Origin of the sequence: Brevibacterium sp. HMSC07C04 (genome assembly GCF_001815905.1) — a bacterium.
Taxonomy (GTDB): domain Bacteria; phylum Actinomycetota; class Actinomycetes; order Actinomycetales; family Brevibacteriaceae; genus Brevibacterium.
This window is the reverse complement of the sequence record NZ_KV823274.1, coordinates 1-44,118: the sequence shown is the minus strand read 5'-3', so window position 1 is coordinate 44,118 and position 44,118 is coordinate 1. Positions and strand designations below refer to the sequence as shown.

General features: G+C 63.0%; 38 protein-coding genes and 2 tRNA genes. 31 read left to right on the top strand and 9 right to left on the bottom strand.

The annotated features are described in order from the left end of the window. Positions 1 to 84 precede the first annotated feature (84 nt). Positions 85 to 4,794, bottom strand: coding sequence for a G5 domain-containing protein (locus HMPREF3162_RS08600; protein WP_070777608.1), 4,710 nt, complete (start codon positions 4,792 to 4,794; stop codon positions 85 to 87). Between the two features lie 269 nt (positions 4,795 to 5,063). Between HMPREF3162_RS08600 and HMPREF3162_RS08595 the strand changes: the two genes are divergently transcribed. The 9 genes from HMPREF3162_RS08595 (at position 5,064) to HMPREF3162_RS11805 (ending at position 14,181) form a co-directional block, all read left to right on the top strand. Next, complete coding sequence (locus tag HMPREF3162_RS08595) at positions 5,064 to 6,161, top strand: branched-chain amino acid aminotransferase (protein WP_070777607.1); 1,098 nt, start codon at positions 5,064 to 5,066, stop codon at positions 6,159 to 6,161. A 79-nt stretch (positions 6,162 to 6,240) separates the two neighbouring features. Further along, entirely contained in the window at positions 6,241 to 7,629 is a 1,389-nt protein-coding gene (locus HMPREF3162_RS08590; RefSeq protein WP_141759572.1) for an MFS transporter, read from the top strand. Between the two features lie 56 nt (positions 7,630 to 7,685). Further along, positions 7,686 to 9,833: a prolyl oligopeptidase family serine peptidase gene (locus HMPREF3162_RS08585; RefSeq protein WP_070777605.1), complete on the top strand. Its 2,148-nt coding sequence runs from the start codon at positions 7,686 to 7,688 to the stop codon at positions 9,831 to 9,833. Further along, positions 9,826 to 10,956, top strand: a complete 1,131-nt coding sequence (locus HMPREF3162_RS08580; protein ID WP_070777604.1) for a lipoate--protein ligase family protein — start codon at positions 9,826 to 9,828, stop codon at positions 10,954 to 10,956. The genes HMPREF3162_RS08585 and HMPREF3162_RS08580 overlap by 8 nt, the downstream gene beginning before the upstream one ends. Before the next feature lie 56 nt (positions 10,957 to 11,012). Beyond that, complete coding sequence (locus tag HMPREF3162_RS08575) at positions 11,013 to 11,492, top strand: hypothetical protein (RefSeq protein WP_070777603.1); 480 nt, start codon at positions 11,013 to 11,015, stop codon at positions 11,490 to 11,492. A 124-nt stretch (positions 11,493 to 11,616) separates the two neighbouring features. Then, positions 11,617 to 12,402 (top strand): FAD-dependent thymidylate synthase, encoded by a 786-nt coding sequence (gene thyX, locus HMPREF3162_RS08570; RefSeq protein WP_070777602.1) that lies wholly within the window; start codon positions 11,617 to 11,619, stop codon positions 12,400 to 12,402. Between the two features lie 14 nt (positions 12,403 to 12,416). Next, complete coding sequence (locus HMPREF3162_RS08565) at positions 12,417 to 13,076, top strand: maltokinase N-terminal cap-like domain-containing protein (protein WP_141759571.1); 660 nt, start codon at positions 12,417 to 12,419, stop codon at positions 13,074 to 13,076. Between the two features lie 51 nt (positions 13,077 to 13,127). Further along, the gene (locus HMPREF3162_RS08560; protein WP_070777600.1) at positions 13,128 to 13,856 is read left to right on the top strand and encodes a glucosamine-6-phosphate deaminase; all 729 of its coding nucleotides are present in this window, start codon (positions 13,128 to 13,130) and stop codon (positions 13,854 to 13,856) included. A 178-nt stretch (positions 13,857 to 14,034) separates the two neighbouring features. After that, positions 14,035 to 14,181, top strand: a complete 147-nt coding sequence (locus tag HMPREF3162_RS11805; protein ID WP_176745881.1) for a GPGG-motif small membrane protein — start codon at positions 14,035 to 14,037, stop codon at positions 14,179 to 14,181. 186 nt (positions 14,182 to 14,367) lie between these two features. Here the strand turns inward: HMPREF3162_RS11805 and glsA are convergent, their stop codons facing one another. From glsA to hrpB, 3 genes are read right to left on the bottom strand one after another with little or no spacing between them, the layout of a single operon-like run. After that, entirely contained in the window at positions 14,368 to 15,642 is a 1,275-nt protein-coding gene (glsA, locus tag HMPREF3162_RS08555) for a glutaminase A (protein ID WP_070573593.1), read from the bottom strand. A gap of 7 nt (positions 15,643 to 15,649) precedes the next feature. Then, on the bottom strand, positions 15,650 to 16,546 hold the full coding sequence (locus HMPREF3162_RS08550) for a 3-methyladenine DNA glycosylase (RefSeq protein WP_070777599.1): 897 nt from the start codon (positions 16,544 to 16,546) through the stop codon (positions 15,650 to 15,652). After that, the gene (gene hrpB, locus HMPREF3162_RS08545) at positions 16,543 to 18,984 is read right to left on the bottom strand and encodes an ATP-dependent helicase HrpB (protein ID WP_070777598.1); all 2,442 of its coding nucleotides are present in this window, start codon (positions 18,982 to 18,984) and stop codon (positions 16,543 to 16,545) included. The genes HMPREF3162_RS08550 and hrpB overlap by 4 nt, the downstream gene beginning before the upstream one ends. Positions 18,985 to 19,002: 18 nt before the next feature. On the opposite strand from hrpB, the gene HMPREF3162_RS08540 reads away from it, so the two are divergent. The 5 genes from HMPREF3162_RS08540 to HMPREF3162_RS08520 all read left to right on the top strand — a co-directional run bounded on the left by HMPREF3162_RS08540 (position 19,003) and on the right by HMPREF3162_RS08520 (position 22,811). Continuing rightward, positions 19,003 to 19,812, top strand: a complete 810-nt coding sequence (locus HMPREF3162_RS08540) for a fumarylacetoacetate hydrolase family protein (protein ID WP_070777597.1) — start codon at positions 19,003 to 19,005, stop codon at positions 19,810 to 19,812. An 18-nt stretch (positions 19,813 to 19,830) separates the two neighbouring features. Continuing rightward, positions 19,831 to 21,303 carry a glutamate--tRNA ligase gene (gene gltX, locus HMPREF3162_RS08535; RefSeq protein ID WP_070777596.1) on the top strand — a complete coding sequence of 491 codons (1,473 nt, stop codon included), beginning with the start codon at positions 19,831 to 19,833 and terminating at the stop codon, positions 21,301 to 21,303. 6 nt (positions 21,304 to 21,309) lie between these two features. After that, entirely contained in the window at positions 21,310 to 22,563 is a 1,254-nt protein-coding gene (locus HMPREF3162_RS08530) for an alpha/beta fold hydrolase (protein WP_070777595.1), read from the top strand. A 76-nt stretch (positions 22,564 to 22,639) separates the two neighbouring features. Beyond that, positions 22,640 to 22,714, top strand: a tRNA-Gln gene (locus HMPREF3162_RS08525). 24 nt (positions 22,715 to 22,738) lie between these two features. Further along, a tRNA-Glu gene (locus HMPREF3162_RS08520) sits at positions 22,739 to 22,811 on the top strand. Positions 22,812 to 22,930: 119 nt separating this feature from the next. Here the strand turns inward: HMPREF3162_RS08520 and HMPREF3162_RS08515 are convergent. Together HMPREF3162_RS08515 and HMPREF3162_RS08510 are read right to left on the bottom strand one after the other, a co-directional pair. Further along, positions 22,931 to 24,169 carry an IS30 family transposase gene (locus tag HMPREF3162_RS08515; protein WP_083318963.1) on the bottom strand — a complete coding sequence of 413 codons (1,239 nt, stop codon included), beginning with the start codon at positions 24,167 to 24,169 and terminating at the stop codon, positions 22,931 to 22,933. 68 nt (positions 24,170 to 24,237) lie between these two features. Then, positions 24,238 to 24,957, bottom strand: coding sequence for an IclR family transcriptional regulator (locus HMPREF3162_RS08510; RefSeq protein ID WP_070573581.1), 720 nt, complete (start codon positions 24,955 to 24,957; stop codon positions 24,238 to 24,240). 107 nt (positions 24,958 to 25,064) lie between these two features. On the opposite strand from HMPREF3162_RS08510, the gene leuC reads away from it, so the two are divergent. The 7 genes from leuC (at position 25,065) to HMPREF3162_RS08475 (ending at position 32,024) form a co-directional block, all read left to right on the top strand. Further along, entirely contained in the window at positions 25,065 to 26,468 is a 1,404-nt protein-coding gene (gene leuC / locus HMPREF3162_RS08505) for a 3-isopropylmalate dehydratase large subunit (RefSeq protein WP_070777593.1), read from the top strand. Between the two features lie 12 nt (positions 26,469 to 26,480). Beyond that, positions 26,481 to 27,086 (top strand): 3-isopropylmalate dehydratase small subunit, encoded by a 606-nt coding sequence (gene leuD / locus HMPREF3162_RS08500; protein ID WP_070573578.1) that lies wholly within the window; start codon positions 26,481 to 26,483, stop codon positions 27,084 to 27,086. A gap of 160 nt (positions 27,087 to 27,246) precedes the next feature. Then, positions 27,247 to 28,566, top strand: coding sequence for a UDP-N-acetylglucosamine 1-carboxyvinyltransferase (gene murA, locus HMPREF3162_RS08495; protein WP_070573575.1), 1,320 nt, complete (start codon positions 27,247 to 27,249; stop codon positions 28,564 to 28,566). After that, positions 28,563 to 29,333 (top strand): lysophospholipid acyltransferase family protein, encoded by a 771-nt coding sequence (locus tag HMPREF3162_RS08490; protein ID WP_083318962.1) that lies wholly within the window; start codon positions 28,563 to 28,565, stop codon positions 29,331 to 29,333. Before murA ends, HMPREF3162_RS08490 begins: the two co-directional genes overlap by 4 nt. Then, the gene (locus HMPREF3162_RS08485) at positions 29,330 to 30,334 is read left to right on the top strand and encodes an NAD(P)H-dependent glycerol-3-phosphate dehydrogenase (RefSeq protein WP_083304089.1); all 1,005 of its coding nucleotides are present in this window, start codon (positions 29,330 to 29,332) and stop codon (positions 30,332 to 30,334) included. The genes HMPREF3162_RS08490 and HMPREF3162_RS08485 overlap by 4 nt, the downstream gene beginning before the upstream one ends. A gap of 47 nt (positions 30,335 to 30,381) precedes the next feature. Next, entirely contained in the window at positions 30,382 to 30,909 is a 528-nt protein-coding gene (locus tag HMPREF3162_RS08480) for a YbhB/YbcL family Raf kinase inhibitor-like protein (RefSeq protein WP_070777592.1), read from the top strand. 8 nt (positions 30,910 to 30,917) lie between these two features. Further along, positions 30,918 to 32,024 (top strand): D-alanine--D-alanine ligase family protein, encoded by a 1,107-nt coding sequence (locus HMPREF3162_RS08475; protein WP_070573569.1) that lies wholly within the window; start codon positions 30,918 to 30,920, stop codon positions 32,022 to 32,024. 139 nt (positions 32,025 to 32,163) lie between these two features. On the opposite strand, the gene HMPREF3162_RS08470 is transcribed toward HMPREF3162_RS08475, so the two are convergent. After that, complete coding sequence (locus tag HMPREF3162_RS08470; RefSeq protein ID WP_070573567.1) at positions 32,164 to 32,646, bottom strand: DUF3515 family protein; 483 nt, start codon at positions 32,644 to 32,646, stop codon at positions 32,164 to 32,166. 44 nt (positions 32,647 to 32,690) lie between these two features. Here HMPREF3162_RS08470 and thiL point away from each other — a divergent pair, with 44 nt between their 5' ends. Genes thiL through HMPREF3162_RS08440 form a run of 6 tightly spaced genes read left to right on the top strand, consistent with a single transcriptional unit; the run spans position 32,691 to position 39,764 of the window. Beyond that, entirely contained in the window at positions 32,691 to 33,767 is a 1,077-nt protein-coding gene (gene thiL, locus HMPREF3162_RS08465) for a thiamine-phosphate kinase (RefSeq protein WP_083318961.1), read from the top strand. A 21-nt stretch (positions 33,768 to 33,788) separates the two neighbouring features. Beyond that, a complete protein-coding gene (locus HMPREF3162_RS08460; RefSeq protein WP_070573565.1) occupies positions 33,789 to 35,429 on the top strand; it encodes a DAK2 domain-containing protein in 1,641 nt (546 codons plus the stop codon). Next, a complete protein-coding gene (locus tag HMPREF3162_RS08455) occupies positions 35,426 to 37,519 on the top strand; it encodes an ATP-dependent DNA helicase RecG (protein ID WP_070777590.1) in 2,094 nt (697 codons plus the stop codon). The genes HMPREF3162_RS08460 and HMPREF3162_RS08455 overlap by 4 nt, the downstream gene beginning before the upstream one ends. Then, the gene (gene rsmD, locus HMPREF3162_RS08450; protein ID WP_070777589.1) at positions 37,516 to 38,085 is read left to right on the top strand and encodes a 16S rRNA (guanine(966)-N(2))-methyltransferase RsmD; all 570 of its coding nucleotides are present in this window, start codon (positions 37,516 to 37,518) and stop codon (positions 38,083 to 38,085) included. The genes HMPREF3162_RS08455 and rsmD overlap by 4 nt, the downstream gene beginning before the upstream one ends. Further along, positions 38,082 to 38,567 carry a pantetheine-phosphate adenylyltransferase gene (coaD, locus tag HMPREF3162_RS08445; protein WP_070573560.1) on the top strand — a complete coding sequence of 162 codons (486 nt, stop codon included), beginning with the start codon at positions 38,082 to 38,084 and terminating at the stop codon, positions 38,565 to 38,567. Before rsmD ends, coaD begins: the two co-directional genes overlap by 4 nt. Positions 38,568 to 38,570: 3 nt before the next feature. Beyond that, positions 38,571 to 39,764 (top strand): MFS transporter, encoded by a 1,194-nt coding sequence (locus HMPREF3162_RS08440; protein ID WP_070777588.1) that lies wholly within the window; start codon positions 38,571 to 38,573, stop codon positions 39,762 to 39,764. A 2-nt stretch (positions 39,765 to 39,766) separates the two neighbouring features. Here HMPREF3162_RS08440 and HMPREF3162_RS08435 read toward each other — a convergent pair whose 3' ends face one another. Together HMPREF3162_RS08435 and HMPREF3162_RS08430 are read right to left on the bottom strand one after the other, a co-directional pair. Next, positions 39,767 to 40,582, bottom strand: a complete 816-nt coding sequence (locus tag HMPREF3162_RS08435) for an aspartate dehydrogenase domain-containing protein (RefSeq protein WP_141759570.1) — start codon at positions 40,580 to 40,582, stop codon at positions 39,767 to 39,769. Beyond that, the gene (locus HMPREF3162_RS08430; RefSeq protein WP_070777586.1) at positions 40,579 to 41,568 is read right to left on the bottom strand and encodes a DUF808 domain-containing protein; all 990 of its coding nucleotides are present in this window, start codon (positions 41,566 to 41,568) and stop codon (positions 40,579 to 40,581) included. The genes HMPREF3162_RS08435 and HMPREF3162_RS08430 overlap by 4 nt, the downstream gene beginning before the upstream one ends. A gap of 237 nt (positions 41,569 to 41,805) precedes the next feature. Between HMPREF3162_RS08430 and HMPREF3162_RS08425 the strand changes: the two genes are divergently transcribed. From HMPREF3162_RS08425 to mutM, 4 genes are all read left to right on the top strand, one after another. Next, a complete protein-coding gene (locus HMPREF3162_RS08425) occupies positions 41,806 to 42,321 on the top strand; it encodes a YceD family protein (protein WP_070777585.1) in 516 nt (171 codons plus the stop codon). Between the two features lie 2 nt (positions 42,322 to 42,323). Further along, the gene (gene rpmF / locus HMPREF3162_RS08420; protein ID WP_019174811.1) at positions 42,324 to 42,527 is read left to right on the top strand and encodes a 50S ribosomal protein L32; all 204 of its coding nucleotides are present in this window, start codon (positions 42,324 to 42,326) and stop codon (positions 42,525 to 42,527) included. 4 nt (positions 42,528 to 42,531) lie between these two features. Next, positions 42,532 to 43,242, top strand: a complete 711-nt coding sequence (gene rnc / locus HMPREF3162_RS08415) for a ribonuclease III (RefSeq protein WP_070573553.1) — start codon at positions 42,532 to 42,534, stop codon at positions 43,240 to 43,242. Further along, the coding region (mutM, locus tag HMPREF3162_RS08410; RefSeq protein ID WP_070573550.1) for a bifunctional DNA-formamidopyrimidine glycosylase/DNA-(apurinic or apyrimidinic site) lyase at positions 43,242 to 44,118 on the top strand (877 nt) is incomplete at its 3' end. The genes rnc and mutM, both read left to right, overlap by 1 nt.

The window sequence follows — 44,118 nt, the reverse complement described above, 5'->3', positions numbered from 1 at the left end:
GGGGCCGCGGGATGTCTCTCCCGCGGCCCCGCCGCGTTCAGCAGGAGTCAGCGACTCAGCACTGCTGCTGACTTACCGCTGACATCAGCGGCGCGAGCCGCGCCTGCGCACTGACAGCAGTCCGACACCGCCGGCGATCAGCACGGCGGCGGCAGCCAGTGTCGCCGCAATGCTCACGCCGGTGCGCGGCAGAGGCGAGCTGCCAGAACCGCTCGGCTCAGCCGGCCTGTTGTCATCCTCACCCGAGGTGCCGGGAGCAGCCGTTTCCTCACTCGGCTGATCGTCGGGCTGGCCGGGCTTGTCGCCCGGTTTGCCCGGTTCACCGGCTTGGCTGCTCGGGGACTCGTCCGGCTTGTCACTCGGTGACTCGCTGCCTGACTCACCTGGGGTCTCGCTGGACTTGTCACTGGGGGAGTCGTCCGGTGACTCACTTGGCGACTCGCTCGGCTTGTTGCTGGGCGTGCCGCTCGGTGACTCGCTGGCTGACTCACTCGGTTTGTGGCTTGGCGTCTCAGTGGGTGATTCACTGGGGGCTTCGCTCGGCGATTCACTCGGTTCGTCAGAAGGTTCCTCAGTTGGAGTCTCGCTGGCTGACTCACTCGGCTTGTCAGACGGTTCGTCGGTCGGTGTTTCGCTCGTCGACACGCTCGGCGACTCACTGGGCTTGTCACTGGGTGACTCACTTGGCGACTCACTCGGCTTGTCAGAAGGTTCCTCGGTCGGAGTTTCGCTCGGCTGCTCAGTGGGTTCGTCACAGTTGCACTTGGTTCCCACGCGGACCTTGCGAGCTGTTGGCTCCTTCGTGACCTTTTCGGATGTTTCCGGCTCGCCCACGGTCTTGCCGTCCTTGAGCTTCCAGGTCTTAGTGATTTCCTTTTCGCCGTACGCACCGGCCTGGTCTTCGATAATCGTGCCGGCTTCGAGGTTCGGGTCTTCCTCAATGACGGTCTCGAACGGAATCTTCTCCGTGTGTTTGTCCGTCAGCTCGGTCAGGGTCGGCGCCGTGCCCACTTCGATGATGTGGGTGGTCGGCTTGCGCAGCTCCTCGGTGCTTTCCTCAGTAGAGATCTCACCGTTGTCGGAAGTCACAGTCACAGTGTGCTTGACCTCGCCAGGCTTGCCTTCCTGGATCACCTTGGTTTCCCCGGCCTTGAGTTCGGGGTTGAGGCGAACCTCGACCTCAAACGGCGTGTTCTCAGTCCATTCGACGGTCTTGGAGGTGGTCTTGCCCTTCGTGCCGACCTTGACGATCTTGTTGACCGGCTCGGTCACACGCTTGGTTTCGGTCTTCGTGTCCGTGACCTTCGAGTTTTCGATGGTCTGGGTCGTGATGACCTTGTCCTTGCCCAGTTTGCCTTCCTGAACAGTTTCCTGTTTTCCGGCTTCCATCGTGTTGTCGAACTGAATCTCAGTTTCGAACGGAACATCGACTTCGTACTCAGAGGTGTGAGTGCCAGTCGTCTTGGTGCCGACGCGGATGATCTGCTTCTTCGGCTCCTTGGTGCGTTTGGTTTCCACAACAGGGTCACCAGACGGCTTGCCGTCAGCGAACTTCTGTGTCGAAGTCACGGTGTCTTCGCCGAGTTCGCCCGCCTGCTTGACCTCTTGCTTGCCAGCTTCGAGCGTGTCGTCGAATTCAATCTCGGTCTCAAACGGAACCGGCTTCTTCACAGTGGTGACCAGCTCATCAGCGCCCAGGCGCGGACCGTACTCAACGATGCGAGTGACGGGTTCCCTAGTGGTCTTCTCTTCAGCCACTTCGGCTTTGTCGCCCTTGGCGTTGAATTTCGCGGTGAAGGTCTTTTCGCCGTCCTTGCCCTCCTGGACAACCTTGGTTTCGCCAGGTGCCAGGTTCGGGTTTTCGCGGACCTCAGTCGGGAACGGGATCGGAACCGTCCAGGTGATGTCCTTCGCGCTTTCGGCAGGCTTCGTGCCGACGCGAACAACCTCATTGACCGGCTCTGCGGTGCGCTCCCACGTGCCGTCCTTGTTCTGCTTTTCCCTGCCGGGCTTGCCTTCGGTTTCTACCTTGTACTCGCCGGCGGGGAGAGAGTCGTCGTACTTGTATTCGACCTTGAACGGAACTTCGCGGGTCGGGACGTCGACAACCTTGACCACAGCGGCGGCGGTGTCCTTAAACCCGTCTTCGTAGGTCACCGTTACTGGAATCTTGACTTCGTCTCCAGGCTTCGCGTCCTTCGGTGCAGTCGCGGTGACAGTGCCCTTGTCGTCAACCGTGACGGTCCAGCCGGCAGGGACATCGCCCACCGTGAACGGGTTCTCCTTGGCAACCTTGACGTTGTCCGGTTTGTCAATGGTCACCGGCAGCTTCACAGTTTCGCCCGGGTACACCGTTTCCGTGGGGTATGACGGTTCGGCTTCCCAATTGTTGGTCAGGTTGACCACGGTGGTGACGGGCACCTTCGGCTTCGAGCCGTCCGGCGCTGTGACAGTCACCGACACTGTCTTCTGGTCACCCGGCTTGGCGTCCTGCGGCGGTGTTGCCGTCACAACACCCGTGTTCGGGTCGACCTTGTATTTCCAGCCGTCAACGTCCTGTTCGAGGATCGGCTGATCGCCGTCCGTGCCGAACGAGAACTTCGAACCCTTCGGGGCGTCCTCAACCTGGTGGTCTACGGACTTGCCGGGACCGGTGGACTCGACGGAGTAGACCGGCACGTCGTCACCCTTGATGACGTAGACCGTGCCGGTTGCCTTCTGCGGCTTAGCACCGGACTCATAGTGGGCGAGAACCGGGATATCGAGCTGATCACCCGGCTGCGCGCCCTTCGGCACTGTTGTGGTCAGCTCCCCAGTGCTCTCATCGATTGTGACGGTCCACCCATCCTTGGAGAACTCGGTCTTGCCGTCTTCGAACGTGTAGCGGTTTGGTGCTTCGTCACTTTCCTTACCGCTCAGCCCCTTTTCGGGCAGGGTTGGCTTCAGGCTGGCCTTTTCGCCGGGCTTCTTGACTTCGGTGCCGTAAGTGGGGACCTTGATGTCGTTGATGACCTGGAACTGGACCTCGACCTCGTCGGTGGTTTGGTCCGGGTAGGTGGCCTTGACCTTCGGGGAGATCACGGTGCCAAGCGGAACGGTGTCGTCAGCCTTCGCAGTGACCTTGCCGTTCTTGTTCACCGTGACGGTCCAGCCCGACGGCACAGAAGATTCATCGACTTCGTACTTGGCCGGCGCCACAGCCTTGTGGCCCTTCATAATGGCCTTGGTCTTGATCTGGGATTCGATGTCCTGGTTCGGTTTGCCCTGCGCGATGTCGGGCTTGACCAGGTCCGTTACCTGCGTGTTGTTCGGATCAACAACCACAAGCAGGGGGAGTTCGTCCTTTGAACCGTTGGAGTACGTGATTACAACCCGCGGCTGTGCGAATGTGCCGGGGGTCGGGTTCTTCGGTGCCGTGACGGTGACGTTATAGGTGTCTGGGTCCAGGGCTGCGTCCCAGCCCTCGAAAACGTACTTTTCGTCCATTTCGACTTCAGCATCGAAGCCGCCGTCTTCCTTCTTCTTCACCAGGTCCTTGATCAGGTCCGGCACCTGGGTGAAGGTCACTGACTGGCGATCTTTCGCCAGCGGGCCTTGGGCACTTTCAACGCCAGAGATGATCGAGGCGTCACGCTTGTCGTACTTCGGGTCGTGGAACTGGGTATCGTCAAGGCTCCACTGGTGCGATCCGATGACGTTGGCTTTGCTGTAGCGAGGCAGCGCATTGGACTCATCGAACGCCTGGCCGTAGCCGCCATTATCGTCGATCGCAGCCTGCAGCTGTTCAACTGAGCGCGGAAGGGCGAGAGCACTGAAGCGCACACCCTGCTGGGCGCTGAGCACAGTGCCCTTGTATTCGGGCATCGTGAAGAACACGTCGCCGTTGTCTTCGATGCTCAAACGTGCTTCGCCACCGGAGGCTTCAGTGTTGCTGGTGCCGATGAATTTGCCCTGAGAATCATAAGCCTCAACCACCATGCGCGGCATCGACGCGGCATCTGCGCTGATACGGCCCACCTTGAGCTTCTCGCCCGGCTTGACGACCAGCTTTTCCTGGTTCTCCCAGGACACAGAAATGGGTGAGCAGTTGTCGTTCTCACTCGGCCACGGATTTACGACAGCCTCAAATCCAGCGTTAGACCCCCGGGTCGCTTTAAGGCCGTCAATATTATCCTTCGTGTACTTTCCCTGCCAGGCGTAACGCACAGGGTTAGAGGCGTCCGCCTCTGCGAACTGCTTGACCTTATCCCCGGTTAGTTCGGAGTTGAGGTTTAGGTTCCTTTGAACGCGAGAGCTTGTGATGGCGATCTTTTCGTCGGCCTTAGCAGTCACCGGTCCCTCAGCGCCGAAAAGAGTCTGGCCGACGTCCATAGAGGAAACGGTTCCAGGGTTCAGGACACCCCCAAGGAGTCCAGAATTGCTAAAACTCCATTCGGCAAACGTACGATCCTTCGAATTGTCGAAAGCGAGGCTCAAACCCCATTTGGTCTTATCGGAGCTGGCCTGGCCTGGCTCCAGGGTGGTCCAGGTGAAACCCGCCTGACTGCCAGACGGGTCGCCATTTTCGACAGCACACGAACCATCAGGCAGATCCGAGGCTTTCTGCTGGTCCTGCTCAACAGCCCCCGACTTATCCCGAATGCCGCCGGAGAGCGCTGACGCGGCAGCGGCTGGCTCGGTGGGCATGAGGCTGGGCGCAGCACATGTGCCTGCAGCCAAAGCGAGGGCTGACAAGGCGGCAATTGGGGTACGCGCAAAGCGCTTTCGCAATGCCGGTTTGTTTGAGGAGTCCATCCCTCAGTCCTTCCAGAAAATCCTGAGCGACGCTCGCGGCAGCCCTGGGAAGGGAGAGCGCGGCCCCGGCCGAAGTTGCACCGGGTCAGATTGCGGCGCAGTGCAACACCAGTATTGATATCTGGGTCTACAGTACCGTAAGGGCCCAAAACTGGGCCCAGTGGCCGCCTTTGCGGCGGGCGTGTGCGGCATGTCACCGAAAAGCGTGTTGACAGAGTGAATAGGATCACCCATAGATCCCCAACCCGACTCGTCAGGAAAGAGTGACGATGACTGAATTCCAGTTGCGCAAACGCCAAGACCCCACCGCACCGGCTCTGCGTCAGGCAGTGCTGGAAAATCCCGGTTTCGGCGAATACTTCTCCGACCACATGTCCCACGTCCGCTACACGCAAGACCAGGGGTGGCACGCGCACGAAGTCATTCCCTACGGCCCGCTGACCCTGGATCCCGCCGCCGCGGTCCTGCACTATGCGCAGGAAGTCTTCGAAGGTCTGAAGGCCTACCGTCACGCGGACGGCTCCGTTTGGACCTTCCGGCCTGAGCGCAACGCCGCCCGCATCAACCGTTCAGCCGAGCGCCTGGCCCTGCCACAGCTGGACGAAGCGGACTTCCTCGAATCCATTCGCGCTCTCGTCAGCCTCGACCGCGACTGGGTGCCCACACCCGCGGACTCCACCGACGAAGTTTCGCTTTACCTGCGCCCCTTCATGATCGCCTCGGAGTCCTTCCTGGGTGTGAGGGCCAGCCACGAAGTCGACTACTACGTAATCGCCTCACCCGCCGGCGCCTATTTCAGCGGCGGCATCAAGCCGGTGAGCATCTGGCTGACCGAAAAGGTCAAGCGCTCCGGCCAGGGTGGCACCGGATTCGCCAAGTGCGGCGGCAACTACGCGGCCTCCCTGGCCGCATCGGCCGAAGCTGCCGACAGCGGCTGCCAGCAGGTCATGTTCACTGACGCGGCAACTTCGACCTACCTCGAAGAGCTAGGCGGCATGAATCTCATGCTCGTCACCAAGGACGGCGAACTGCTGACCCCGCCGGTTTCTGAGGCCATCCTCGACGGTGTGACCCGCCGTTCGCTGCTTGAACTGGCCCCGCAGCTCGGCCTGACCCCGGTTGAACGCCCCATCGAAGTTGCTGAATGGCGTGACCGCGCGGCCTCCGGCGAAATCGTCGAAGCCTTCGCCTGCGGCACCGCAGCAGTCATCACGCCGATTGGTCAGCTGAAGTCCAAGGACTACACCATCGACATGGGCGAAGAGCCCGGCGAAGCCACCATGAAGCTGCGCAGCACTCTTCTGGACATCCAGTACGGTCGAGCAGAAGGCCCTGAAGGCTGGATGGTCAAACTCGCCGACAGCTGACAACCAGATTCATACAGCAAGATCTTCGGGCCGTCTCCGCCACACCGGAGGCGGCCCGAAAATGTGAATGGACACACGAGTGACGAAACAGCGGCCCACACCCGCCCAGGTGATCGACGATCTGCCATGGAAATGGAACACCCAGGGGGCGGTGTTCATCGTCGGCGGTCTGGGCTTCATGTTCGACGCCTGGGATGTCGCTCTCGGCGGTCTGCTCATTCCGCTGCTGGCCGCCGAATGGGACGTGCCCTTGGGCACAGCGGCTTTTGCAGCGACTGCCAACCTCATCGGCATGGCAGTCGGCGCAGTGCTGTGGGGAGGCATTGCCGATCGGCTGGGCCGACGCACAGCGTTTTCCATTACGCTGCTGATCTTCTCGCTGTTCACCGCCGCCGGCGCTTTCAGCCCCAACCTGGAGACCTTCCTCGTTCTGCGCTTCATAGCCGGCATCGGACTGGGCGGAGCGATCCCTGTTGACTACGCGCTCGTCGCCGAGTTCACACCGGCCCGGCACAGGGGTCGAGTGCTTACCGCAATGGACGGCTGGTGGCCGATCGGCGCAACCGGCGCTGCCGTGACGAGTGCGTGGATTCTGTCTTTCGGCAGCTGGCGAACAATGATGCTGCTCATGGCGGCACCGGTTATCCTGCTGTTCTTTGTGCGCCTGTTCGTCCCCGAATCACCCCTCCACCTGGCTGCTGCGGGCAAGCACGCTGAAGCCGATGCGGTTCTGCGCAGGCTCATCAAGCGCACAGGAGCGCAGATCGACGCCTGGCAGCACCCGCAGCCAACCGCACAGGCTGCAGCCGTCCAGACCAGTCGCACCCTGCGCAGCCGCATCAGCTCGGCTCTGGGCCAGCTGAACCACCTGTGGAAGCACTCGGCACGGCTGACAGCATCGACGTGGGCGGTGTTTATCGGCGTACTCCTGCTGTACTACGCGGCACTGACATGGCTGCCGAAAGTCCTGCGCGAACAGGGTCAGACAGACCAGGCCGCGTTCCTCGTCACCGGCGCCATGACAGGAGCCGGGCTGCTGGGCGTTGTGACAGCCGCGCTCGTCATCGACTACGTGGGGCGCAGGCTGCTGCTGACCCTTTCGGGGTTCAGTTCGGCTGTGCTGCTGGCGCTGTTCGCGATAGAACTGACTTCCCATCCCGGCGAGCTGACAACGGCGGCCAAGCTCGCCATCGTCAGCTTCGGCTTCACCATCCAAACCGCAGTGCCCGCCCTCTACACCTACGGGTCCGAGGCGTATCCCACGCAGCTGCGCGCCTCCGGCTTCGGGTGGGCCTCCAGTGTGTCCCGGATCGCCACGGGCATCGCTCCGTTTGTCTACGGGGCGTGGCTGCTGCCGAGCATCGGGCTGACCGGCACTTTCGGGGCGACCGGCGCTCTGACCGTCATCGGGCTGGTGCTCATGCTGGTGTGGGGCCGGGAAGACCGTGGGCTTGTCCGCACCGACTGAGCCTGCAGACACATGAGGCTCAGACAGTCTGAACCGGTACGGACTAGTGTGGAGCCATGCGCCTCACACCGGATAACCCACACGATGACTGGCTCTGGCTTGAAGACATTCACGGTGAAAAAGCACTGGAATGGGTGAAAAAGCAGAATGAACTCACACAGACTGAATTCACCGACGCACGCACGCGCGCACTCGCCGAACAGCTGCGCGAGGCCCTCGATGACGACGACCGCATCCCCTTTGTGACCAAAGCCGGCGACTGGCTCTACAACTTCTGGCAGGACGCCGATCACCCCCGCGGGCTGTGGCGACGCACCACATGGGACTCCTATCTGGCAGGACGCGACGATACCGCGGCCACAGAATGGGACATTCTGCTGGATGTCGATGCGCTTGCGGCAGAAGAGAACATCGAGTGGGTGTTCCGAGGAGCACGTCTGCGCCGCAGCGACTACGCGCGGGCACTCATTGCCCTCAGCCCCGACGGCGGCGACGCGGTTGCCCACCGCGAATTCGACCTTCCCACCAAGAGGTTCGCTGAAAACGGCTTCCACATACCGGCGGCAAAGGGCTCTGCCAGCTGGGTCGACGACAACACGCTTGCGCTGACGACCGACTTCGGCGAAGGCTCCATGACCGAATCGTCCTACCCGGCCACCGCGCGCATTCTCACGCGCGGCCAAAGCCTGAGTGATGCCCAGCAGATCGGTGAAGTTGACCGCAGCCACATTCTCGCCGCGGTCGGCGTTGACCACACCCCGGGCTGGGAGCGCATGGTCTTCGTCGACGCCATTGACTTCTACCGTTCCCGCGTGTGGGTGCGCCCACTTGGGGTCGGCAGCGACTACACCTCCGGGTGGCAGCGCATTGACGTGCCCGACGATGTCGTCGTCGACATCGACCGGGACCTCCTGCTGCTGCGCCCTCGCACCGACTGGACGGGCACCGCCGCTGACGGCACAGAATTCCGCGTGCCCGCCGGAGCACTCGCTGCAGCCAAACTCGACGACTTCCTGGCCGGGGCCGCCCCGCGGGTGATCTTCGAACCGAGCGCCTCAACCTCGCTCCAGGGCTGGGCCGTCACACAGGACTACCTGGTGCTCTCACTCATGGATCACGTGCAGTCCACCCTGCGCGCACTCCGCCTGGATGACTTCAGCGAAGTTCCCGCACCGGCAGCACCGGCCAACCACGTCATCGGCATCGGTGCGGTCGACGCAGATGACCCAGCTATCGGCAATGACGTGTGGCTGACAATCAGCGGCTTCACCACCCCCACAACACTGGCCCGAGGCGAACTCGGCTCAACTGCCGAACCACAGGTCGTGCGCACCTCACCGGCACGGTTCGACGCTGACAACCTCGAAGTCACCCAGCACTTCGCCGCATCTGATGACGGCACCCGGATCCCGTACTTCCAAGTGGCCCCGCGAGACCTGGTGCTCGACGGGCAGAACCCCGTATTCCTAGACGGCTACGGCGGTTTCGAAGTCTCCCGCACACCCGGCTACGCCGTCATCAGCGGCATCGCCTGGCTCAACCAGACAACCGACGGAACCGGCGCGCTTCCCGCAGGCCGCAGCGGCGTATACGTTCTTGCCAACATCCGCGGCGGCGGCGAATACGGGCCGGCATGGCACGAAGCGGCCCGGCGTGAAAACAAACAGCGCTCATACCAAGACTTCGCGGCAGTCGCCCGCGACCTCAGCGAAAGGGGAGTGGGCAGCGCCGACACAATCGGCGCCTCGGGAGGTTCCAACGGGGGACTGCTGGTGGGCAACATGCTCACCCAGTACCCGGAACCCTTCGGCGCCATCAGCTGTGGGGTGCCACTTTTGGACATGCTGCGCTACACCGAACTGTCCGCAGGAGCATCGTGGGCTGCCGAATACGGTGACCCCGCGACTGACGACTGGGACTTCATCCAGCACTTCAGCCCCTACCACCTGCTGGATACAGACCCGCGGGACGAATACCCGCCGGTGCTGTTCTGGACGGCAACCTCGGACGACCGCGTCGGCCCTGTACAGGCTCGCAAAATGGCCGCCAAGATGCAGGCGAAGGAAATCCCCGACGTGTGGTTCTTCGAAGACACCCAGGGCGGACACTCAGCAGCATCGGACAACAAACAGATCGCAGCCGTTCGCGCACTGACCTACCGGTTCATGTGGCGGGCGCTGACAGGAGAGGACCGCAATGACTGAGACAGGGTCGACAACAGAAGCACGCACATTCCAAGCACAGCGCAAAGTGCCCGGCGGCAAACTCGTGGTTGTCGACGGCACGATCGAAGACGAGCTGGCCAGAGACGTCGTCATCTCCGGTGACTTCTTCCTCGAACCGGAAGAGGCCTTCGCCGCTTTGGGGCCAGCCCTTGAAGGCGTCAGCCTAAGCGATTCAAAAGCCGACATCGCCGCCCGCCTCGACGCCGCTTTCGACACTGTGTACCGAGAACTGGTGGAAGCCGGTGAACAGCCACTGCGGCCTGACCTGCAGGGGGTGACAACCTACGACATCGCGTGGGCACTCAAACGCGGCATGACCGGGGCCACCGAGTTCTACGACCACGAATGGGAAATCATCCACGACAAGGTCCGCCCCACCCGCGAAAACGTGGCACTTGACGAAGTGCTCCTGCGCGAAGTCGCAGCCGGCCGACGCGGGCCCACCGTGCGCTTCTGGGAATGGGACGACAAGGCCGCCGTCATCGGATCGTTCCAGTCCTTCCGAAACGAAATCGACGCCGCCGGCGCAAAGCGCCACGGGGTCGAGGTGGTCCGCAGGATCTCCGGCGGCGGCGCCATGTTCATGGAGGGCGGCAACTGCGTCACATTCTCGCTGTACGCGCCGCTGTCGCTGGTGGCCGGTCTGGACTACGAAGAGTCCTACAGGTTCCTCGACCAGTGGGTCCTGGGCGCCCTTTCCAGCATGGGCGTCAACGCATTCTATGAGCCCATCAACGACATCACCTCCGACAAGGGCAAAATCGGCGGAGCCGCACAGAAGCGGCTGGCCGCAGGCGGGGGAGTCATCCTCCACCACGACACCATGAGCTACGACATCGACGCGGACAAAATGCTCGAGGTGCTGCGCGTGGGCAAAGCGAAGATCTCCGACAAGGGCATCCGCTCGGCTAAGAAGCGAGTCGACCCGCTGCGCAGTCAGACGGGCATGCCGCGCGAAGAGGTCATAGAGACCATGATCGAAGCGTTCCGAAGGGCAACCGGCGCCCAACCCGGCGAAGTCACCCCTGACGAGGTGGAGCGCGCCCGGACTCTGGTCGCGGAGAAGTTCGGGACTGAGGAATGGACTCACAGGGTCCCGTAACCTTGTAGTCACACAGGGGTGGCTCGCTCTTCACGCGGGCCGGTCATGGTGATGGCATGTCTGCACACACCCTCGAACGCGATCTTCACAAACCCAGCGCTCGCCAGCGCGGTGCGGGCGCGCTGTATCCGCCGGAGCTTCTGGCTGACGCCGCCTGGACCAACCCGTACGCCTTCGCAGCGGTCGTCGACGACGCCGATGTTCTCCTAGACGGTGCGGAAGACTACCGGATTGCAGGTCGTTCCGACCGCAGCCTGGGTGCCCGCACATTCAGCAAGCTGCCCGTGCGGGCGCGGCTGATTGAGCGGCAGAAGCGCGCTTTTGCAGATTTCACCTCGACCGAGGCCGGCCAGCCGGCACGGGTTGCCGGATGCGAAGTCGTGCGCGGACAGCTCGAAGTGATCCTGGACTGCGGCGGCACGCTGATGCGCGTGTGCTCCGTGGCTTCCGATGGCAAGCGCCCCGTGCAGGGCGCACCGGCGACGGTGTGGGCCATCAACCCGGAACTGACGATCATCAACGTTCAGTCGCACTGATCGCTCGGTCTGGGCAGCAGGGCCTGGACACTTTGGCCTGAGCCTTTCCACCACCTGCTGTTGTCGCAGGTCCCAGCCTCGCCTAGGATCTGAACAGACAGCTTCCGCAGACAGAGGAGTGCCCGTGCGCCAGGTCGAACCCCGCGTAGAGCTCATTGCGCGACCGAATATCGACTGGGAAGCCATGATCAGCTACCTCGACGAGGTCGGCGGGACGGCCTGGTCGGATCGCGTTCACTCCCAAGAATCGCCGGACGGTGAAGATCTTCTCGAATTCGCCGGCCGTATGTGCTACCGATCGTGGGAACCCGGCCTCAACCCGAACGTGTCGCGCGTTCGCACCGATTCGGCCCAATACTTGGGCAACGTCATCGGCTCTCAGCACGGCTCTGTTCTCGAACACGCCAACTACACGTTCATCTTCCACAACGTGTCACGCGTTTTCACTCACGAACTCATTCGCCACCGCGCCGGTGCCGCCTATTCGCAGGAATCGCTGCGCTACGTGCGGCTGGAAGACATTCCCTTCTGGTTTCCCGACTGGGCGCGCGAAGACGCCGAACTCATGGAGCGCAGCCTTGCGCTTCTGGACCAGCTGGAAGAACACCAGCGGTGGATGGCCGAGCACTTTGAACTCGACGAAGAGGGCCAGAACTTCACGCACAAGAAGCACATGACCAGTTTCATGCGCCGCTTTGCGCCAGAAGGTCTGGCCACGGGAATCGTCTTCACCGCGAACCTGCGCACCCTGCGTCACGTGATTGAAATGCGCACTGCAAAGGGCGCAGAAGAAGAAATCCGCCTGATCTTCGACAAGGTCGGTCAGATCATGCGCGAAGAAGCCCCCGCCGTTTTCGCTGACTACACCGTCGAAGACGGCGAATGGACACCCGGCACCCGCAAGGCCTGAGCAAGGAGGCTCCCATGGCGATTCTCTACGATGTTGATCTGTCACCCGGCAAAATCGAACTGATCGAAAAGTGGCTGCCCGAGCAGCCGTGGGCGAAACTCGAACCCGGCGCCAAGCTGAGCCGTGTTTCGTCTTTCCGCTTTGACGATCCCGCTGGCGAGGTCGGGGTTGAGTTTCATCTGGTCAAAGCACCAGACGGCACCGTCTACCAGGTGCCGCTGACGTACCGCGGCGCGCCGCTGGCCGGGGCGCAACAGCACCTGATCACCGAAATGGATCATCCGAAACTCGGCCACAGGTGGGTGTACGACGGTGTGGCCGACCCCGTGTGCGTTTTGGAGACGCTGCGGGCTATCGTCACGGGCGGACGCTCTGTCGACGAGTTCTGGCAGACTAACACCGGTTTCGAGCAGAACACGGATACGGCTGAGGCGTGGGGAACCACAGAACCCAATCTGACAATCTCCGACCTTCCGCAGGGCACAGATGCCGATAGGGTTCAGGTCACTGTCGAAACTGTCGGGGATCTCACACTGGCAGTTCTCGGCGAAGTGAAGCTCGGCTTCCTGCGGGTGCCGTCGCCGGTGGCAGTCGATGCGCTCGAAGCCCCTTCCGGCCAGCTGCAGGTGAAAGTCGACGCAGACGAGTACGTATCAGCACGTCTGCTGGCGTAGGCTGTTTGCCCTGCCGTTAAAATCACGTCACCGGCAGGAAAGGACTTCAGCGTGATCGAATGCAAAGTGTTCGCCGACAAAGCGGCGGCCAGTGCGTGGGCTGCTCAGCAGGTCTGCGACATCATCCGGACCAACCCCACGGCGAATCTGGGTGTTGCGACAGGTTCGAGCCCTGCCGGTGTCTACAGCGAAATCGCGCGCAGAGTCCAGGCGGACGGCATTGACGTCAGCCGTCTGCGTGCTTTCGCCCTTGACGAATACTTGGGCCTGGACACCACACACCCGCAGAGCTACCACTTCTTCATCGACGAACACGTCACCAAGCAGATTGGGCTCGCGCCGCAGAACGTGAGGGTGCCGCTGGCCGAAGGCCATGCGCAGGGCGATGTCATTGACGACTACGACGCTGAAATCGCCGAGGCCGGCGGCATCGATCTGCAGATTCTGGGCATCGGCTCCAACGGTCACATTGCGTTCAACGAACCTGGCACGCCCTTTGACTCTGTGACCCACGTGGAACCTCTCACCGAGTCGACCCGGGCTGACAATGCGCGCTTCTTCGACTACACGGCAGAAGTTCCCATCCTGTCGGTCACGCAGGGCATCGGCACAATCATGAACGCCCGCAGGATCGTTCTGCTGGCCTTTGGTGAGAACAAGGCCGAAGCTGTCCGTGATTCAGTTCTCGGCCCCGTTACAGAAGACGTTCCCGCGTCGGTCCTGCAGACCCACCCGAGCGTCGTGTTCGCCCTGGACGAAGCCGCTGCAAGCCTCCTCTGAGCAGCGCCGACACGTCCCTGGTCGGGCGGCTCTGCAATGCCGCGGGCGTTGTCCAAGGACTGCCCACAACGTGTGAACAAAGCCGGTGATTATTGTCACCACAGCAGCATTGTGTGTGACATTCATGTTCAAACCCGGCTAGGGTGCATTGAGAAGCTAAGCACTGATAAGGAGAACAATGCTTGCAATTATTCTGTGGATCCTCGCAGCGATCCTGGTCATATCCGGCGTTTTCGCGCTCTTCCGCGGCCAGCTTCTGTGGGGCATCGTGCTGATTGTTGTCGGCCTGATTGTCGGCCCCGGCGGTGTCAGCATATTCAATTGACTTTCAGCGGTTGATCTCGACCGCAAAGGCGCACAGCTTGAGGCTGTGCGCCTTTTCTGTTGTGTGCCGCAACTCTACCGTCTAGGTGGAAGAGTAACTTTTAGCGGTCGAGGGCCACACGGCACCACGAGGTGGAGGTACGGTTTTCGTTGGCTGTCGGGGTGGGGCTGGCCGGTAGGGAGCGGCCTACGCTTCTTCCCATTCTTGGACTTCCAGGCCATCCACATAGCCTTCGGGGCGCTCATCCAGCAGGTCGAAGCGGGCCGTGATCTTGTGGGGCAGGCGACCGTGCGGGTCGACGATCGTAATGTCGTGGCCTTCGGCTGCCAAACGGCGCAGCGCTTCGGCCATGAGCTCCCCGCCGACGGTGGGGATGGCAGAGACGAAGCTGACATCGAACACGATGTCGCTGTCGTCCTGTTCGATCTGCTCCAGGTGGCGCAGCACCATCTCCGTTGTGGAGAAGTCCAGCACGCCCTGAATCTCAATGAGGGTGTCGCCGTCGAGCGTGGTGGAGCGCTGCGAGACGGCCTCGACCGATGAAGCGGGAGTTGCCATGATGTGCAGGTTGAGCTGTTCGCTCATCTTCTGGAAGGCCTTGACTCCGCGCACCGAGTGGCCATAGGAATCGAGTCTGGGCGAGAAGGCGCTGATGCCCACCTGGCCGGGGAGTGCACCCACCAAGCCACCGCCGACACCGGATTTCGCCGGGATGCCGATGCCTGTGAGCCAGTCGCCGGCCGCATCGTACATACCGCACGTGGTCATTACAGAGAGCACTTGACGGGCCACCCATTCGGGAATGACACGCCGTTCAGTCACGGGGTTGATGCCTCCGGAAGCCAGGGTCATCGCCATGACGGAAAGGTCGTCGACCGTCACTTTGGCGGCGCACTGCCGGATGTAGCCGGCGAAGACCTGGTGCGGGTCGGCATCGAAAATGCCGTTGGCGCGCACCAACGAGGCCAGCGCCAGATTGCGCCATCCCGTGCTGACTTCGGATTCGTAGACCGCCTCGTCGATTTCGAGTTCACGTCCGGCAAATTCGCACAGTCCCGAATAGACGCCCTCCCAGCCGACAGCTTGGCGCAGCACGCCGTGAGTGGCGATCGCCCCGATGTTGATCATGGGGTTGTCCGGTCGTCCCGTGCCCTCCTGCAGGGAAGCTTCGTTGTAGGCGTCGCCGGAAGGTTCGACGCCGACTGCGGCCATGACCGCGTCGTAGCCGCATTCACGCAAAGCCAGCGCGTAGGCGAAGGGCTTTGAGACCGACTGGATGGAGAACAGTGCGTCACTGTCACCGGCGGAGTACACCGTTCCGTCGGGGGTGCACAGAGAGATCGCAAAGCGGTGAGGGTCGACCGATGCGAGTTCTGGAATATAGTCCGCCAGGTTCCCCGAATCTTCGTTCTTGCAGTTGGCGTAGATGCGTTCGAGGAAAGAATTGACGGGACTTTTCATAACGGTCTCAGTTCGACTGGTTGAGGGCGAGTTCTTCGGCGCGGTCGACGGAGTCGATGAGCGCGACTCTGAGTCTATTGGCCTTTTCGGAAAGACTCTGCTGGCGCTTCATGTATTCGGCTTTGCCGGCGGCGGTTTCGATTGCAACGACACCATAGCCCCACGGTCTGACGTCATACGGCGAGGCCTCCATGTCGAGTGTGCGCAGCTGGAGTGCCAGGTCGAAGGCTTCGAGCACAATGCTTCCCTCAACCATGGGCTGCAGCTTCATGGCCCACTTGTACAGGTCCATTCCGGCGTGCAGACAGCCGGGCTGTTCATTGTCGCGCATACCCTCCCGTGTGGGTTGGACGGTGTTGAGTCCGCGCGCATCGGGGGTGAAGAAGCGAAATGCATCGAAGTGGGTGCACTGAATTCGGTGGTTCTCGACGACCTTGTCCGTTTCCTCCTGGCTCAGTCGCAGGGGGACGTCTTCGTGTCGCTGCTGGCCGGGTTTGAGCTTGTACACCATGGCCCATTCGTGCAGGCCGAAACAGCCGAACGCTGCCTGCCTGCCCAGGGTGCTTCGCAGCAGGTCGCGGATGAACACCGCTCCGTCGCCCCGATCCTGCCACCACTCGGCGGCATCGACCCGGGCGTGGTCGGTCACGGTGTACCAGCGGCGCGAGAAATACTGCCGGTCGTCTTCTGTTTCTATGCCCAGCACAGTGCCGGGGGCCGGGTTCCACTGGGCGATCTTTGCCGGTTTGAACGGGTAGTAGGTGAACAGGAAGTCTTCGACCGGGTGCTTTTCGCCCCGGGAGCGCCTGGCTAGGTGGGCGGCTGTTCTGCTGTTGACGGCCTGTACGTGAGTATCACGCCGCGCCCTCCACTCACGAGGCGCCAGGACCGCTTCCCGGTTCACTTCAGTCTCCTTGTGGTCTTCGCGGTCGCCACGTGGTTCCACGGGTCTTCCGGCCACGGGTGTTTTCTGTACTTGCCGCGGTTTTCGGCACGCACATCAGAATAGGCCCCGTTCCAAAACGATTCGAGGTCGGCGGTGATCGCCAGCGGCCGCCCGGCGGGGGAGAGCAGGTGCAGCAGAACGGAAACGCGACCGTCCACGATCCGCGGACTGGCTTCCCACCCAAAGCACTCTTGGAGCTTGACCGCCAGCACCGGCGGTTCGTCGCCGTCGGGGTAGTGCACCCGGTGGCGCGAACCGCTGGGCACTTGGATGCGCTCAGGAGCCAGTTCGTCCAGACGCGCTGCCTCCGGCCACGGAAGCAGACCGGTCAGCGCTCGTTCCATATCCGGTTTGCCGCCTGCAGCAACAGCAGAGATTTCACCGGCCAGCCACGCTGGGTCATCTGACAGCGCCTCGAAGCTGACATCCGGCCATGGTTCGCCCAGTTCGCGGTGCAGAAGCGCCATGCGCCTGCGAAGAGCTTCGGCCTGTTCCGACAGCGGGAGCACGTCGGCCAGTCCCCGAGCGGAGATTGCTTCCTCAATTGCGCGGCGGGCGGTCTCGGTGTTTGCCTGAACCGGGGTAGATGACAGTTCAATTGCGCCGAAGCGCCGAACTCTGCGTGCACGCACTGACCGACCGTCGAACTGAGCGATGTCGTCTTCACCCAGAAGAGAATCCGCCGCCAACTGGGCCTGCTCAAAGTCAATCGGCACCGCCGCACCGATGACGGAGCGGCTGCCCGCACGGCGGATGTCCGCTATTGCCAACCATTCGTGGCCGCGAAGAGCGCTGTCGCGTGGAAGTTCGCCCGCTGTCCCGCTTGCCAGTTTGTACGTCGATTCGTCGACCGCTCGGGCAATCCGCTCTGGAAAAGCCAGCGCGGTGACAAAAGCCAGACCGGCTTCATCAAGATTCGGTCCGGCCTCCGCCTCGACAAGAGCCGCGAAACGGGCAACCTCCCGGCGGAAATCCGCAGCCTCACGGACCGCGCGATACCCCTGCCACAGAGCACCGCCGGGGGAGCGGACATCCGAAACCAGAGCCGCAGCCGCCTGCGCAGCCGCGGTGCCTCCAATGAAGTCCGCACCGTCAAACAGTGCGCGGGCCAAACGCGGATCAGCTGGAACCGCGGCCAGCCGTCGCCCAAGGTCAGTGGGCTGTCCCGCCTCGAGTGCCCCCAGCCTGTTCAGCACCGCCTCGGCCTGGTCCAGGGCCGGCTCAGGAGGCGGAGTCGGCAGTGCGAGACCCTCACCTCGGGGAGCACCCCAACAGGCGAGGTCGAGGGCAGCCTGCGTGAGATCGGCAGTGGTGATCTCCGCGGGAGCGTGCGCTGGCCGTGCGGCAAAATCCGCCTCGGCCATACAGCGGACCACGGTTCCAGGCCCCTGTCGGGCAGCGCGCCCGGCCCGCTGCACCATAGAGTCCTTCGCCGCGCCGACCGTCACCAGACCTGACATGCCGCGCACAGAATCCAGCCGCACCTGCCGGTCGAGCCCGGCATCGACCACGGTGCGAACACCGGGCACCGTCAGAGAAGACTCGGCGACATTCGTGGCCAGAACAATTCTTTGGCGATCACCGCCGCCAGAGGTGATTCGGCGCTGCTCACGCGCCGGGGTGCTGCCCGTCAGGGTGAGAACCTCCGTGTCGGTCAGCGAAGCCAAAGCTGATTCCACCCGGGCAATCTCGCGCCTACCGGGAAGGAAAACGAGGATGTCGTGTGCCACCTCGTGAGCGTGGTCAGCAGCGATCCGGGCAACGTGATCGAGAAAATCCCGCTCAACCCCGCGCACACCCAGAGCGGCAGGCCCGGGCGCCCAGCTGTGCTTCAGGTCATACAGCTGGGCTGGGGCGCTTAGAACAGGTGCGGGAGTACTCGGTTCGCCCAGAAGGTCAGCCCACATCTGCGCATCCACCGTGGCGGACATGACCACGAGGCTCAGATCTTCGCGCAGATCTGCCAACTGGCGCAGCATGGCGAAGACAAGATCAGATTCGAGGGCGCGTTCGTGCACCTCGTCCATGACAACAGCGCCAATGCCGGACAGTTCGGGGTCATTCAGCAGGCGGCGCAGAAGAACGCCCGTCGTTGCGAACTCAACCCGATCACCCCGCCGATGCTCACCGCGCACGGCAAGGCCCACGCGCTCGCCCGAGAGGTCCGACAGACGGTCCGCGGCGGCACGCGCCGCCACCCGCCTGGGCTGAGTCACCACCACCCGACCGGGCACCAGATTCGCGACCGCAGGCGGAACAATCGTCGTCTTGCCCGTGCCGGGAGGAGCCTCGATCACCGCGCGCAAAGGTCCAGGCACACAGCAGTCAGCCAAGCGGGGGACAAGAGAAGCCGCCGGAAGTCCGCGCCCAATGGCATCGAGGTCGAAAACACTCACCCCAGTAGACTAAGGGGCATGCGCATTGTCAGATTTGTCCACAACGACGAACCCACCTACGGGGTGCTCGAAGGCCAGGTTCCCGAACCCGCAGACGACGGCACTTTCGACACATCGGGCCTGGAAATCGCGGTCCTGTCAGGAGACCCCTTCTTCAGCCCCGCTGGGTCCACCGGCGAACGCCTGCCGTACGCGGACGTGCGCCTGGTCGCCCCCATCATCCCGCGCTCGAAAATCATCGCCGTCGGCCGCAACTACGCCGACCACGCCCGGGAACTCGGCAACGAAGTTCCCGCAAGCCCGCAGTACTTCTTTATTCCCAACACCGCCGTGGTCGGGCCGAATGAACCCGTCCGCCTGCCCGCAGTGTCCGAAGAGGTGTCCTACGAGGCCGAACTGGCCGTCATCATCTCCCGCGTGGCCAAGCAGGTCCGCCGCGAAGACGCACTCAAACACGTGCTCGGCTACACGGTGGCCAACGACGTCACGCTGCGCGACCTGCAGAAAACCGATCTGCAGTGGGCCCGCGCGAAGGGCTTTGACACCTCGACCCCGTTGGGACCTTGGATCGAAACCGAGCTCGACACGGAAGACCTCAGAGTGCGCTCGTGGGTCGATGGTCAACTGCGCCAAGACGGCACCACGGCAGACATGGTGTTCGACGTCCCCGCACTCATCGAATCCATTACCGAGACCATCACGCTGCTGCCCGGAGACATCATCCTCACCGGCACACCGGCCGGTGTTGGAAAAGTCGAAGCCGGCCAGCGCATGAACATCGCAGTCGAAGGGCTGGGACTGCTGTCCAACCCAGCCATGGACGCCTGAAACAAGAAAAGGAAAAACGTGAGCGTACGAGTTCGCTTCTGCCCTTCGCCTACCGGAACCCCGCACGTCGGGATGGTGCGCACCGCACTGTTCAACTGGGCGTATGCCCGCCACACCGGCGGCACATTCGTCTTCCGCATCGAAGACACCGATGCCGCCCGCGACTCCGAAGAGTCCTACCAGCAGATCATCGAAGCGATGAACTGGCTGGGACTGGACTGGGATGAGGGCATTGACGTCGGCGGCCCCCACGGCCCCTACCGCCAGTCCCAGCGCGGTGAGATCTACCAGGACGTCATCCAGAAACTCAAAGACGCAGGCCACCTGTACGAATCGTTCTCCACCCCGGAGGAAACCGAAGCGCGCCACCGCGCAGCCGGGCGCGATCCCAAACTGGGCTACGACGGCTACGACCGCGACCTCACAGAAGAACAGAAGGCCGCCTTCCGCGCAGAGGGACGCGAACCCGTGCTGCGCGTGCGCATGCCGGATGAGGACATCACGTTCACCGACGTGGTGCGCGGAGAAATCACCTTCAAGGCGGGCTCAGTTCCGGACTTTGTGGTTGTGCGCGCCAACGGCCAGCCGCTGTACACGCTCGTCAACCCGGTTGACGACGCACTCATGGGGATCACCCACGTGCTGCGCGGAGAAGACCTCCTGTCCTCGACACCTCGTCAGATTGTGCTGTACGAAGCGCTCAAGGACATCGGCATTGCTGAATTCACCCCCGAGTTCGGCCACCTGCCCTATGTGATGGGCGAGGGCAACAAGAAGCTGTCGAAGCGCGACCCCGAATCGAACCTGTTCCACCACCGCGACAACGGCTTCATTCCCGAAGGGTTCATCAACTACCTGGCTCTGCTGGGCTGGTCGATTGCTGCCGACCGCGATGTCTTCACGGTCGAAGAAATGCTGCAGGCCTTCGACATCCACGACGTTCTGCCCAACCCGGCCCGCTTTGATGTGAAGAAGGCCACGGCCATCAACGCCGACCACATCCGCATGCTCGACGAAGACGACTTCGGCCGCAGGCTCCTGCCGTTCCTGCAGAATGCCGGGCTGATTGACGCTGAGCCCACCGAACGTCAGCTCGAGGTGCTGCGCCAGGCCGTGCCTCTCGTTCAGACCCGCATGAACCTGCTGAGCGAAGCTCCAGACCTCATGAGCTTCCTGTTTGTAGACGAAGATAAGTTCGAACTCCACGAAGACGGGCTGAAGACCCTGCGCGAAACCGCGCCCGAGGTTCTGCGTGCCTCCATCGAGGTGTTGGACCCGCTGGAGGACTTCACGGCGGAAACGCTGCAGGCGGTTCTTAAGACGAAGCTCGTTGAGGAAATGGAAATCAAACCGCGCTTTGCCTTCGGCCCGCTGCGCACTGCGCTGTCGGGCAGGCGGATCTCCCCACCGCTGTTCGAGTCGATGGAAATCCTCGGCAAGGACGTCACGATGGGCCGTCTGCGCGGCCTTCTCAACCACCTGGAGGGCTGAATCACTGTGCTGAAATGCGAAGACCTGCGCATTGAGGTTCCCCTCGATCACTTTGGGGACACACCCGGAACAATCGAGGTCTACGCGCGCATCGTGGGCACTGCCGACAGCGACAGCAAGCCGTATCTGCTCTACCTGCAGGGCGGGCCCGGTGTTGAGGCTTTCCGACCGACAGTGAACAGCCCCTCGTGGCTGCCAGAAGCACTGAAAACCCACCGGGTGGTCATGCTCGATCAGCGCGGCACCGGGCTGTCTTCGCCAATCGGCTGGGTGGACGGCCGGTTTGTCGGCACTGGGGGAGCACAGGATCCCGAAGCGGTCGCTGAACGCATGAGCTTCTACAGGGCCGATGCGATCGTTGAGGACGCAGAAGCCGTCCGCCGGGCTCTCGGGGTGGAGCAGTGGGCGATCCTCGGTCAGTCGTTCGGCGGATTCACCTCGCTGCGATACCTGGCCGAACACCCCGAATCTCTGCTGAGTGCGCGTATCACCGGGGGACTGACCCGTGTTCCACAGCCCGGCGCCGACCCCGATCCGGCGATTGCATACGCCCGTACGTGGCAGATTATGCGCGAGAAATCACAGAAGTTCTTTGCGGAGTATCCCGGTGCGGCTGACGCCATGAAGAGGCTTCACGCCCGTGCTGTCACCGACGGCATAGCCCTGCCGGACGGCACTGTCGCCGCAGAGGCCCACGTCCGTTCGCTCGGACTCCTGCTGGGTGCCAGCGGCGGAGATCAGCAGCTGCGCTTCCTGTTGGAGCACGACATCGATTCGGCAGCCCTGGGGCACGACCTTCAGGCCTCGCTGCCGTTCAGTGCGCGCAATCCGCTGTACGCAGCCTTCCACGAAACCTGCTGGGCAAGCGGCGCTAAGACCGCCTGGGCTGCTCTGCGCGCACGCCCGGCCGAAGTTGCCGATGATCCGCTGTGGCTGTCGGGTGAACACGTGGACCCCGAGCTCTTCCGCACGGGTCCACTGGCCGTGTGGGACGACGTTGCACAGGCGCTCGCTGAACGGGACTGGCCTGTCATGTGGGATGTCGAGAAGCTGCGTGCGGCATCGGTTCCGACCGCGGCCGCGGTCTACACGCACGACGCCTTTGTGCCCCGCGATATGTCTCTGGAGACGGCCAGGATGCTCGCCAACTGTGAAGTGTGGGAGACCGATGCCTATGAGCACAACGGTCTGGCCGCTTCTGGGGGCGAGGTTCTGCGGAGGCTGGGCGGGCTCCTGCAGGGGCTGAACGCGCAAGCCTGAGCTGGGTTTTGCATTCCTGCCCGGCAATGATGTAGAGTTTACTTCTGTTGCCGAGCGGGAATTCCCGCCAGCTCATTGGGGTATGGTGTAATTGGCAGCACGAGTGATTCTGGTTCATTTAGTCTAGGTTCGAGTCCTGGTACCCCAGCCAACCTTCATAGAATTCAACAGTCTTGCCCCCGTCGTCTAGCGGTCCAGGACACCGCCCTCTCAAGGCGGAAACGGCAGTTCGAACCTGCTCGGGGGTGCAAAAGGCGAAAGCCCCAGCCAGTCGGCTGGGGCTTTCTGCTTTCCAGAGCGCGGCTTTGTCACCGGGAGGGCGATTCTGCTGGCTAGGTGGAATATTGAGGCAAAAACGCTGGTGGATTCAAGTGGTGGTTGCAACACCTGGTGTGTTGTCTTGGTTGAGTAGTTTAACGAGTCGTTCGGCTGGGGTTTCCCATTCGAGGGTTTTTCGGGGTCGGCTGTTGAGTTCGGCTGCGACTGTATCGAGGTATCCCGGTCCCCATTGGCTCAGGTCGGTGCTTTTGGGGAAGTACTGGCGCAGTAGTCCGTTGGTGTTTTCGTTGGTGCCGCGCTGCCAGGGTGAGTGCGGGTCACAGAAGTAGATCTCCATACCGGTTTCATCGGTGATGCGTTCGTGTTGAGCCATTTCTCTTCCTTGATCCCAGGTCAAGGACATGCGCAGCTGCTCCGGCAGCTGGTGGATCTTGGTGATCATGGCATCAGCGACTTCCTGGGCGGTGTGTTTACCGGGAAAGTGCAGCAGCAGGGTGAACCGGCTGGCTCGCTCGACCAGGGTGCCGATGGCAGAACCGGTTCCTGCTTTGCCTAGGATCAGGTCCCCTTCCCAGTGTCCGGGCACAGCACGGCCTGTGGCTTCCTTCGGGCGCTTGGAAATGTTGACCATCCCCGGTATGCGGCCTGGGCGTTTGTCTGTGGTTCTGCGGGGTTTGCGCAGGCTTCTGCCGGTACGCAGATGGCGTACCAGTTCGCGTTTGAGCTCACCCCGGCCTTGGACGTAGAGGGCTTTGTAAATCGTTTCGTGTGACACCCACATCTCCGGCTGATCGGGAAAGTCTGCACGCAAACGGCAGCTGATCTGTTCAGGCGAATGGTTCTTATTCAACCGTTCCTGCACTTCACGACGCAGCCGCTCATTACAGGCAAGTTTGCCACCCCTGGCCCGCTTGCGCTTCAGGTCCGCATCTTCCTGCGCTGCCCCTGCCCGATACGACGGCCTACTAGGCCTGACATTATTCGGATTACGCGGAGCACGACGCAGTTCACGACTGATCGTCGAAGGACTGCGCCCCAACAACGTCGCGATAGCACGCACGCTAAGCCCCTCCGCGTTGCACACAGCGATCTCTTCACGCTCAGCAAACGTCAAATACCGTTTCGAACGTCCATATCCCACTGGTGGTTTCACACCACCACGATCAGCCAACCACCGAAAACACGACCCCGTTGACACGCCAATCAACGCAGGAACCGCATCAGGAACCTTCCCTTCACGCACCCAATCCCAAAACTCAGCCTCTTTTTCCACCGGCAACCGATACCTAGGCACAACCAAAACCTCTTCTGACCAGAGGTGTTGCAACGACCCCTTGAACCCAGGGCTCGGTTCGCCTCTGTTTACTGCCGAATCAGCAGTATCGCCCGCCAAGCTCAGGCGCGGTTGAGAGCTTCTGTCAGTGCGCGCGCAGCTTCAACAACAGACTGTGCGTGCAGACGACCGGGCTGGCGCGTCAGACGGTCAACCGGACCGGAAATCGACACTGCGGCAACAACCCGGTTTGACGGCCCCCGGACGGGCGCGGAAACGGAGGCGACACCTCGTTCGCGTTCGGCAATCGACTGCGCCCAGCCGCGCCGGCGAACACCGGAGAGCATGGTGGCAGAAAAGCGCGCCCCGCGCAGACCGGAGTGCAGGCGGTCGGGTTCTTCCCACGCGAGCAACACCTGGGCGGCAGAGCCGGCGCGCATCGACAGGGTCGCTCCAACCGGAACCGAGTCGCGCAGACCGACGGGGCGCTCAACAGCGGCAACACACAGGCGCAGATCGCCCTGACGGCGAAACAGCTGAGCTGATTCGCCCGTGCGGTCGCGCAGCTGGGCGAGGATCGGCCCGGCTGCAGCCAGCAGGCGGTCTTCGCCGGCGGCTGAAGAAAGTTCGGTCAGGCGGGGGCCTAGGATGAACCGACCCTGGAGGTCGCGGCCGACAAAACGGTGGTATTCCAGCGCGACTGCCAGGCGGTGCGCTGTCGGGCGGGCGAGCCCTGTGAGCGCAACAAGTTCTGCCAGCGAGGCGGGCCCGGCTTCGAGTGCGGCTAGAACGGCCGATGCTTTGTCTATAACACCGACGCCGCTTCCGGATTGACTGCTCATGCCACTATTCAAGCGTCTCAGGATTCAAGATGCAAGTCCGATGCTTGGACATTCGCTCGTACAGTGAAAGCCACATCAGGGAAAGCCGATGCGAAAGGACGCGCACTGTGGGCAAGACGCTTGCGGAAAAAGTGTGGGATGACCACACGGTCAAAGCCGGAGAGGGCCAAGACCCCGATCTCATCTACATTGACCTCCACCTTGTCCACGAGGTGACATCGCCGCAGGCCTTTGAAGGCCTTCGCCTGGCCGGACGCCCCGTGCGCCGTCCCGATCTCACAATCGCGACGGAGGACCACAACACCCCAACGCTCGACATCTTCAAGCCGATCGCCGATCCCACCAGCCGCACCCAGATCGAAACCCTGCGGGCAAACGCCGAAGAGTTCGGCATTCGCCTGCACTCCCTGGGCGATGCCGAACAGGGCATCGTGCACGTCGTCGGACCCCAGCTCGGTCTGACCCAGCCGGGAATGACGGTTGTCTGCGGTGACTCCCACACTTCGACCCACGGAGCATTCGGATCGATTGCCATGGGGATCGGCACCTCGGAAGTCGAGCACGTCCTGGCAACCCAAACGTTGCCCCTCAAACCGTTCAAGACCATGGCGATCACCGTCAACGGCGAACTGCCGGAAGGATCGACCGCAAAGGACATCATCCTGGCGATCATCGCCAAGATCGGCACCGGCGGGGGGCAGGGATACATCCTCGAATATCGCGGTGAGGCCATCGAAAAGCTGTCGATGGAAGCGCGCATGACCATCTGCAATATGTCCATCGAAGCGGGTGCTCGCGCAGGAATGGTCGCGCCCGACCAGACAACCTTCGACTACATCAAGGGCCGCCCGCACGCTCCACAAGGCAAAGACTGGGATGAAGCCGTCGAATACTGGAAGACCCTGCGCACCGATGACGACGCCGTCTTCGATGCCGAAGTCGTCCTCGAAGCCCAAGACATCGAACCGTTCGTCACGTGGGGCACCAACCCCGGGCAGGGCCTGCCGCTGTCGGCTTCCGTGCCCAACCCCGCCGAAATTGCTGACGAAACCGAGCGCTTCGCCGCCGAAAGCGCAATCGAATACATGGGGCTGACACCCGGCATACCGCTGCGGGACATTCGGGTGGACACGGTCTTCCTGGGCTCGTGCACGAATTCCCGGATTGAAGACCTCCGAGGTGCCGCCGACATCATCAGAGGCCGCACCAAAGACCCCGAGGTTCGGATGCTCGTGGTGCCCGGTTCGGCTCGTGTCCGCCTGCAGGCCGAACAGGAGGGGCTGGACAAGGTGTTCACCGACTTCGGCGCTGAGTGGCGCTTTGCAGGCTGCTCGATGTGCCTGGGCATGAACCCTGATCAGCTGGCAGAAGGCGAACGCTGTGCATCGACCTCGAACCGCAACTTCGAAGGGCGTCAGGGCAAGGGCGGGCGCACCCACCTGGTGAGCCCGCTCGTAGCCGCCGCGACCGCGGTGCGCGGAACACTGTCAAGCCCGGCGGATCTGGACTGAGGGAGGAAAGCTGTGAAGAAGATCACCAAGCACACCGGGATCGGCGTACCGCTGCGCCGCTCGAACGTCGACACCGACCAGATCATCCCGGCGGTCTACCTCAAACGGGTGACCAAGACCGGCTTTGACGACGCACTGTTTGCCCACTGGCGCAAAGATCCTGAGTTCATCCTCAACCGCGAACCGTTCTCGGGCGGATCCGTGCTCATCGCCGGGCCGGACTTCGGGACGGGCTCCAGCCGCGAACACGCAGCGTGGGCGCTGAAAGACTACGGGTTCAAAGCCGTGCTCTCCAGCCGCTTTGCCGACATCTTCAGGTCCAATGCGGGCAAAAACGGCCTCGTCGCAGCACAGCTTGAACAGTCCGACATCGAACTGCTGTGGAAGGTCATCGACAACAACCCGAACGCGGAAGTCACGGTAGACCTCGAAACGAAGACCGTGTCGGCTGAGACCGTCACGGTGCCGTTCCAGATTGACGACTTCACCCGCTGGCGGCTGATGGAAGGCCTCGACGACATCAGCCTGACCCTGCGCGATGCCGACGCAATCGACGCTTTTGAAGCACAGCGGCCAAGCTACAAACCGCTGACGCTGCCGGCCCGCACGGAAGACTGACCCGGGCGCAGCTGCGCTTCAGACGACGGGCAGGCCAGACAGGGCAGGGCAGAGAGCACCAAACGCGCAAGGCCCAGGACCGACACCCACTGAAGGTCCTGGGCCTCAGCCGTACCGGATAGCATAGAGTCCGGCTGATACGCAGAAGTACAGGAGGAACATGCTCGAGGTCAACGGCGGCAATCCGCTCACAGGCACCGTTCGCGTCAGAGGCGCAAAGAACCTGGTGCCCAAGGCGATGGTGGCCAGTCTTCTGGCGGACACGCCATCGGCGCTGCGCGGGGTGCCGCGAATCAGCGACGTCGACATTGTCACCGGACTTCTCGAACTCCACGGGGTCAGCGTCACCCAGCATCCCGACGGTGACCGCCCCGACGGAGAACTGCGCATGGACCCCTCGCGCGTCGAACAGGGATCAGTCGCAGACATCGACGCCCACGCGGGCTCGTCGCGCATCCCGATTCTCTTCTGCGGTCCGCTGCTGCACCGGTTAGGACGCGCCTTCATTCCCGACCTCGGCGGCTGCCGAATCGGAGACCGGCCCATTGACTTCCACCTCGACGTTCTGCGCTCTTTCGGTGCGCAGATCGAAAAGACCGCAGGCGGCATCAGCCTCACCGCACCCACCCGACTTGCCGGAACCAAAGTCGAACTGCCCTATCCGTCGGTGGGCGCAACAGAACAGGTGCTGCTCACCGCGGTGCGCGCCCAGGGCCTGACCGAACTCAAAAACGCCGCTGTCGAACCCGAAATCCTCGACCTGGTGGCCATTCTGCAGAAAATGGGCGCCATCATCTCGGTCGACACAGACCGGGTCATTCGGATCGAGGGAGTCGACTCACTCAGCGGCTACACCCACCGGGCGCTGCCGGACAGGATCGAAGCGGCATCGTGGGCTTCTGCGGCTCTGGCAACCGGCGGCGACATCTTCGTCGAAGGCGCAGACCAGCCCAGCATGCTGACCTTCCTCAACACCTTCCGCAAAGCCGGCGGGCAGTTCACAGTGAAGGAAAACGGCATCCGGTTCACCCACCCCGGCGGGCGCCTGCAGTCGCTGGCACTGGAAACAGCGGTCCACCCGGGCTTCATGACCGACTGGCAGCAGCCCTTCGTCGTAGCACTCACACAGGCCACCGGTCTGTCGATCCTGCACGAAACCGTGTACGAAAACCGGCTGGGATTCACGGGTGCGCTTGTCAAAATGGGCGCGCAGATCCAGCTCTACCGCGAATGCCTCGGCGGCACACCCTGCCGCTTCGGACAGCGCAACTTCCGCCACTCCGCTGTGATCTACGGGCCCACACCGCTTAAGAGCGCAAACATCGACGTGCCCGATCTGCGCGGAGGGTTCTCCCACATCATTGCCGCGCTTGCCGCCGAGGGCCGGTCAGAAGTGTCCGGAATCGAGATCATCAATCGCGGCTACGAAGACTTCATCGCCAAGCTCGGCGGCCTGGGGGCCCAGGTGAGCCTGTCGTGAGCAAAGACCAAAGCAGCCGGGGTGAACCGAGCGGAAGCCTCGGCTTCGAAGTCTCCTACGACCCGAAGTCGACCCAGCGCCAGCACCGGCGGGCGTCACTCCTCGCTCCTGTGGTGCGCGGAGCTCTCCGCCCCCTGGGAAAGATCGCCGTCCGCGGTGCCGAAAACATCCCGCAGGACGGTCCGCTCATTATCGCCTCCTACCACCAGTCGAACCTTGACCCGCTGGTCGTGGGCGTGGCCATATACAACCAGGGCAGGCTGCCGCGTTTTATGGCCAAACACACCCTGTTCACGTTCCCCGTGGGACTGCTGACCCGCACTCTGGGCCAGATCCCCGTGGTCCGTGGATCCCGCGAGGCCGGGGACTCCCTGGCGTATGCAAAAGCCGCTCTCGCCTCTGGCCAAACCGTCACCATCTATCCCGAGGGCACCCACACAAAGGACCCCGACATGTGGCCCGGACCGTCGAAGTCCGGCACCGCGAGGCTGGCCCTGCAGACGGGTACGCCGATCATCACCGCTGCCCACTGGGGTGTGCAGGATGCGCTGCCGGGCAAATCTCTGCGCCCGAAGCTTGGACCAGGCCGCGTGATGACCGTAGACTTCTCCGAGCCGATCGTCACCGAAGGCGTCCCTGACACTCAGGACAACGTCGTGTCGCTGACCGAGCACATCACCGCTCGCATCGCCTCTCAGCTGGCCGATCTGCGCGGAGAGGCAGTGCCCGATCGGTTCCGCACTGCACTTGAATGGAGGAAAGCGTGACAACAGCCGTCATGGGCGCCGGATCGTGGGGAACAACCTATGCCGGTGTGATTGCCGACGCGGGGTTCCCCGTGACTGTCTGGGCGCGTTCGGAAGAGGCTGCCCGCGAATTGCGGGAAGAGCACACGAACTCCAAGTACCTGCCGGGCATTCGCTTCAACGATCGGGTCAGTGCCACCAGCGACCCCGTGGAAGCGCTGCGCGATGCCGAAGTCGTTGTGCTCGCCGTTCCTGCACAGTCGCTGCGGGAGAACCTTCAGCAGTGGAAAGACCACATTCGGCCCAGCGCGATCATCGTCAGCCTCATGAAGGGCATCGAACTGGACACCGGCCTGCGCATGAGCCAGGTCATCGCAGAAGTCACCGGCTTTGACGACAAGCAGATCGCCGTGGTGTCTGGACCCAACCTGGCCCGTGAAATCGCCGAACATCAGCCGACCGCGACGGTTGTTGCGTGCTCCTGCCCTGAAAACGCCGAGGAAATCGCCCGGCGCAGCGCAAACTCCTACTTCCGCCCGTACACGAACTCCGATGTTGTCGGAGTCGAATTCGGCGGCGCCGTGAAGAACATCATCGCGCTGGCAGTCGGCGTTGCCGACGGTCAGGGGCTCGGCGACAATTCGAAGGCATCGATCATCACCCGCGGCCTGGCGGAAATCACCCGTCTGGGTCTGGTGATGGGAGCACAGGCGCACACTCTGGCCGGTCTTGCCGGAATGGGCGACCTCGTTGCCACGTGTGCCTCACCCCTGTCGCGCAACCGCTCTTTCGGCCGTCTGATGGGCGAAGGCCTCAGTGTCGAAGAAGCCGCAGAAAAGACCAAGCAGACCGCCGAAGGCGTCAAATCAGCCCCCGCGGTGCTGGGACTCGGCGCAGCACACAACGTCGACCTGCCCATCACACAGGCTGTGTCCGCAGTCATCGACGGGCGCCTGCACGTTGACGATGTCGCAGGCCTGCTCCTTGCCCGCAAGCGCAAAGACGAATCACAGAGCATCTGAAGGCCGGGCGGATAGGCTGGCCGCGCAAGCCCAACAGAGGAGGAACAATGCCGAACTCACCTTTTGCCAGGCTCAACGACGTACCGCGTTTCGAACTGACCAGCACCGATGTAGCCGAAGGGCAGCGCCTTCCGCAGGCTCAGGCCTCCGGGCTCATGGGCGTTGACGGCGGCGAAGACGTATCTCCACAGCTTTCGTGGAGCGGCTTCCCCGAAGAGACCAAGGCCTTTGCCGTCACCTGCTACGACCCGGATGCACCCACCGGATCCGGCTTTTGGCACTGGACTGTCGCCGATATTCCCGGAACCGTCACCTCGCTTCCGGCCGATGCCGGAAATCCCGAGGCGGGGCTTATGCCAGAGGGTGCAGTCACGGTCCGCAACGACGCCGGTGACCGCCGCTTTGTCGGGGCCGCACCGCCGGAAGGCCACGGTCCTCACCGGTATTTCTTCATCGTCCACGCTCTGTCGGAGCCGCTGGGCGTTGACGAAAACGCGACACCGGCCTTCGTCGGCTTCAACATCTTCTTCAAGTCGATCGGGCGCGCCTGGATCGAAACGCACTACGAACTCTGAGAGCCCCTATGAGCACCCCGCGCACCACCGTCGCCGTTCTCTTCGGCGGTCGTTCCAGTGAACACTCGGTCAGCTGCGTCAGCGCAGCCGGCGTCATCGGCGCCCTTGACCCGGACAGGTACCGTCCCGTGCCCATCGGCATCACCAAGAACGGCACCTGGGTCACGGTCGAAGACCCGACCGCCTTCAGCTTTGCCGACGGCGCAATGCCAGAAGTCGAAGAGAACGGTTCGGCTGTCTTCGTGTCGCCGTCCACGCAGGGTGCTTCGCTGCTTGAGCGCACCGCCGACGGCGCTGTTCGAGATCTTGGTGAGATCGATGTCTTCTTCCCCGTGCTGCACGGTCAGTTCGGCGAAGACGGCACGCTGCAGGGACTGCTGGAGCTCAAAGGCGTTCCCTTTGTCGGACCCGGTGTGCTCACCTCGGCCGCGGGCATGGACAAGCACTTCATGAAGACCGTGCTGCGTTCGGCTGGGATTCCCACGGCTGAGTGGCAGACCGTGACCGCGAAACAGTGGGCAGATGACCCCGCCGGGGTGCGGGCGCGGATAGCTGAGCTGGGGCTGCCGGTCTTCGTCAAACCGGCTCGGGCCGGATCCTCTGTCGGGATCAGCAAAGTCGGGTCCGCCGAAGACCTCGACGCGGCTATGGAAGAGGGCCTCGAACACGATCACAAGGTCATTGTCGAACCCGGCATTGACGGCCGTGAAATCGAGTGCGCGGTTCTGGGCTCCCACTGGGACGACGAACTCACCGCGTCCGTGCCGGGTGAGATCGTCATCTCCGGGGACCACGAATTCTACGACTTCGAGGCCAAGTACCTTTCCGCGGACGATGTCCGCCTGGAGGCTCCCGCAGACATTCCTGATGACGCCGCTCGTACGGTGCAGGACATCGCAGAAGCCACGTTCCGCGCTTTTGAGTGCTCCGGACTGACCAGGGTCGACACATTTGTGCAAGCCGACGGGACCGTGCTTGTCAATGAGATCAACACGTCGCCGGGCTTCACCCCGACATCGGGATATCCGCACATGATGGGCAAGTCCGGGGTGAGCTACTCCGAACTCATTTCACGGCTTATCGAGATCGCGCTCGTCGACGTCGACCGGCGGTGAAAGCTGGGCCGGGGGAGTGGGCCGCGCCCGCCAAACTGAATTCTGCTGATTAGACAACACAACGAGGCGATCCGTGCGATTTCGCCTCAATGTTTCCCCTGACCAGCAGATTTGGGCGCGGTGGGCTGGGCAAAGAGCCTCAGCCTTCGGCTTTGCCGCCTACGTCCTCGGCTCCAACACATTCGCGCTGCGCTTCGATCTGCTTGACGGCAGCTGACAGAGCCGACAAAGCCTCAGCGCCGGCAGCCTGCGTGGTGTCGAGCGTGATCTCAACGGAGGGGCTGCGGCCGTAGGATTCAAAAGTCCACGTGTCTCCTTCGCCTTCGCGGGAGACCCAATCGACGTCGTCAGTGCGCACACAGTGGTCGGTCGACGGGGCGGGCATTTCCCCGCCGCAGCGCAGAACAACGGCGCTTGGGTCACCCCACGCGGCTGTGGCCTGGGAAGACGCGCGGCGCTTCTCGTGTTCGCCGATGACCTCCGGCAGCCGCAGCATGACGTCGGCACAGGCCGGGTCAGTTGCGTGCGGCTGCGGTTCGACGACGACAACCGGCGCACACGCCGACAGCCCGACAACCGTCGAAAGGCCGATGGCTGCGGCGGAGAGCTTCCTCAAAACCATGTCATTAAGGGTATCGCCCGCCGTTTCGCACTAGGCTGAGGCCCATGTCCAGCAAGCCGAACCATCCGGGGTCCGCCGAACCCGAGACCAGCGACGGCACAGCCAACGTCGCGAGCTCTGGCTCCGCGTCCCAATGCAGTCCCGACCCTGCAGATCTGAACCTGAGCGATGTCGGCGAAGACGGGGTTCTCGACCAGATCTTCTCGGTTCTGGGGCAGGCGTCGGAACCTGTCTCCGGGCTGATCGTCGGCCCCGGCGACGACGCCGCCGTGTCCCGGGCGCAAGGAAATCTGGTGTCCAGCGTCGACATCCTCACCGAGGGTGCTGACTTCCTGCCCGAATGGTTCGACCCCTACAGACTGGGCGTGAAAGCCGCCGCACAGAACCTCGCCGACATCTGCTCCATGGGTGCGCAGCCGCACGGTCTGCTGCTGGCTCTGGCAGCCCCAGATGACACCCCCGTCAGCACGGTCCGCCTGTTGGCGCAGGGGTTGGCTGACGAAGCCGCACGAGGCGGAGCTTCTGTAATCGGGGGAGACCTGTCGTCTTCGGCTTGTCTCACCTCGACTGTGACGGCACTGGGTTTTCTCGACCGGGGCCTGACCCCGGTCACACGGATTGCGGCCGAGCCCGGCCACGATGTGTTCCTTGCCGGAACCGTCGGCTGGGCGGCTGCGGGACTCGCTCTGCTCTTTGCCGGAGTGCGGCTGGGAGATGACCCCCGGCTCGACCCGTTTATCGAGGTGCAGTTGGCGCCTCGCCCTGATTATGCGGCGGTGCGGGACCTGGCGAGGTGGGCGGCAGCCGGGATCGACGCCTCGGATGGTTTGGTCGGCGACTTGGGCCGCGTTGCCCGAGCCTCCGGTGTGCGCATCCGCTTGGATGAAGCCGCTGTTGAGCGACTTGCTGAGCCGCTGCTGCCGGCAGCACAGCACCTGGGCACCCCGGAAGTCGCCCGCGAATGGGTGCTCGGCGGTGGGGAAGACCATGGTTTCCTCGCCTGCGGCCCAGCCGACTCCGCTCCGGTAGGGTGGACGCGAATCGGCGCGTGCGAAGAAGGCCAGCCGGATGTCCTCGTGGGCACCCGCTCGGCAGCTGACAGCGCCTATCGACACTTCTGACACGGCTTGGCGGAAACGGACATGGCAAACGACAACAGCATGCGCTTGGGCGGACTGCTGGCTGCCCGCTGGGCGCGGCAGGCAGTGGATCGGATGCGCCGCCAGCGCAACAGCATTGACTCCATCAACGTGTTCCCGGTGGCTGACGGTGACACGGGTTCGAACATGTACGCGACCGTGAAATCCGCTTACAGTGCAGTTGAAGCCCTCGACGGGTCGGCGACTCTTCCCCAAGTGGTCGAGGCGATGGCCGCCGGTGCGCTGCGCGGTGCCCGGGGCAATTCGGGTCTCATCCTGGCTGTGGCCCTGCGGGGAGTGGCCGACGAGCTCGGTCAGGCGCAGCTTGCCGACGGCAGTCTCACGCCCGATCGCTTTGCCTCGGCAATTGAACTGGCCGCACAGCGGGCACAGGATGCGATTGCCGAACCGACCCACGGCACAATGCTGACGGTGCTGCACGCAATGGCTGAAACCGCCCGCGCACAGGCTGATAGGGGTGCGGGACTGGTTGAGCAGATTGAGGCGGTGCGGGCCTGCTCGATTGCCGCGCTGCGGGACACAACGGGGCAGCTGGACGTGCTCGGTCAGGCGCAGGTCGTCGACGCCGGCGCCACCGGAATTGTTGAGATCTTCGACCTGCTGTACCTCACCGTCACCGGGGGAGCGGTCGGCGAAGCCGCCAGTCCCACCGCGAATCTGACGGCAGTCCCGCCGAAAGTCACCAGCGGAGAGCTGGGGTGCAGGCCGCACGAGGACGGTGCTGCCAGTGCCCGAGGGGCCGGTGCCGCGGGGCAGGCTGCCGCTGGGGCCGACACTTTGGAACTCGTGTTCACACTCAGCGACAGCAAGGATCGAACACGCCCTCTCAAGCGCATTCTCGCGAAGGCTGATGCCCGCTCGGTTGTCATTTCGTGGCCCATGGTGCACGTGCACGTGAAGAATGAAGACCACGCGCTGCGCGTTCTGCGCGAGGTTGAACAGTACGGGCTGGCGCAGCTGCGGGCCGAAGATCTGGTGAACGGAGCAGACCACGGGCCGCTGCGCGCAGCGGCTGCGGTTTCCACAGCGCCGCTCATGCTGCGGGCCGCGCTGACAGGGGCGGTCGCCGTCCTGCTGGACCGCGGCCGACAGGCGCACACCCTGCTTGACGTTGTCTCCGACGGCAACACGACGGTGCTCGTTGCCGACAGCCCCGAAGGGCAAGCCGCCATCAACGCCGCAGCCGCTGACGGGGTTCACGCGATCACCACCGGCAGTCCCATTTCGATGGTCAGCGCACTGGCGGTATTCGACCCGAACGCAGACGCCGCCGAAGTCGCAGACGACATGGCCGATGCGGCTGGAATCGACATCCGCAGGCTGTGCTTTGCCGGACAGTCCGCAGCCGGCCCGCTGGTGTATTCGAAAACCGATGTGCTGGTCCTGTCCGAGGGCCGCATCCTCTTCATTGAACACACTCCGGAAGCTGCCATCGTCGAGGCCATTGCGCGTCTGGCCCCAGAAGGTGACCCCGAACTCATCACCATCAGCTACGGCCAGCAGGCAGCTCCGCACATGCGGGGGGCGATAGAAGCCGCCGTCCGCAGCACCTACCCGCAGGCGGAAGCCGAAATCTTCGATTCTGACCTCAGCGGGGTCTGCGCTGATGTGGGTGTGGAATGACAACACTGACAGACTTCGTCAGCAGCCGTGATGAAAAAGCGCTCGCCAAGCTGGGCGTCAGCACGGTCGGCGAACTGCTGCGGTACTTCCCGCGCACCTACATCCACCCCGGCACCGTCACCGAAATCAGTCGACTGGAGGCTGGGCAGACAGCAATCGTCTACGCCACCATCCAATCGGTGAACACCAGGCCCATGCGCAACCGGCGCGGCACCATCACCGAAGTGACACTGGCAGACGAACACGCCAAGATCACTGCGACCTTCTTCAACCAGAAATACCTCGCAGAACAGCTCAAGACCGGCACCCGCATGGTCCTGACCGGCGACATCAAGGTCTACCGAAACTCCCTGCAGATTCAGAATCCCCGCTGGCTGGGACACGAGGACTACATCGACCGCGGCGACATCGAAAATCCCATCCCCATCTACCGGTCAAGCAAACAGTTCGCATCCGATCGGCTGGCCAAAACCATCCGCACCGTCCTCGATGCCCTCGGCCCAGAAGACTTCGCAGACCCCGTCCCCGCAGAAGTGCTCGTCGACCACGGCCTGCCCGGTCTTCGCCAGGCCCTCACCATGATTCACCGCCCCGGCAGCGAGTCCGATGTGAAAGAAGCCATGGCGCGCTTCCGCTTCGAAGAGGCCTTTGCCCTGCAGGCGGAACTCTACGGTCGGCGGCAGCGGGCTAAGGCCGAACAGTCCGTTCGCCTGCCCGGCAAGGTCGACGGGCTGCTGGCCGCTTTCGATGAGTCCCTGCCGTGGTCGCTGACCAAATCGCAGCGGCGGGCGGGCACGGAGATCTCGCGCGATCTCGATTCGGATTCGCCCATGAACCGGCTTCTGCACGGTGACGTCGGTTCGGGTAAGACTCTCGTGGCAATGCGGGCAATGCTGCAGGCGGTTGACTCCGGTCGGCAGGCGGCGATTATGGCTCCCACGGAAGTTCTCGCGGCACAGCACTTTGAGAGCTTCTCCCGCATGCTCGGTCAGCTGCGCACCGATGACACCCTTTTCTCGCGTGCCGAAGGGGTGCGGATTGCGCTGCTGACAGGTTCGACACCGCAGGCTCAGCGGCGCACCACCCTGCTGGATTTGGCCAGCGGGCAGATCGACATCATCGTCGGCACCCACGCGCTGCTGTCGGAAACGACGATCTTTGCGGCCCTCGGCCTGGTCGTGATCGACGAACAGCACCGCTTCGGCGTCAACCAGCGCGAAGCCCTGCGCACAAAAGCCGGGGGAGTCATCCCGCACGCTCTCGTCATGACCGCAACTCCGATCCCGCGGACGGTAGCCATGACGGTCTTCGGTGACCTCGACGTGTCCACTCTGACGGACATGCCGGGCGGGCCGAAAAAGATCGCCACCCACGTTGTCGCTCTCGGCACCCACCCGCACTGGATGGATCGCGTGTGGGAGGTCGTGGCCGAACACGTCGAGGCGGGGCTGCAGGCCTACGTCGTCGTCAGTCGGATTGAGGACGATCCAGAGCTGTTCGGCATCGACTCTGCGCTCGCCGCAATCAACTCTGTTCCCCGGCTGGCCGGCCGCCGGGTTGAGGCACTGCACGGACAGATGTCGCAGGAAGACAAAGACGCCGTCATGGCGGAATTCACGGCAGGCGACATCGACGTTCTCGTCTCCACGACCGTCATCGAGGTCGGGGTGGACGTCCACCGAGCGCGCGCCATGGTCATCCTCGACGCTGACTGCTTCGGCTTGGCCACACTGCACCAGCTGCGAGGGCGGATCGGCCGTGACGGCGAACAGGCGATCTGCTTCCTCGTGACCTCGCGCACCACGGAGGACGAGGCGGTGGGACGGCTGACCACGGTCGCCAGCACCTTGGACGGGTTCCGGATTGCCGAACACGATGTCGACAATCGCCGTGAAGGCGATGTTCTGGGCCGTGGGCAGTGGGGTTCGCGCAGTTCGCTGCGCTATCTGCGGGTTCTGCGCGACGAGGGTATTGTCGCGGCGGCTCGCACTGCGGCACACGCCTATATGGATGCTCACCCGGACGGAACACCCGAACTGCGGGCCTATGTTGACGGCCTTGTGGGCGATGACCTCATGGAGGTGTCATGACCCGCATCATCGCAGGTCAGCTGGGCGGTCGAAGGATCGACACCCCTCCTGGGTCTGATACCCGGCCCACATCTGACCGGGTGCGCGAATCCCTTTTCGCCCGCCTGGACTCCCTGGGAATGCTCACCGACTCAAACGTCCTTGACCTGTTCGCCGGTTCCGGAGCCCTGGGCCTCGAAGCAATCTCCCGAGGTGCGGCCCGCGCAGTCTTTGTTGAGCGCGCCGGCAAGACAGCCCAGGTCGTGAAGAAGAACATTCGAGCCCTCGATCTCGACGACAGCTGTTCCGTGCAGGTGCGCGCCGTCCAGCCGGCCGTCGAAGCCCTTGCGGGTTCAGACGAGCGCTTTGATCTCATCTTCGCCGACCCGCCCTATCCGCTGGGGGAGTTCGAGCTTGCCCAGCTGCTCGAAACTGCCGCGCTGCTGCTGAAAGACGATGCTTCGCTTCTTGTCATAGAGCGAAGCGCACGTTCGCCTCGGCCCCGGCTGCCGCATAGTCTTAGCGTGTACGCGAAGTCTCTTCACGGCGAAACCGCGCTGTGGCTTGTTGAGAGGAGCGGAGAATGAAGGTCGTCTGCCCGGGCTCCTACGACCCGATCACCCTGGGACACATAGATGTGGCGCTGCGTGCGGCAAAGCTTTTTGACGAGGTTGTGCTAGCCGTTGTGCACAATCCGAACAAGACCGGCACCTTTCCCGTTGCCGAGCGGGTCCGGCTGATCCGCGAATCTCTCGCCGAAGCCGGCGGGCCTGACAATCTCACAATCGACGATGTGCCCGGTGGTCTGCTGGTGGACTACTGCCGGGAGGTGGGTGCGGTTGGTGTGGTCAAGGGCATACGAGGCGGCACCGACTATGCCTATGAGCTCCCGATGGCGCGGATGAACAGCGAGATCGGGGATATCGAGACCATTTTTCTGCCCGGCTCGCCGCGTTTGGAGCACGTGTCGTCGTCGCTCATTCGGGAAGTGCACGCGCTTGGCGGAGATGTTTCATCTATGGTGCCCAGCCCTGTTCTCACAGCACTTGACGCGGTGAAGAACCAGTAGACCGTGCGCCCAGGCTGGTTTTTCGGGCTCGTTCTCCACACGGTCCTTCTGCACGGCACGTTCAATGCTGCAAAGGTCATGGTGTCGTATAAGACCCTGGCTGAGGGCGGGGATGCTTTTGCCGTCGGTCTGATGGTCACGGCCTATTCGTTCGTTCCGCTGTTTGCGGCACTTGCGGTCGGCAGGCTTGTGGACCGCGGCCTGTACGTGCCTGTCCTCTGGGTGGGTACGGCTGCCTGTACTGCAGCTTTGGCTGGTGCCGCACTGTGTTCGGGGATACCGGCTCTCCTGCTGTTCTCGATGCTTCTGGGGTTGGGACAGCTGCTCATGACGGTGTCGTCGCAGGCGTTCATTCCGGCTTCCTTTGGTCCGAGAGAGCTCAATTCTCGTTTCGGCACTCTCACGCTGGGTGTGTCGATTGGGCAGACGCTCGGCATGCCGCTTGCGGGGGCTGTCGCTGCCTGGGCGAGCAGCGGTGACGGCCCAAATGCCGAGGCGGGGCTGTGGGCGATGTGTGCGCTCGCGATTCTTGCGTTCCCCTGTGTGCTTGTTGTCATGCGCCGTCCCGCCGCCGAGCGGGTTGCCAAGGCCCAGGCGAAAGCTGCCGCGGTTCCGCCGCTGACGCTTCTGGGCACTCCGGGCATGAAGTCCGCAATTTTCGCCTCCATGGCCACCCTGGCCGCCATTGATCTGATGAGCGCCTATCTGCCGGTCATCGGAGAGGAACACGGCCTGTCTGTTGTCGTGGTCACCGCTCTCATCACGGTGCGCACGATAGCCACGATTGTGTCGCGTGCTGTTATGGGTTCTCTGACGGCTCGGTTCGATTCGATGCTGCTGCTGTGGTTGTCGTCGTTGGCTGCCGGGATCACGGTTTTTGCCATACCGCTGTGGGTGTGGGTGCCGTTTTTGGTGTTCATTATGGTGGTGTCGGGTTTCGCCTTCGGGCTGACTCAGCCGCTGACGATGACGTGGGTGTCGATGCTCGCGGCATCTGGCAACCGGGCGGCTGTCATGGCGATTCGCCTGGCGGGCAATCGGCTGTCACAGGTGGTCATGCCGGTTGCGGCATCTGCCGTGGCATCCTTGGCCGGGGTCGGTGCGATCTTCTTCCTGTCCGGTTCGGTGCTGGTGCTGGCGGCAGGACTCACAATGCGGGCACCGCGCCCGCAATCAGCCCAGGCGTCTGACCGTTAAGCTCATCTGCCTGCCAGGTCCAGAAGGTCGCCCACGATCGAGATGGCAGTGAGTGCACTCGTCGACGGGTTGTGCGGTGAGGGCGCACTGGAGATGCGGAAGGTGAAGTCACCCGCGGGTCCTGCCGCTTCGATGTCGTGGCAGGTGGGATCATCCGATCCATTCCCGATCAGCTCAACGCGCACCCTGGCCAGCGAGGCCCGCAGGGACTCGGGCGAAATACGGCCGTCGGAGAGATCTCTTTCGGCGGTTGCCCATGCCAGCGCTGTTGCCACGTTGAGGTTCGAGGGGAACTTCTCAATCGCCTCTGCCGGGTCGCCGTCAAACACGCGCGCAGTCTGCCCTTCCGGCAGCTGCTCCAGCCGAGTGCGCTCATCTTCGCTCATCCAGTCCTGTATGAGGGTCGGCGCTTTTTTCGTGGTGGTGATGGACACACGGTCAAAACCGAGCAGAGCAGCCGAGCGCAGCACGTCGAAACCGCCGATCGCGCCGTTGGTGACCACCAGGTCAGGCATGTCCAGCAGCACCTGGGCAGTCGGCTGGTGGGCGAGGGCCCCGACACTGGTCAGCACGAAGGGCTTGCCGATCGCGGCTATCCGCTGGGCGTAGGCGCGCACCGCGGCACCACCAGCGCACTCAACGATGACATCGGCTCCTTCGGCAGCCTCTTCCAGGCGCTCCTGGCTGAAGATCGGGATATCGGCCTCACGGTCGGTGTCACGGTGGACGACGGCTCCGCACAGCTCAACGGGGCGGTTCTCAAGCAGACTCCGAATGTCGTTGGCGATGGTGCCCATGCCTATGAGCAGCGCTTTCACTGTGTCCGCCCCGCAGAGTCGTGCCCGGCTGCCCCAGCGTCGTCTTCGTCGGCATTCACCTCGCCCTTTCTGTGGAGCACGGGGTAGAGAGCCCAAAAGGCGACCGTGCCGGCTGCTGCACCCAAAACTGCCGAAAAGAACGTGTTGACCAGCCAGCCCAGGGCGGCCCCGAATGCTCCGGTCGCAGAGGCGACAGCTGTTTCACAGGCGTGGACGAAGTCATAGAGGGGACTGAAGCCCAGATCGTGCATGCCGACCAGCAGAATGTGTCCGCCCACCCACAGCATGGCGATGACGCCGACAATCGACAGGGTCTTCATGACAATCGGCATGGCCTTCACAATGCCGAGTCCCAGCTTTTCGGTTGTCGGCTTCTGCGCCAGGTGCAGGCCGATGTCGTCCATCTTCACAATGACGGCGACGACCCCGTAGACCAAAGCGGTGATGAACAGCGCGACTGCAACGAGTGAGATAAGCCGGGTCCAAAAGCCCATGTGGTCAACCGTGGACAGCGCGATGACCATGATTTCGGCCGACAGGATGAAGTCGGTGCGCACAGCGCCGCGGACAATCTGCTTTTCCTGTTCGGGACCGCGTTCGACCGCAGGGGCTTCCTTCGCCTGCGAACGGCCCAGCGCGAGCTCCCACAGCTTCTCGGCACCCTCATAGCTCAGATAGAGCCCGCCGATCATGAGCAGAGGGGTGAGCACCCAGGGGACAAACTGGCTGAGCAGCATAATCGCAGGCAGGATGAACACCAGTTTGTTGATAATCGACCCGCGGGCGATCTTCCACACCACGGGAAGTTCGCGGGCCGGTGAAAAGCCGTCGACATAGCGCGGAGTCACAGCGGCGTCGTCGACGACAACGCCGGCGGCCTTGGCCGAAGCGCGCCCGGCGGCAGCACCGATGTCGTCGATGGATGCGGCGGCTGCGCGCGAGAGTGCGACAACATCGTCAAGAAGGGCGGCAAGACCACCGGCCATAGGAGGGTCCTCACTGTTGAAATGCGGGTCAGAATGATTCTACGGGCAGAAGCCGGCAGCCACTCCGATGCCGCGGCGACAGAGCACAGAACAGTGTGCAAAGGGCTCTATCTGCACAGTGCGCAGGTGATTTGCCCGGCCGTGGCGGACTGGACTATGATAGAGCGCTGTGTGTCATCAGGGGCGCACTGATTTCGACGGTGATCGACACTTGGGAAACGCGAAAGGGGAAGAGCCGTGGAACGCAAAGATCTGCAGCTCGACCTGCGGAAGCTCGGCATTGCCGACAAGCCCGGCGCGTGGACGGACGTCGAAGAGACCGTTGCCGCCCCTGAGGATCTGCGGAACGAAATGATCGGCGTCCCGGAAGGGGATCCGCTCAGGGTCAGTCTGCGGCTGGAAAGCGTTGTCGACGGCATCTACGCCTCGGGAACTTTCGAAGCCCTGGCCAAAGGCCAGGACGCGCGGACGCTCGAGGATCTCGAACTGCCGCTGTCGGTCGACGTCCAGGAGCTTTTCGTCTACGAACTTGGAGAAGATGAAGACTCCTACGCCGTTGAACGCGATAAGATCAACCTCGAACCGCTCATCCGCGATGCAGTCGTGATGGCGCTTCCGCTCAACCCGGTGAACTCCGACGACGATGGTGAATTCACGTACACCGTCGGCGAATTCCCCGAAGACGAAGAAGCGGGATCGGTCAACGATCGCCTCGCGGCACTGAAACATCAGTTAGAGAAGAAAGAGAGCTAGACGTGGCTGTTCCGAAGCGTAAGATGTCGCGCAGCAACACCCGCCACCGTCGTTCGCAGTGGAAGGCTCAGGTCCCCGGCCTGGTCAAGACTGTGGAGAACGGTCGCGTTGTGTACTCGCGCCCCCACCACGCAAAGCTGGTGGAAGACTCCAACGGCAACCCTCTGTTCCTTGAATACAAGGGACGTAAGGTCGCTGACGCCTGACACTATGACTCAAGCGCAGAATCTGCGTGAACTCAACGAGCGTCTCGGGATCGACATTGATCTCGAGACGCTTCGTCTTTCACTCACACACCGTTCCTACGCCTTTGAAAACGGCGGCATCCCCACCAATGAGCGTTTGGAGTTCCTGGGCGACTCCGTGCTGCAGCTGGTGGCCACTGAATGGCTCTTCCACAACAACCCGGCAATGGCCGAAGGGCGCTTGGCGAAAATGCGCTCCGCCGTCGTCAACACCCGCGCCCTGGCAGCCGTGGCCCGCCAGTACCGGATAGGCGACTATCTGCTGCTGGGCAAAGGGGAAGAGCTCACCGGCGGACGCAACAAAGACTCGATCCTCGCTGACACGGTCGAAGCGATCATCGGCGCCTGCTACATCAGCCAGGGCCGGCAGACGGCGGAAGACCTCGTGCACAGGTTTGTCGACCCCATGCTCGACGACGCCGTCAACCTCGGCGCCGGCATGGACTACAAAACCACCCTGCAGGAAGCTGCCGCAGACTTGAACCTTGGGGTTGTTGCCTACGACATCACCTCTGAGGGCCCCGACCACGCGCGTGTCTTCACAGCGCACGCCCGCCTGGGCACAGCCACGTGGGGCAGCGGTGAGGGCACGTCGAAGAAGAATGCCGAACTCGCTGCAGCAGAAGCCGCTGTCAAGGCGATTCGGGCCAAACACCCCGACTGGTCCCGCGCCTGATGCCGGAGCTGCCCGAGGTCGAGCACGTCCGTGCCGGGCTTGAACCGTGGGCGGTCGGTTCGCGGATAGAAGCGGTGCGGGTGCTCGACCCGCGGATTCTGGGCACAACATCGCAGCGCACTGTCGAGCCCGCCGCCGTTGACAGGCTGACTGCGGCTGTGCCCGGAGCTCTTGTCGAAGGGGCGTGCCGCCGAGGCAAGTTCATGTGGCTGCCCCTGGCAGCAGGCACCGTCTTTCCCGACTCCGCAGCCGAGGTGCCGTCCGGCTGGGCAGTGGCCCTCCACCTCGGCATGTCAGGGCAGGTGAGGATCCACACCGCCGCAGAAGCCATGCACCGGCACACGCGCGCCGTGTTCGACATGCGCTCAGCCGATGGGACCCAGTGGCAGATGCGCTTTGTCGATCAGCGGATCTTCGGCCATATTGGCCTGGAACCGCTTGTGACAGGGATTGGTTCGCCGCGTCTGGTCGCAGCATCCGCGGCCCGGATTGCACCGGATCCTTTTGAAGAGGGCTTCGACGCGGCCGCCCTTGCCCGCACGCTCAAAGGGCGGCGCGTTGCTGTCAAGGCGGCTCTGCTGGATCAGAGTCTGGTGTCGGGAATCGGCAATATCTACGCTGACGAGGCGCTTTTCGCCGCGAGAGTCCACCCCGCCGCCCGCACCGACCGGCTGCGCATCAGCAGGATCGAAAACACTCTGCGCGCCGCTCGGGAAGTCATGGCCCGGGCCATTGAAGCCGGTGGAACGAGCTTTGATTCGCTGTATGTCAATGTCAACGGCGAATCCGGATACTTCGACCGCAGCCTCGGAGTGTACGGAAAAGCCGGTGGTCCGTGCACGCGCTGCGGGGCGACCGTTCGGCGCAGCGCCGTCG

Coding starts and splice junctions, on each gene's coding strand:
- HMPREF3162_RS08600 (WP_070777608.1), bottom strand. CDS start 4,794: ATGGACTCCTCAAACAAACCGGCATTGCGAAAGCGCTTTGCGCGTACC.
- HMPREF3162_RS08595 (WP_070777607.1), top strand. CDS start 5,064: ATGACTGAATTCCAGTTGCGCAAACGCCAAGACCCCACCGCACCGGCT.
- HMPREF3162_RS08585 (WP_070777605.1), top strand. CDS start 7,686: ATGCGCCTCACACCGGATAACCCACACGATGACTGGCTCTGGCTTGAA.
- HMPREF3162_RS08580 (WP_070777604.1), top strand. CDS start 9,826: ATGACTGAGACAGGGTCGACAACAGAAGCACGCACATTCCAAGCACAG.
- HMPREF3162_RS08575 (WP_070777603.1), top strand. CDS start 11,013: ATGTCTGCACACACCCTCGAACGCGATCTTCACAAACCCAGCGCTCGC.
- HMPREF3162_RS08565 (WP_141759571.1), top strand. CDS start 12,417: ATGGCGATTCTCTACGATGTTGATCTGTCACCCGGCAAAATCGAACTG.
- HMPREF3162_RS11805 (WP_176745881.1), top strand. CDS start 14,035: ATGCTTGCAATTATTCTGTGGATCCTCGCAGCGATCCTGGTCATATCC.
- glsA (WP_070573593.1), bottom strand. CDS start 15,642: ATGAAAAGTCCCGTCAATTCTTTCCTCGAACGCATCTACGCCAACTGC.
- HMPREF3162_RS08540 (WP_070777597.1), top strand. CDS start 19,003: ATGCGCATTGTCAGATTTGTCCACAACGACGAACCCACCTACGGGGTG.
- HMPREF3162_RS08510 (WP_070573581.1), bottom strand. CDS start 24,957: ATGAGCAGTCAATCCGGAAGCGGCGTCGGTGTTATAGACAAAGCATCG.
- murA (WP_070573575.1), top strand. CDS start 27,247: ATGCTCGAGGTCAACGGCGGCAATCCGCTCACAGGCACCGTTCGCGTC.
- HMPREF3162_RS08480 (WP_070777592.1), top strand. CDS start 30,382: ATGCCGAACTCACCTTTTGCCAGGCTCAACGACGTACCGCGTTTCGAA.
- HMPREF3162_RS08475 (WP_070573569.1), top strand. CDS start 30,918: ATGAGCACCCCGCGCACCACCGTCGCCGTTCTCTTCGGCGGTCGTTCC.
- HMPREF3162_RS08470 (WP_070573567.1), bottom strand. CDS start 32,646: ATGGTTTTGAGGAAGCTCTCCGCCGCAGCCATCGGCCTTTCGACGGTT.
- thiL (WP_083318961.1), top strand. CDS start 32,691: ATGTCCAGCAAGCCGAACCATCCGGGGTCCGCCGAACCCGAGACCAGC.
- HMPREF3162_RS08460 (WP_070573565.1), top strand. CDS start 33,789: ATGGCAAACGACAACAGCATGCGCTTGGGCGGACTGCTGGCTGCCCGC.
- HMPREF3162_RS08455 (WP_070777590.1), top strand. CDS start 35,426: ATGACAACACTGACAGACTTCGTCAGCAGCCGTGATGAAAAAGCGCTC.
- rsmD (WP_070777589.1), top strand. CDS start 37,516: ATGACCCGCATCATCGCAGGTCAGCTGGGCGGTCGAAGGATCGACACC.
- coaD (WP_070573560.1), top strand. CDS start 38,082: ATGAAGGTCGTCTGCCCGGGCTCCTACGACCCGATCACCCTGGGACAC.
- HMPREF3162_RS08430 (WP_070777586.1), bottom strand. CDS start 41,568: ATGGCCGGTGGTCTTGCCGCCCTTCTTGACGATGTTGTCGCACTCTCG.
- rnc (WP_070573553.1), top strand. CDS start 42,532: ATGACTCAAGCGCAGAATCTGCGTGAACTCAACGAGCGTCTCGGGATC.